General features: G+C 61.7%; 50 protein-coding genes (2 of these 50 only partly in view). 21 read left to right on the forward strand and 29 right to left on the reverse strand.

Features of this window, described 5'->3' with window-relative positions; translation table 11 throughout:
* Nucleotides 1–376 carry the 3' portion of an MAPEG family protein gene (locus tag DXT77_RS10390; RefSeq protein ID WP_119427566.1) on the forward strand. The gene continues 8 nt to the left of window position 1, outside the view, so 376 of the gene's 384 nt are visible here — the last part of the coding sequence; its start codon lies off the left edge, out of view; its stop codon occupies nt 374–376.
* Between the two features lie 113 nt (nt 377–489).
* Here the strand turns inward: DXT77_RS10390 and DXT77_RS10395 are convergent, their stop codons facing one another.
* Complete coding sequence (locus tag DXT77_RS10395) at nt 490–1662, reverse strand: murein transglycosylase A (RefSeq protein ID WP_119427567.1); 1173 nt, start codon at nt 1660–1662, stop codon at nt 490–492.
* Between the two features lie 128 nt (nt 1663–1790).
* Between DXT77_RS10395 and DXT77_RS10400 the strand changes: the two genes are divergently transcribed.
* Nucleotides 1791–2240 (forward strand): cytochrome c, encoded by a 450-nt coding sequence (locus tag DXT77_RS10400; RefSeq protein WP_119427568.1) that lies wholly within the window; start codon nt 1791–1793, stop codon nt 2238–2240.
* Between the two features lie 52 nt (nt 2241–2292).
* On the opposite strand, the gene DXT77_RS10405 is transcribed toward DXT77_RS10400, so the two are convergent.
* The 4 genes from DXT77_RS10405 to DXT77_RS10420 all read right to left on the reverse strand — a co-directional run bounded on the left by DXT77_RS10405 (nt 2293) and on the right by DXT77_RS10420 (nt 6812).
* Nucleotides 2293–2688: a DUF1090 domain-containing protein gene (locus DXT77_RS10405; protein WP_085731609.1), complete on the reverse strand. Its 396-nt coding sequence runs from the start codon at nt 2686–2688 to the stop codon at nt 2293–2295.
* Nucleotides 2689–2784: 96 nt separating this feature from the next.
* Nucleotides 2785–4464: an NAD-dependent DNA ligase LigB gene (gene ligB, locus DXT77_RS10410; protein WP_119427569.1), complete on the reverse strand. Its 1680-nt coding sequence runs from the start codon at nt 4462–4464 to the stop codon at nt 2785–2787.
* 143 nt (nt 4465–4607) lie between these two features.
* Nucleotides 4608–5798 carry a methionine adenosyltransferase gene (gene metK, locus DXT77_RS10415; protein WP_011336330.1) on the reverse strand — a complete coding sequence of 397 codons (1191 nt, stop codon included), beginning with the start codon at nt 5796–5798 and terminating at the stop codon, nt 4608–4610.
* Between the two features lie 18 nt (nt 5799–5816).
* Nucleotides 5817–6812 carry a metalloregulator ArsR/SmtB family transcription factor gene (locus DXT77_RS10420; protein ID WP_119427570.1) on the reverse strand — a complete coding sequence of 332 codons (996 nt, stop codon included), beginning with the start codon at nt 6810–6812 and terminating at the stop codon, nt 5817–5819.
* A gap of 271 nt (nt 6813–7083) precedes the next feature.
* Between DXT77_RS10420 and tkt the strand changes: the two genes are divergently transcribed.
* The 6 genes from tkt to fba all read left to right on the forward strand — a co-directional run bounded on the left by tkt (nt 7084) and on the right by fba (nt 13311).
* A complete protein-coding gene (gene tkt, locus DXT77_RS10425) occupies nt 7084–9081 on the forward strand; it encodes a transketolase (protein ID WP_119427571.1) in 1998 nt (665 codons plus the stop codon).
* A gap of 165 nt (nt 9082–9246) precedes the next feature.
* Nucleotides 9247–10299, forward strand: coding sequence for an erythrose-4-phosphate dehydrogenase (gene epd / locus DXT77_RS10430; RefSeq protein ID WP_119427572.1), 1053 nt, complete (start codon nt 9247–9249; stop codon nt 10297–10299).
* A 12-nt stretch (nt 10300–10311) separates the two neighbouring features.
* Nucleotides 10312–11475, forward strand: coding sequence for a phosphoglycerate kinase (locus tag DXT77_RS10435; RefSeq protein WP_119427573.1), 1164 nt, complete (start codon nt 10312–10314; stop codon nt 11473–11475).
* A gap of 34 nt (nt 11476–11509) precedes the next feature.
* The gene (locus DXT77_RS10440; protein ID WP_119427574.1) at nt 11510–11731 is read left to right on the forward strand and encodes a hypothetical protein; all 222 of its coding nucleotides are present in this window, start codon (nt 11510–11512) and stop codon (nt 11729–11731) included.
* 57 nt (nt 11732–11788) lie between these two features.
* A complete protein-coding gene (locus DXT77_RS10445; protein WP_114886030.1) occupies nt 11789–12121 on the forward strand; it encodes an MliC family protein in 333 nt (110 codons plus the stop codon).
* A gap of 125 nt (nt 12122–12246) precedes the next feature.
* Nucleotides 12247–13311: a class II fructose-bisphosphate aldolase gene (fba, locus tag DXT77_RS10450; RefSeq protein ID WP_007959708.1), complete on the forward strand. Its 1065-nt coding sequence runs from the start codon at nt 12247–12249 to the stop codon at nt 13309–13311.
* 100 nt (nt 13312–13411) lie between these two features.
* Here the strand turns inward: fba and DXT77_RS10455 are convergent, their stop codons facing one another.
* From DXT77_RS10455 to DXT77_RS10465, 3 genes are all read right to left on the reverse strand, one after another.
* Nucleotides 13412–13663 carry a helix-turn-helix domain-containing protein gene (locus DXT77_RS10455; protein ID WP_119427575.1) on the reverse strand — a complete coding sequence of 84 codons (252 nt, stop codon included), beginning with the start codon at nt 13661–13663 and terminating at the stop codon, nt 13412–13414.
* Nucleotides 13664–13759: 96 nt separating this feature from the next.
* On the reverse strand, nt 13760–14119 hold the full coding sequence (locus tag DXT77_RS10460) for a DUF6124 family protein (RefSeq protein WP_119427576.1): 360 nt from the start codon (nt 14117–14119) through the stop codon (nt 13760–13762).
* A 399-nt stretch (nt 14120–14518) separates the two neighbouring features.
* Entirely contained in the window at nt 14519–15187 is a 669-nt protein-coding gene (locus DXT77_RS10465; RefSeq protein ID WP_119427577.1) for a polysaccharide lyase family 7 protein, read from the reverse strand.
* A gap of 333 nt (nt 15188–15520) precedes the next feature.
* Between DXT77_RS10465 and DXT77_RS10470 the strand changes: the two genes are divergently transcribed.
* The 3 genes from DXT77_RS10470 to DXT77_RS10480 are packed head-to-tail and all read left to right on the forward strand — an operon-like array spanning nt 15521 to nt 18497.
* Nucleotides 15521–17644: a bifunctional diguanylate cyclase/phosphodiesterase gene (locus tag DXT77_RS10470; protein ID WP_119427578.1), complete on the forward strand. Its 2124-nt coding sequence runs from the start codon at nt 15521–15523 to the stop codon at nt 17642–17644.
* 40 nt (nt 17645–17684) lie between these two features.
* A complete protein-coding gene (locus DXT77_RS10475) occupies nt 17685–18176 on the forward strand; it encodes a M48 family metallopeptidase (RefSeq protein ID WP_119427579.1) in 492 nt (163 codons plus the stop codon).
* Between the two features lie 24 nt (nt 18177–18200).
* Nucleotides 18201–18497 carry a helix-turn-helix domain-containing protein gene (locus DXT77_RS10480; RefSeq protein WP_008033286.1) on the forward strand — a complete coding sequence of 99 codons (297 nt, stop codon included), beginning with the start codon at nt 18201–18203 and terminating at the stop codon, nt 18495–18497.
* Between the two features lie 42 nt (nt 18498–18539).
* On the opposite strand, the gene DXT77_RS10485 is transcribed toward DXT77_RS10480, so the two are convergent.
* Nucleotides 18540–18992, reverse strand: coding sequence for a GNAT family N-acetyltransferase (locus tag DXT77_RS10485; RefSeq protein WP_011336314.1), 453 nt, complete (start codon nt 18990–18992; stop codon nt 18540–18542).
* 256 nt (nt 18993–19248) lie between these two features.
* Between DXT77_RS10485 and DXT77_RS10490 the strand changes: the two genes are divergently transcribed.
* Nucleotides 19249–19986, forward strand: coding sequence for an ABC transporter substrate-binding protein (locus DXT77_RS10490; protein ID WP_114886016.1), 738 nt, complete (start codon nt 19249–19251; stop codon nt 19984–19986).
* A 135-nt stretch (nt 19987–20121) separates the two neighbouring features.
* Here DXT77_RS10490 and yccS read toward each other — a convergent pair whose 3' ends face one another.
* The 9 genes from yccS to betI all read right to left on the reverse strand — a co-directional run bounded on the left by yccS (nt 20122) and on the right by betI (nt 33966).
* A complete protein-coding gene (gene yccS, locus DXT77_RS10495) occupies nt 20122–22305 on the reverse strand; it encodes a YccS family putative transporter (RefSeq protein WP_119427580.1) in 2184 nt (727 codons plus the stop codon).
* 238 nt (nt 22306–22543) lie between these two features.
* Nucleotides 22544–23722, reverse strand: coding sequence for an NAD(P)/FAD-dependent oxidoreductase (locus tag DXT77_RS10500; protein WP_119427581.1), 1179 nt, complete (start codon nt 23720–23722; stop codon nt 22544–22546).
* Nucleotides 23723–23877: 155 nt separating this feature from the next.
* Complete coding sequence (dbpA, locus tag DXT77_RS10505; protein ID WP_119427582.1) at nt 23878–25263, reverse strand: ATP-dependent RNA helicase DbpA; 1386 nt, start codon at nt 25261–25263, stop codon at nt 23878–23880.
* 80 nt (nt 25264–25343) lie between these two features.
* Nucleotides 25344–26783 (reverse strand): multidrug transporter subunit MdtD, encoded by a 1440-nt coding sequence (gene mdtD, locus DXT77_RS10510; RefSeq protein ID WP_085731624.1) that lies wholly within the window; start codon nt 26781–26783, stop codon nt 25344–25346.
* A 108-nt stretch (nt 26784–26891) separates the two neighbouring features.
* Nucleotides 26892–28229 (reverse strand): TldD/PmbA family protein, encoded by a 1338-nt coding sequence (locus DXT77_RS10515; protein WP_119427583.1) that lies wholly within the window; start codon nt 28227–28229, stop codon nt 26892–26894.
* Complete coding sequence (locus DXT77_RS10520) at nt 28229–29671, reverse strand: TldD/PmbA family protein (RefSeq protein ID WP_119427584.1); 1443 nt, start codon at nt 29669–29671, stop codon at nt 28229–28231. Before DXT77_RS10520 ends, DXT77_RS10515 begins: the two co-directional genes overlap by 1 nt.
* A gap of 258 nt (nt 29672–29929) precedes the next feature.
* Nucleotides 29930–31633, reverse strand: coding sequence for a choline dehydrogenase (gene betA / locus DXT77_RS10525; protein ID WP_119427585.1), 1704 nt, complete (start codon nt 31631–31633; stop codon nt 29930–29932).
* A 178-nt stretch (nt 31634–31811) separates the two neighbouring features.
* A complete protein-coding gene (gene betB, locus DXT77_RS10530) occupies nt 31812–33284 on the reverse strand; it encodes a betaine-aldehyde dehydrogenase (protein ID WP_085709136.1) in 1473 nt (490 codons plus the stop codon).
* An 88-nt stretch (nt 33285–33372) separates the two neighbouring features.
* Nucleotides 33373–33966, reverse strand: coding sequence for a transcriptional regulator BetI (betI, locus tag DXT77_RS10535; RefSeq protein ID WP_085688616.1), 594 nt, complete (start codon nt 33964–33966; stop codon nt 33373–33375).
* 425 nt (nt 33967–34391) lie between these two features.
* Here betI and betT point away from each other — a divergent pair, with 425 nt between their 5' ends.
* The gene (betT, locus tag DXT77_RS10540; RefSeq protein WP_085709137.1) at nt 34392–36389 is read left to right on the forward strand and encodes a choline BCCT transporter BetT; all 1998 of its coding nucleotides are present in this window, start codon (nt 34392–34394) and stop codon (nt 36387–36389) included.
* Nucleotides 36390–36477: 88 nt separating this feature from the next.
* Here betT and choV read toward each other — a convergent pair whose 3' ends face one another.
* From choV to DXT77_RS10555, 3 genes are all read right to left on the reverse strand, one after another.
* Complete coding sequence (gene choV / locus DXT77_RS10545; protein WP_085709138.1) at nt 36478–37656, reverse strand: choline ABC transporter ATP-binding protein; 1179 nt, start codon at nt 37654–37656, stop codon at nt 36478–36480.
* A complete protein-coding gene (gene choW, locus DXT77_RS10550) occupies nt 37653–38498 on the reverse strand; it encodes a choline ABC transporter permease subunit (RefSeq protein WP_085709139.1) in 846 nt (281 codons plus the stop codon). The genes choV and choW overlap by 4 nt, the downstream gene beginning before the upstream one ends.
* Before the next feature lie 66 nt (nt 38499–38564).
* Entirely contained in the window at nt 38565–39512 is a 948-nt protein-coding gene (locus DXT77_RS10555) for a choline ABC transporter substrate-binding protein (protein WP_114886006.1), read from the reverse strand.
* A gap of 434 nt (nt 39513–39946) precedes the next feature.
* On the opposite strand from DXT77_RS10555, the gene DXT77_RS10560 reads away from it, so the two are divergent.
* Nucleotides 39947–41323 carry an L-serine ammonia-lyase gene (locus tag DXT77_RS10560; protein ID WP_102619740.1) on the forward strand — a complete coding sequence of 459 codons (1377 nt, stop codon included), beginning with the start codon at nt 39947–39949 and terminating at the stop codon, nt 41321–41323.
* Nucleotides 41324–41846: 523 nt separating this feature from the next.
* Nucleotides 41847–42950 carry a GlxA family transcriptional regulator gene (locus tag DXT77_RS10565; protein ID WP_065260190.1) on the forward strand — a complete coding sequence of 368 codons (1104 nt, stop codon included), beginning with the start codon at nt 41847–41849 and terminating at the stop codon, nt 42948–42950.
* Nucleotides 42951–43028: 78 nt separating this feature from the next.
* Here DXT77_RS10565 and DXT77_RS10570 read toward each other — a convergent pair whose 3' ends face one another.
* From DXT77_RS10570 to DXT77_RS10595, 6 genes are all read right to left on the reverse strand, one after another.
* The gene (locus tag DXT77_RS10570; protein ID WP_085688602.1) at nt 43029–43289 is read right to left on the reverse strand and encodes a hypothetical protein; all 261 of its coding nucleotides are present in this window, start codon (nt 43287–43289) and stop codon (nt 43029–43031) included.
* Between the two features lie 358 nt (nt 43290–43647).
* Entirely contained in the window at nt 43648–44811 is a 1164-nt protein-coding gene (locus tag DXT77_RS10575) for a gamma-butyrobetaine dioxygenase (protein WP_119427586.1), read from the reverse strand.
* Nucleotides 44812–44834: 23 nt separating this feature from the next.
* On the reverse strand, nt 44835–45311 hold the full coding sequence (locus tag DXT77_RS10580; RefSeq protein WP_064380221.1) for a thioesterase family protein: 477 nt from the start codon (nt 45309–45311) through the stop codon (nt 44835–44837).
* Nucleotides 45312–45436: 125 nt separating this feature from the next.
* Nucleotides 45437–46402, reverse strand: a complete 966-nt coding sequence (locus DXT77_RS10585; RefSeq protein ID WP_119427587.1) for an L-carnitine dehydrogenase — start codon at nt 46400–46402, stop codon at nt 45437–45439.
* Between the two features lie 70 nt (nt 46403–46472).
* Nucleotides 46473–47360 (reverse strand): 3-keto-5-aminohexanoate cleavage protein, encoded by an 888-nt coding sequence (locus DXT77_RS10590; RefSeq protein WP_064380223.1) that lies wholly within the window; start codon nt 47358–47360, stop codon nt 46473–46475.
* 75 nt (nt 47361–47435) lie between these two features.
* Complete coding sequence (locus DXT77_RS10595; protein WP_119427588.1) at nt 47436–48380, reverse strand: choline ABC transporter substrate-binding protein; 945 nt, start codon at nt 48378–48380, stop codon at nt 47436–47438.
* 193 nt (nt 48381–48573) lie between these two features.
* On the opposite strand from DXT77_RS10595, the gene DXT77_RS10600 reads away from it, so the two are divergent.
* Nucleotides 48574–49518 (forward strand): GlxA family transcriptional regulator, encoded by a 945-nt coding sequence (locus DXT77_RS10600; protein ID WP_085688589.1) that lies wholly within the window; start codon nt 48574–48576, stop codon nt 49516–49518.
* 1 nt (nt 49519) lies between these two features.
* Here the strand turns inward: DXT77_RS10600 and DXT77_RS10605 are convergent, their stop codons facing one another.
* Entirely contained in the window at nt 49520–49936 is a 417-nt protein-coding gene (locus DXT77_RS10605) for a DUF3010 family protein (protein ID WP_119427589.1), read from the reverse strand.
* 47 nt (nt 49937–49983) lie between these two features.
* On the reverse strand, nt 49984–50385 hold the full coding sequence (locus DXT77_RS10610; RefSeq protein ID WP_119427669.1) for a lysozyme inhibitor LprI family protein: 402 nt from the start codon (nt 50383–50385) through the stop codon (nt 49984–49986).
* A 234-nt stretch (nt 50386–50619) separates the two neighbouring features.
* On the opposite strand from DXT77_RS10610, the gene DXT77_RS10615 reads away from it, so the two are divergent.
* The 5 genes from DXT77_RS10615 to DXT77_RS10635 form a co-directional block, all read left to right on the forward strand.
* On the forward strand, nt 50620–51597 hold the full coding sequence (locus tag DXT77_RS10615; protein WP_007959776.1) for a dipeptidase: 978 nt from the start codon (nt 50620–50622) through the stop codon (nt 51595–51597).
* A 77-nt stretch (nt 51598–51674) separates the two neighbouring features.
* Entirely contained in the window at nt 51675–52205 is a 531-nt protein-coding gene (locus tag DXT77_RS10620; RefSeq protein ID WP_119427590.1) for a DUF5943 domain-containing protein, read from the forward strand.
* 15 nt (nt 52206–52220) lie between these two features.
* The gene (gene dgcA, locus DXT77_RS10625) at nt 52221–54281 is read left to right on the forward strand and encodes a dimethylglycine demethylation protein DgcA (RefSeq protein ID WP_085688582.1); all 2061 of its coding nucleotides are present in this window, start codon (nt 52221–52223) and stop codon (nt 54279–54281) included.
* A gap of 169 nt (nt 54282–54450) precedes the next feature.
* Complete coding sequence (gene dgcB / locus DXT77_RS10630) at nt 54451–56400, forward strand: dimethylglycine demethylation protein DgcB (RefSeq protein ID WP_119427591.1); 1950 nt, start codon at nt 54451–54453, stop codon at nt 56398–56400.
* On the forward strand, nt 56400–57483 hold the 5' portion of the coding sequence (locus DXT77_RS10635) for an electron transfer flavoprotein subunit alpha/FixB family protein (RefSeq protein WP_119427592.1). Its footprint extends 137 nt past the window's final position; the window shows 1084 of its 1221 coding nt (coding positions 1–1084); it begins with the start codon at nt 56400–56402; the stop codon falls past the right edge of the window. The genes dgcB and DXT77_RS10635 overlap by 1 nt, the downstream gene beginning before the upstream one ends.

The raw sequence follows: 57483 nt of genomic DNA on the forward strand, positions 1-57483 counted from the left end.
GGCTCTGTGGTGCGTTTTCATTGCGATCTTTCTGCCCTATGTGTGCACGGGCGTGGCCAAGGCTGTCGGTGGTTACCGGCTCAGCGACAATCACGATCCCCGGGACTTTCTGGAAAGCCTGAATGGCGTGGCCCGACGGGCCCACGCGGCGCAACTGAACAGTTTTGAAGTGACGCCGGCCTTTGCGGCGGCGGTGATCGTTGCGCACCTGGTGGGCACGGCGCAGTTGGTGACGGTCAATGTGCTGGCAGTGCTGTTCATCACCAGTCGCCTGCTGTACATCATTTGCTATCTGGCGGACTGGGCGATACTGCGGTCGCTGGTGTGGTTTGTCGGGATGGGGCTGATTGCCAGTCTGTTCTTCGTTTCGGTCTGATTATTGAGTGCTGCCACTGGCCTCATCGCGAGCAGGCTCGCTCCCACACTTGAGTGCATTTCCCTGTGGGAGCGAGCCTGCTGGCGATGGCGGTCTGACCGCCGAAGTCGTGGTCAGGGTTTATCTTCAACCTGCGGCACTTGCGGCAATGCCGCGCCTTTTGGCCAGAGCATCCAGATCTGCCCTTGCTGCTTCATGTCGCCGGCCAGTTGCCCGGCGGCATCGCCGGTGCCCCAGAACAGATCCGCACGAACCTCGCCGGCGATCGCGCCGCCGGTGTCCTGCGCGGCCACCGGGCGTACCAGTGCCGTGCCGTCAGGGCGGGTGGTCGACAGCCACAACAGGCTGCCCAACGGAATCACCTTGCGATCCACCGCCGCGCTGTAACCGGCGGTCAGCGGCACATTCAGCGAGCCGCGCGGGCCTTCGTTGCTGTCCGGGTTGCGGGTGAAGAACACATAGCTCGGGTTGCTGCCCAGCAATTCCGGAATGCGTGACGGGTTGGCCTTGGCCCAGTTGCTGATTGCGCCCATGGTCACGTCTTCTTTCTTCAACTCGCCCTGTTCCACCAGCCAGCGGCCGATCGGCCGGTACGGGTGGCCGTTCTGGTCGGCGTAGGCGATGCGCAGTTGCCGGCCGTCGTCGGTCTGAATCCTCCCTGAACCCTGGATTTGCAGGAATTGCAGGTTCATCGGGTCGGTCAGCCACGCCACCACGGGCGCCTTGACGCCTTTGCTCTCGATGGTCGCGGCGTCGTCGTAAGGTTTCAGCACGCGACCTTCGAGGCGACCGCGCAGGCGCTTGCCTTTAAGCTCCGGGTAAATGCTGTCCAGAGAGACGATGATCATGTCTTCGGGCACGCCGTACACCGGCACATTGGCGGTCGCGGTTTGCGTCAGGCTGCCGGGATAGACCGGTTCGTAGTAACCGGTGATCAGACCGTTGGGGTTGTCATTTTCGGCGCGCAGGCCGAACACATCGAGGTGCTGCTTGAGGAACGTGCGGATGTCGCCAGCGCTTTGCGGCACATTGGCCGCCGCCGCGCAGGTGGCGCCCCAGATCGGGTCAGCCTTGAGCCGGGTGCAGGCGCTGCGCCACGAACCGAAACCGGCCACCAGATCGTTGTCGGAAACCGCAGGCAGGGCTTCCCAGGTGGCGCTGGAGTAAGTGGCCAGGGCGTGGGTTTTCGGCTTGGCACTGTCGCCCCCGGTGCAGCCGGCAAGAATGGCCAGCAGCGGCAGGGTTGCGATGAGCGGGTGACGCCAGGCCTTGAAACGGCTGTTCATGGAGATTTTCCTGTGTCGGTTGCAGGCGTGCTCCATGCGCGCCTGCAACCCATATTATTAATAGGGCTATTGGTGTTTGGCGGTGACGCGAGGATACTGGCCGCCGAATTCCGTGACCTGAAGCCACCATGACTCTTAAAAGACTTTCTGTTGTATTGCTGGCCTGTCTGACCTTGTCCGCCTGCGGCGGTGTCGACCCGAATTCCCCGCTGGGTCAGCGCAAGGCGATCTTCAAGCAGATGCTCAAGACCGGCGAAGACCTGGGCGGCATGCTGCGCGGACGCATCCCCTTCGACGGGCCGAAATTCACGGAAGGCGCGGTCAAGCTCGATGCGCTGTCCCATGAGCCGTGGAAGCATTTCCCGTCGGTGCGTGAAGAAGATCACACCAGCGCCAAGGACGATGTCTGGCAGCGGCAGGCGCGTTTCCAGGAAATGGCCCGGACCCTTGAGACGGCCACCGGTGAACTGGTGATCGCCAGCAAGGTCCAGCCGTACAAGGCCAGCAACCTGGGGCCGGCGGTGCAGAGGGTCGAAGATGCCTGCAGTGCCTGTCATAAAGAGTTTCGGGATCATTGATCCTGAGGTGCGGTGACGGAGAGGACTCTTTCACCGCACGTTGCCTGGCGGATTACTTGTCCAGTTCGTCCAGCGCGTCCTGCAATTCCTTGCGCGACTCGGCGAGTTTGTTCTTGCGCTTGTCGATCTTCTCCGGGTCGCCTTTCTTCATGGCCTTGTCGAGATCGGCCTGGCGCTTGCTCACTTCGTGCTTGGCGTCGAGCACCTTGTTTTCACGTTCCTTCTTCAGGCCGGCGTCGGTGCAGTGTTCGGTGACTTCGCGCAGAGCGGTTTCGAGGCCGGCCTGCTGGTCGGCGTTGCCACGGGATTTGGCCTGTTCGATCTGATTGATGATGCCTTGCTTCTTGGCGGCACAGCCGGTCAGGCCCGGGGCGTCTTCGCCAGCCATCGCGGGTGCGGCCATTACGCCGCAAAGAGTCAGCATGGCGAGCGGTGCGAGAAATTTCATAAAAGCTCCATGTGCAAAGGCAATCGGGTCGGGAAAGCACTGCGCTGTTGGAGCGCTTCGGCGACCGTTGGGTTCCCGGCTTGCCGGGATGCATGTTCAGAAACCGTCGATTCCGGCGGCGCGTAAGGTTTCACTCAGGGCCAGCACCTGCGGGTCGCGGAAAAAAGCGCTCAATTGCGCCGCGCGACCGGGGCCGATTCCGGGTTCTGCCTGCCATTGTTCGGTATTTCGTTGTGCCAGCGCTTGCCATGAATCAGCCAAAGAGGCCTGACCGGTCGGCGGCAGCCCCAAGGCCTTGAGCCATTGGGTGAACGGCCGCTGGCGAGCACTGTGAAAACTGTGGAGCAGGCGGGCGCTGCTGCGCTCGCCGAGGCCGGCAATCTTAGCAAGCTCTGGCTCGTCGAGGGCCAACCAATCCAGCAGGTTGTTCAGTTGGCCTGTATCCAGAAGTTTCTCCCACGTGCCGCGACCGACATGGGGCAGTGCCAGCCCTTGCTTGCCGCCAAGCCAGACCAGGCGCGCGAGGAACTGACTCTCGCACCCGGGCGTCGGTTGCCAGCAGCTTAGCGGGTGAAAGTCGCTGGCGAGAGGAACGTTCAATTCGACACGCTCCGTGCTGCGCAGCACGACGCTGTCGAGTCGCGGAATCGTCAGACCGGCCAGGCTGATCGCCACTTGATCGCCGGGACGAATGTCCAGTTCCTGCCAGCGCTTGAGCGAGCTGACGCTGACCCGTCTGATCTGGCGGTCGTCGAGCATCACCGGCGTCAGTTCCAGTACAGGGGTGATGCGCCCGGTTCGGCCGACCTTGAAATCGACCTTGCGCACATCGGCCAGCGCCTGGGCAAACGGGTATTTCCAGGCCACGGCCCAGTAAGGCGGGCGCGCCTGCCAGCGTTCGGCAGCAGGACGCTGGCTCTGACGCAGGACGATGCCGTCGCTGGCAAAGGGCAGTGGCGAGCGATACCAGTGATCGCGCCATTGCTGCGCATCGGCAAGACCACTGACGGGTTGGCTGTAAGGTTCTGTCGTGGCGAAGCCCAGTGTTGCCAGCCCCGTGATTCGCTCTGTCAGGCTGCTCGGTCCCAGCGGCCAGTCCCAGACAAAAAGCCCGATGCCTGCTGCCTGCTCGGCACTCAAGTCCTTGCGTCCCATCAGGCCGGCGACCGTTGCACGGGCGTTGGCGCTGCCGGCGCGAGCCTGGATATGGTCGTTCAGTTGCCAATAGAGTTCGCCTTGTACCGACATATCCAGCGGTTGGGTCAGTTGTCGGGGAATGGCGTTGATCTTTTGTGCCGAGGCAGTCCAGTCCTGCCCGCGTATTCCGTCGCCGCGACTGATCGCCTGTTGCAACCGCCCGGCACGATAGATCAGCGTGACGGCCACGCCATCGACCTTGGGTTGTGCCCAGACGTTCTTGCGGTCGCGCAGCCAGGCTTCGATGTCTGTAGCGTCGTGAAGCTTGTCGAGGCCGGTGTGGACGATCGGATGTGCGACCGGACCAGCCGCAGTCCGTAACGGCTTGGGCGGTGAAGGATGTTTGAAGCACTGGCGCCATTCGCCGAGCCGGGTGCGGGACTGATCGTAGAGTTCATCGGCGATCAGTGATCGGCCTTCACGGTGATAGGCGTCGTTCCATTGATCGATCTGCTGTTGCAGGGCAGTGATTTCGCTTCGGGCCCGGTCCGCTGGCCAAGTGGGGCAATCGCCAGCGAAGGCGCCGAGGTGGGCGGAGAACAGCAGGAAAATGCAAAACAGGCGCAGTGTGGCAGGCATCGTGAGCGTCCTTGCTCAGGGAGATACCTGAAGGCTAGCCGGGATTTTTCAGCGGGCCGGTCGGCTGTTTTGCCGGGTGTTTCGCGACCATGAAAAAGCCCCGCACGGCGAACCGTGCGGGGCTTCTTGTACCGCCAGGAAAATTACAGGCCGGCAGCGGAACGCAGGGCGTCGGCGCGGTCGGTTTTTTCCCAGGTGAAAGTGGAGAAGGTATCTTCGCCAACAGTCTTGGTCTGCGGAGCGCGGCCGAAGTGGCCGTAGGCTGCGGTTTCCTGGTACATCGGGTGCAGCAGGTCGAGCATGGTGGTGATCGCGTATGGACGCAGGTCGAACACTTCGCGGACCAGTTTGATGATCTTGTCATCGCTGATCTTGCCGGTGCCGAAGGTGTTCAGCGAGATCGAAGTAGGCTGGGCCACACCGATCGCGTAGGAAACCTGGATCTCGCAACGCTCGGCCAGGCCGGCAGCCACGATGTTCTTGGCAACGTAACGCCCAGCGTAGGCAGCCGAACGGTCAACCTTCGATGGATCTTTGCCGGAGAACGCGCCGCCGCCGTGACGGGCCATGCCGCCGTAGCTGTCGACGATGATCTTGCGACCGGTCAGACCGCAGTCGCCAACCGGGCCGCCGATGATGAACTGGCCGGTCGGGTTGATGTGGAACTGGGTGTCCTTGCTCAGCAGTTCGGCAGGCAGCACGTGCTTGACGATCAGCTCCATCACGCCTTCGCGCAGGTCGTTGTACGACACTTCAGGGTTGTGCTGGGTCGACAGGACCACGGCGTCGATACCGACAACCTTGCCGCCTTCGTAACGGCAGGTCACTTGCGACTTGGCGTCCGGACGCAGCCAAGGCAGCAGACCCGATTTACGGGCTTCGGCCTGGCGCTGAACCAGCTGGTGCGAGAAGGTGATCGGTGCCGGCATCAGCACGTCGGTTTCGTTGCTGGCGTAGCCGAACATCAGGCCCTGGTCGCCGGCGCCCTGATCTTCAGGCTTGGCACGGTCAACGCCCTGGTTGATGTCAGGAGACTGCTTGCCGATGATGTTCATCACGCCGCAGGTAGCGCCGTCGAAGCCGACGTCGGAGCTGGTGTAGCCGATGTCGCAGATCACGTCACGAACGATCTGCTCCAGGTCGACCCAGGCGCTGGTGGTCACTTCACCGGCAACGATGGCCACGCCAGTCTTGACCAGGGTTTCCACCGCAACGCGTGCGTGCTTGTCCTGGGCGATGATGGCGTCCAGCACTGCATCGGAAATCTGGTCGGCGATTTTGTCCGGATGTCCTTCGGACACGGACTCGGAGGTGAAGAGGGAGTATTCGCTCATCTCGATGTTTTCCTGAATTTACCGATGGTGAGTGTCGCCAGCCGGCCGCTGAAAATGGCGGACCTGAATCTGGAAACCATTACGTAAGCCTACATAGAGGCTTTCCCCGGGAACGAGTCCCGCAGCGGTGGCCCAACGGGCCAGATCGTCCTGTTCAAACCCCAACCACAGATCACCGCAGGCCTCCCTGGCCCAACTCTGGTTGTGGCTACATAACTCTGTCACGAGCAGGCTACCGCCCGGTTGCAGCAAGCCGGCCATGTGCTTGAGCGCTTCGGCCGGCGCGGCGAAATGGTGTAACACCATGTTCAAAACTACGCAATCGGCTTGAAGGCTCACGCCACCCAATGCATCGGCCAATTGCAGGCTGACGTTAGTCAGCTTTTCACGTTCACACACCTGGCGTGCCAGTTCGAGCATCGCCGCGCTGTTGTCCAGTGCGGTTACGGTGCTGAAGCGACGCGCCAGTTCCGGCAGGAAAGCACCATCGCCGGGGCCGACTTCGATGGCCGAGGCAGCGCCACCGAAATTCAGTTTGTCGAGCAAGGCCAGCACGCTTTCACGGTACTGCGGCAGGCCGGCAATCAAATCCTGCTGGGCGCGGAATTTCTCTGCTACCCGTGCGAAAAAGTCCTGGCTGTTGGCCGCGCGTTGCCCATGGACCTGTGCGATCCGCGTTTCCACGTCGGCCGGCAGTGCCAGATTGTCGACTTCTTCTAACAACGCCGCGTGCAGCTTGCCGCCCAGTAACTCGGTGTGGGGTAGGGCGCGGCGATAGAAAATCGCGTTGCCTTCGCGGCGAGTTGCCACCAGATCCGCCTGCGCCAGCACTTTAAGGTGATGGCTCATGCCTGACTGGCCGATATCGAAAATCTGCGCCAGTTCCAGTACGCCGAACGAGTCGTTGGTCAGGGCGCGCAATACATTCAGCCGCAGCGGATCACCGCCGGCCTTGCACAGGGCCGCCAGCTCGTCGCAATCGTCATGGCGAATGGAAGGCACGCGTAAGTTCATAGGGCCAGCAGTCTAGAGACGGCCGGAAAACACCGCAAGGCCAATATCAAAAAGTTTTGATATTGCTCGATGGGTGGCACTTTTTATTGCACTTCTCACTGACCGGTTAACTCTACAGACGAACAGCGGAAAGGTTTCACCAGCCGAAACCGATGTTATCCATTGGAAAAACGCCCCCGGATGACTATCTGTCATTGCCCCGAGGCGCTCGGGTGAGGGAAAATGCCCTCCTTTTTTCCGTTTCAATCTATTCACACCCAGGAGATCAGCGATGCCTAGCCGTCGTGAGCGTGCCAACGCCATTCGTGCCCTCAGCATGGATGCCGTGCAAAAAGCCAACAGCGGCCATCCCGGTGCCCCTATGGGTATGGCAGATATTGCCGAAGTGCTTTGGCGCGACTACCTCAAGCACAACCCGAGCAATCCATCCTTCGCCGACCGTGACCGCTTCGTGCTGTCCAACGGCCACGGCTCGATGTTGATCTACTCGCTGCTGCACCTGACCGGCTACGACCTGTCGATCGACGACCTGAAACAGTTCCGTCAACTGCACAGTCGCACCCCGGGCCACCCGGAATTCGGTTACACCCCGGGCGTCGAGACCACTACCGGCCCGCTGGGTCAGGGTCTGGCCAACGCCGTGGGCTTCGCCCTGGCTGAAAAGGTACTGGGCGCGCAGTTCAACCGTCCCGGCCACAACATTGTCGACCACCACACCTACGTGTTCCTGGGTGATGGCTGCATGATGGAAGGCATTTCCCACGAAGTCGCTTCCCTGGCCGGGACCCTGGGCCTGGGCAAGCTGATCGCCTTCTACGATGACAACGGCATCTCCATCGACGGCGAAGTCGAAGGCTGGTTCACCGATGACACGCCGAAGCGTTTCGAAGCCTACAACTGGCAGGTGATCCGCAACGTCGACGGTCACGATCCGGAAGAGATCAAGACCGCCATCGAGACCGCTCGCAAGAGCCCGCTGCCGACCCTGATCTGCTGCAAGACCACCATCGGTTTCGGTTCGCCGAACAAGCAGGGCAAGGAAGATTGCCACGGCGCCCCGCTGGGTGACGCGGAAATCGCCCTGACCCGTCAGGCGCTGAACTGGAACCACGGTCCGTTCGAAATCCCGGCCGACATCTATGCCGAGTGGGATGCCAAGGAAAAGGGCCGCGCCGTCGAGTCCGAGTGGGATCAGCGTTTCGCTGCCTACTCCGCCGCATTCCCGACCGAAGCCAACGAACTGATCCGTCGCCTGAGCGGCGAACTGCCAGCTGACTTCTCCGAGAAGGCTGACGCCTACATCGCCGAAGTCGCGGCCAAGGGCGAAACCATCGCCAGCCGTAAAGCCAGCCAGAACGCCCTGAACGCGTTCGGCCCGCTGCTGCCGGAAGTGCTGGGCGGTTCGGCTGACCTGGCCGGTTCCAACCTGACCCTGTGGAAAGGCTGCAAAGGCGTCAGCGCCGAAGACGCCAGCGGCAACTACATGTATTACGGCGTGCGCGAATTCGGCATGACCGCGATCATGAACGGCGTTGCCCTGCACGGCGGTCTGGTGCCTTACGGCGCGACCTTCCTGATGTTCATGGAATACGCCCGCAACGCGGTGCGCATGTCCGCGCTGATGAAGCAGCGTGTAATCCACGTCTACACCCACGACTCCATCGGTCTGGGCGAAGACGGCCCGACGCACCAGCCGATCGAGCAACTGACCAGCCTGCGCAGCACGCCGAACCTCGACACCTGGCGTCCAGCCGATGCCGTTGAATCGGCCGTGGCCTGGAAAAACGCCCTGGAGCGCAAGGACGGCCCGTCCGCTCTGATCTTCTCCCGTCAGAACCTGCAGCATCAAACCCGTGATGCCGGCCAGATCGCCGACATCAGCCGTGGTGGCTACGTGCTGAAGGACTGCGCAGGCGAGCCAGAGCTGATCCTGATCGCTACCGGTTCGGAAGTCGGTCTGGCCGTTCAGGCCTACGACAAACTGACCGAGCAGGGCCGCAAGGTACGCGTGGTTTCCATGCCATGCACCAGCGCGTTCGACGCTCAGGATGCCAGCTACAAGCAATCGGTCCTGCCGTTGCAGGTTGGCGCGCGTATCGCGATCGAAGCGGCCCACGCCGACTTCTGGTTCAAGTACGTGGGTCTGGAAGGTCGCGTGATCGGCATGACCACCTACGGCGAATCCGCTCCGGCTTCGGCACTGTTCGAAGAGTTCGGCTTCACCCTGGAAAACATCCTGGGTCAGGCTGAAGAGCTGCTGGAAGACTGATCCAGAAGTTTTGTCGTCTGGGCTGCCGCCCATCGTCGGAACGCCGCCCGGAGCAGGCTCGCTCCCACATTGGAATGCATTTTCCTGTGGGAGCGAGCCTGCTCGCGATAGCGGTAGTTGAAGCACCGCAACACTGACGGTTTCACCACGGTAATCGAGAACCCCATGCCTCAACCGCGTCCCTACAAAGTTGCACTCAACGGCTACGGCCGGATTGGTCGTTGCGTCTTGCGTGCGTTGTTCGAGCGAGGCGATAAGGCCGGGTTTGAAATTGTCGCGATCAACGATCTGGCCGACATGGCCAGCATCGAATACCTGACACGCTTCGACTCCACCCACGGCCGGTTCCCGGGCGAGGTGAAGGTCGACGGCGATTGTCTGCATATTAATGGCGACTGCGTGAAGGTCCTGCGCAGTGCCACCCCCGAAGGCATCGATTGGGCGTCCCTGGGCGTCGATCTGGTGCTCGAATGCTCCGGCGCTTACCACACCCGTGAAGACGGCCAGCGTTTCCTCGACGCCGGCGCGCCGCGGGTGCTGTTTTCGCAGCCGATGGCCAGCGAGGCGGATGTCGACGCCACCATCGTCTACGGCGTCAATCAGGATTGCCTGACCGGCGATGAACTGCTGGTGTCCAACGCCTCCTGCACCACCAACTGCGGCGTGCCGCTGTTGCGTCTGCTGGACAAGGCGATCGGCCTGGAATTCGTGTCGATCACCACGATTCACTCGGCGATGAACGATCAGCCGGTGATCGACGCCTATCACCACGAAGATCTGCGCCGTACCCGTTCGGCGTTCCAGTCGGTGATCCCGGTGTCCACCGGTCTGGCGCGGGGCATCGAGCGCCTGCTGCCGGAACTTGCCGGGCGAATCCAGGCCAAAGCCGTACGCGTACCGACGGTCAACGTGTCCTGCCTCGACATCACGATGCAGACCGCGAGTGACACCGACGCCGGCGAGGTCAACCGGATCCTGCGCGAGGCTGCCACCAGCGGCCCGCTCAAAGGTCTGCTGGCCTACACCGAGCTGCCCCACGCAAGTTGTGATTTCAACCATGACCCACATTCGGCCATCGTCGATGCCAGTCAGACCCGCGTTTCCGGCCCACGGCTGGTGAACATCCTGGCCTGGTTCGACAACGAATGGGGTTTTGCCAACCGAATGCTGGATGTTGCAGAACACTATCTGCAGACAGCGACTTCAAAAAAACCGTAGGAATTGCGACCCATGACCGTGTTGAAGATGTCCGACCTCGATCTGCAAGGTAAGCGCGTATTGATCCGCGAAGACCTCAACGTCCCAGTCAAGGACGGTGTTGTCACCAGCGATGCGCGTATCCTGGCTTCGCTGCCGACCATCAAGCTGGCCCTGGAAAAAGGCGCGGCCGTGATGGTCTGCTCGCACCTGGGTCGTCCGACTGAAGGCGAGTTCTCCGCCGAGAACAGCCTCAAGCCAGTCGCCGACTACCTGAGCAAGGCTCTGGGCCGCGAAGTGCCGCTGGTGGCTGACTACCTGGGCGGCGTTGACGTCAAGGCCGGCGACATCGTGCTGTTCGAAAACGTGCGCTTCAACAAGGGCGAGAAAAAGAACGCCGACGAACTGGCCCAGCAATACGCCGCCCTGTGCGACGTGTTCGTGATGGACGCTTTCGGTACTGCTCACCGCGCCGAAGGTTCGACCCACGGCGTAGCCAAGTTCGCCAAAATCGCTGCCGCCGGCCCGCTGCTGGCCGCTGAACTGGATGCACTGGGCAAAGCCCTGGGCGCTCCGGCCAAGCCGATGGCGGCCATCGTTGCCGGTTCCAAGGTCTCGACCAAACTCGACGTACTGAACAGCCTGAGCCAGATCTGCGATCAACTGATCGTTGGCGGCGGCATCGCCAACACCTTCCTCGCGGCAGCCGGTCACCCGGTCGGCAAATCGCTGTACGAGCCGGACCTGCTGGACACCGCCCGCGCCATCGCCGCCAAGGTCAGCGTGCCGCTGCCGGTGGACGTGGTGGTTGCCAAGGAATTCGCCGAAAGTGCTGCAGCGACCGTGAAACTGATCGGTGACGTTGCCGCTGACGACATGATCCTCGACATCGGCCCGCAAACCGCGGCCAATTTCGCCGAACTGCTGAAGTCGTCGAAAACCATCCTGTGGAACGGCCCGGTCGGCGTGTTCGAATTCGATCAGTTCGGCAACGGCACCAAAGTGCTGGCCGAAGCCATCGCCGAAAGCGCGGCGTTCTCGATTGCCGGTGGTGGCGATACCCTGGCGGCCATCGATAAATATGGCGTGGCGGAAAAGATCTCCTACATTTCCACCGGCGGTGGCGCTTTCCTCGAATTCGTCGAAGGCAAGGTGCTGCCGGCCGTTGAAGTCCTGGAAAGCCGGGCCAAGGCCTGAGGCCGCCCGTTTGGCCAGGCAAAGGAGTGTTCAGATGGTCAAGTCGTTAGCGCTGTTGTTGCTGACCGGTACGCTGGCGGCCTGCGGGAGTAACCCGAAGGCCGAGCCGACCCCGGCACCCGGCGAGGACCGGAAAGGCTGCTACCAGGCCGACTGGCAGGCCGAAACCAACCCGGTGCTGAACAAGCGCTCGGGGCCGGAAGGCCTGGACAAATACGAGACGCAAACCCCGGCCAAGGAACATGGTTGCCCTTGACCGGTCTGACTCTTTAACTCAGGGCCGGCGGCGTGTGCTGCCGGTCGAGGAACACGGATGAAAGGCTTGATCGCCGTTGCGGCACTGGGATTGTTGGGTGGTTGTGCGCAGTGGAACCCGTTCCAGTCGTCCGCCCCTGTGGATAACTGGACCACCTGGACCTGCGACAGCCAGGCCAAGGTGCTGTGGCGCTACACCGATGCGGGCCAGAAGGCAGTCGATGTGCGACTGGGCGGCGGCGATCAGGTCTATCGCCTGAAAGAAGAGCCGGGCGCGTCGGGCGCGTTGTACAGCGACGACATGCTGGCGTTTCACATCAAAGGTAATGAAGGCCTGGTCTACTGGGTCGCTACCAATGATTTGATCGGCCGGGGCTGCAAAGCCGAATAAAACAGAATTTGCTGTATCGAATCACCAGGCCGGGCCTCAACCCCCGATCTGCAATCACTTGAATAGCCGCCGCCGCTCCGGCAGGCTGGCACGATTAACGACCCAAACCGGGAGAGACACACACAATGGCACTTATCAGCATGCGCCAGATGCTGGACCACGCAGCCGAGTTCGGCTATGGCGTTCCAGCCTTCAACGTCAACAACCTTGAGCAGATGCGCGCCATCATGGAAGCCGCTGACAAGACTGACTCCCCGGTGATCGTCCAGGCTTCGGCCGGCGCTCGCAAATACGCCGGCGCGCCGTTCCTGCGTCACCTGATCCTGGCCGCGATCGAAGAATTCCCGCACATCCCGGTGTGCATGCACCAGGACCACGGCACCAGCCCTGACGTCTGCCAGCGCTCGATCCAACTGGGCTTCAGCTCGGTAATGATGGACGGCTCCCTCGGCGAAGACGGCAAGACCCCGACCGACTACGAATACAACGTTCGCGTTACCCAACAAACCGTAGCCATGGCTCACGCCTGCGGCGTTTCGGTAGAAGGCGAGCTGGGCTGCCTGGGTTCCCTGGAAACCGGCATGGCCGGTGAAGAAGACGGCATCGGCGCCGAAGGCGTTCTGGACCACAGCCAGATGCTGACCGACCCGGAAGAAGCCGCTGACTTCGTCAAGAAGACTCAGGTCGACGCCCTGGCCATCGCCATCGGCACCAGCCACGGCGCCTACAAGTTCACCAAGCCGCCTACCGGCGACGTGCTGGCCATCGACCGCATCAAGGAAATCCACAAACGCATCCCGAACACCCACCTGGTGATGCACGGTTCCTCGTCGGTTCCACAAGAGTGGCTGGCGATCATCAACCAGTACGGCGGCGACATCAAAGAAACCTACGGCGTGCCGGTTGAAGAAATCGTCGAAGGCATCAAGCACGGCGTGCGCAAGGTCAACATCGACACCGACCTGCGTCTGGCATCCACCGGCGCCATGCGTCGCCTGATGGCCACCAACCCGAGCGAATTCGACCCGCGTAAGTTCTTCGGCGAAACCGTGAAAGCGATGCGCGATGTATGTATTGCTCGTTACGAAGCTTTCGGCACTGCCGGCAACGCTTCGAAGATCAAGCCGATCTCGCTGGAAAGCATGTATCAGCGTTATCTGAAGGGTGAGTTGAACGCCAAGGTCAATTGAGACTGGGTGTTTAGCTGATTGAATGAAAAATCCGCCGAGAGGCGGATTTTTTATGGGTGGTGATTTTTGCTTGGATTAAGAACTATCCAAAAATCAGAGATCATTTGAATACCTCCGCAAGCTCTTCAAGACTCGGCATAACCGCTGGAATGACAATAAGCTCACTATCCAGAGCTGCCAAGGTGCGTGCGTAGGCGATCATGCTGACAGATGGAGCGCCTTTCTCCACTGCGATGATGTTGTATCGTGTCAGCCCTGCGAGCTCGGCAAGTTGTACTTGCGTCAGGCCACGAGCTATACGTTTTTCGCGTAGTTGATTCCCTAGACGGCTGATCAATAGGGCGTAGTCCATGTTCGGCTACCGCAACGTTTGAAGGTTCATGTTGCGTAAGTACAACATGTCATCCCGAGAAACCCGCCCTGAAGCGGGTTCCTTATATAGAACTGGTTACTTCGGCTCGACTTGATCCAGCGCCTGATTCACCGCCAGTTCCCCCAACATCACCAATTGCGCAATGCCTATCGCGGTCTTGCGGTCGGCGGGGGTGAGGGTGGCGGCGAAGTTGTTGAGCATTTCGCTGGCGGAGCCGAGGGTTTCGCTGGCGTTGGCCAGCAGGGATTCGGTGTTGCAGGCGGGGTTGGCGAAGTACATGCGGTCGGGTTCGTTGACCGTGGCCATGATGCGGGCGCCGGGGCAGAGGTAGTGGTCGAGGGCGCGTTCGGCGGCTTCGTTGAGTTTTTTGGGGTCGAGGGAATCGTAGGGGGAGGCCGGGTCTGTGACCGGTGGATGAGGCGTAGATTGAATCATGTTTCGTCTCCGGGAAATGGAGCCGACACCGGATCGCTACTAAACGATGGGGTGGCAGCTGAACGCAGGTTAGTAGACCGGGGAGACGCGAACCGGCGCGCCCGAAAGCGCCCTGCGTACAGCTACCATCAAGCGCAGATATCGAGATATCTCACTTTCTGGAGTGCAAATACGCCTCGCGAACCCTCGGGCTACTAAACCCGATCACTGCGAATCAGTGACCCGAATCAAGTTACCGACGGCCTTCCAGGCGCACAAGCCGGCGGATTCTGGCGTACCGGTAGGCAGCGACGCAAGCCGTTGTAGGCTTCGGGACGTTACGCCGGGCTGGTTTAAACATAACCGTTTAAATGTCAGCGCTGCCCCCGGCGCAATCGCTGGCAGGCCAGCTCCCACAGGTTATTTGTCGTGGTCAATGTCCAGTTTTGAGAACGTCACCTGCCCACCCTCGCTGGTGTACCCGGTGTTGTCCTGCACATACACGCCGGCCTTGAAGTACAGCGGCTTGTTGCGCCAGGTCGCGCTGATCTGCGAGTCCCACTGATACCCGGCCGCGCTGATGCCCAGCGCACCACCGGGGCTCAGGTGAATGAGGTAATTGAATTCGCGATCCAGTTTGATCCCGGTCGCCAGGGTAATCACCCGGCCTTCGTCATCATCCGGGTGCATCCGCACCTTGATCACCAGGTTGCCGGAATCCAGTTTGGTCTTGTACTGATACTCGAGTTTCACCAGCGGCTTCTGGCTTTCATAGGCGTGGATCTGGCCAATGACGATCTTGCCGGAGCTGGGCACCTTGTTGACCGAAAGGGTCGCGCGCAGCAGGTTGTCGGCGTCCGGGTAGTACCAGTTGCGCAGGGTGCCGTTGCTGAAGGTTTCGCGCAGTTCGGTGCGCGGGTAGATGGCGTTTTCGGTTTTCGAGCCGGTCACCGGGGACCAGAAAAACAGGGTGCCGGTGTCGGAATGGAAGTACTGATCCTTGAAGCCGTTCACCAGTCTGGAGGTTTCGACGGTGTGGGGCGGGCTGCCAACGGGAACGCTGAGGTTCCAGGTTGCGAGGTCGATCATGTCGGTTCTTCCACTCTGTTTCTGCTGCACGCGCGTGCCAGACGCTCTGGCCCGCGCCTCTTGGGGGCGGCCTTTATAAGCGTAGAGGGATTTTTTGTTAACGGCCGTCTGGCGGATGATTGGCGCCAACATCCTGTCGAAATGCCATGTTTCCCGGTTTTCGGGGGCTGCAGCGATGACCGTTAGTCGGCTACTTACCGGTTTGGTTAAATGATGGCCTGATGACAGCTACTGCTTTTTCGGATCCAGGACTAGAGTGAAGGCTCAGTAACAGTACGGTTTTCACGAGAAACCGGCCGCGTCCCGATTGGATGTCCCGACAAGAGAAGCAGCATGGAATGCGCGCAAACCCAGCCAGGTGAAGGCAGCTCCGTCCTTTTGATCGTTGATGATTACCCTGAAAATCTGATCAGCATGCGCGCGTTGCTGCAGCGCCAGGACTGGCAGGTCATGACCGCGGCTTCCGGTTTCGAAGCCCTCAGCCTGTTGCTCGAACACGACATCGACCTGGTGCTGCTGGATGTGCAGATGCCGGGCATGGACGGTTTCGAAGTCGCACGCCTGATGCGTGGCAGCCAGCGAACGCGGCTCACTCCAATCATTTTCCTTACCGCCAACGAACAGTCCCAGGACGCCGTGATCAAGGGCTATGCCAGTGGTGCGGTGGATTATCTGTTCAAACCTTTCGACCCGCAGATTCTCAAGCCCAAGGTCCAGGCGTTGCTGGAACACCAGCGCAATCGCCGGGCGCTGCAGCGTTTGAGTCAGGATCTGGAGTCGGCGCGGGCCTTCAATGCTTCAGTGCTGGATAACGCCGCCGAAGGCATTCTGGTGCTGGCCGAGGATGGCTTGATCCGCTTCGCCAACCCGGCGATTTCGCGGTTGCTCAATGCGCCGGTGAAGGAGCTGGAAGGGCAGGAGTTTCTCGATTTCCTGCAGAAACCGCACATTCCGCTGTGGGCCGATTCCGAGTTTTACGCCAGTTACAAACGCGGCGAGACGCTGCGCTTACACGATGCGTTGCTGCGTACCGCGCCGGGGCAGCAAGTGCCGGTGGCGCTGTCCTGCGCGCCGTTGCCGAGCGAGCAGCACGCGATGGTGGTGACGGTGCTGGACATGTCGGTGGTGCGGCATCTGCATCAGCAGCTGGAATTTCAGGCTGTCACCGACCCGCTGACCGGGCTGCTCAATCGTCGTGGCTTTTACCAGACTGTGGAAAACCTGCTGTTGCGCGGTGAGCGCAGTGACAGCAGTTGGGTGCTGATGTACCTCGATCTTGATGGCTTCAAACGGGTCAACGATTCCCTCGGCCATGACGCCGGCGACCGGGTGTTGCGCTGGGTTTCCGAACAATTGAAAGCCTGCCTGCGACCGTTCGACATTCTGGCGCGGATGGGCGGTGATGAGTTCACCGCGTTGCTGGATCTGGAATTCCCCGAACAAGCGGCGAAGATCGCCGAGAAGCTCATCGAGCGCGTATCGATCTGTCAGCAGATCGAAGGCATGGACATTGCCCTGGGCGCCAGTATCGGCATCGCCACGTACCCGGATTGCGGCAACAACCTCGACGGTCTGATGCGCGCCTCGGACATCGCCATGTACGAAGCCAAGCGCGCCGGGCGTCAGCAATATCGCTTCTACGATCACGAAATGAACGGCCGCGCGCGCTCGAGGCTGATGCTGGAAGAGAGCGTGCGCAACGCCATCGAGAATCGCGATTTCAATCTGGTGTATCAGCCGCAGGTGGCGATTGGTGACGGCAGGATTCGTGGTTTCGAGGCGTTGCTGCGCTGGCAGCATCCGAGTGTCGGCGACGTGCCGCCGGGGTTGTTCCTGCCGTTGCTGGAGGAGGCGACGCTGATCAGCCGGCTCGGCAGCTGGATCTATCACCGCAGCGCCGGGCAGCGTAAGGCCTGGGAGTCCGAGTTTTCCAGGGATCTGGTGCTTGGGGTGAGCCTGAGCAATACCCAGTTTGGTTTGCCGAATCTGGTGACCGAGTTGCGTCAGGTGCTGGAGCGCCATGGTTTGCAGCCCCATCAGATGGAAGTGGAAGTGACCGAAGAGGCGCTGACGATCAACCCGGACGAGACCCGCAAACAACTGAAGCTGCTGCGCAATCTCGGGGTGCGAGTGGCGCTGGACGATTTCGGCTCCGGGTCCTGCTCGCTGTCGCATCTGCGAGATTTGGAGCTGGACACCCTCAAGCTCGATCGCCACCTGATCGCCCGATTGCCGGACTCGTCCCGGGACGCCTCGCTGGTGCGCACTGTCATTGATCTGTGCAAGGAATACGGGTTGCTGGTGATTGCCGAAGGCGTGGAAACCGTCGAGCAATATCAATGGCTGCAAGCCCATGGGTGTGAGTATGTGCAAGGCTTCCTGGTGGCGCGGCCGTTGGTCGCCGAGGACGCGACGCGCTTCGCCGAGCCGTTCGACTGGAGCGCGTTGGCCGGTTGAATTCGCTACACTGGCGGCCTTTTCATGACCCGTGCCGCCCATGACCGCGTTGAAATACCTCCAGGCCTATCCCGCGCAATTGCAGGATCAGGTGCGCCAATTGATTGCCGAAGATCGCCTCGGTGATTACCTGAGCCAACGTTATCCGGGCCGCCACGATGTGCAGAGCGACAAGGCGTTGTACGGCTACGCGCTGGACCTGAAACAGGAATACCTGCGCAACGCCCCGGCCATCGACAAGGTGCTGTTCGACAACCGTCTCGACCTGACCCACCGCGCCCTCGGCCTGCACACCACGGTGTCGCGAGTGCAGGGCGGCAAGCTCAAGGCCAAGAAAGAGATCCGCATCGCCTCGCTGTTCAAGGAGGCCGCGCCTGAGTTCTTGAAGATGATCGTCGTGCATGAACTGGCGCACTTCAAGGAGTCGGATCACAACAAGGCGTTCTATAAATTATGTGAGCACATGCTGCCGGGCTATCACCAGATCGAGTTCGATCTGCGGGTGTACCTGACGTGGCGGGACCTGCAATAAGACATCAAACAACGGAGCGCATGCATGGACGTGAGCAAGACCAAAAGTAGTTTCTACCGGCGCTTGTACGTGGCGTACCTGATCGACAGCGGCCTGGCCAGCAGCGTGCCGGCGCTGACCGACGTCACCGGCATGCCCCGGCGCACGGCGCAGGACACCATTGCGGCACTGGCGGATCTGGATATTGTCTGCGAGTTCGAGCAGGAAGAGGGCGCGCGCAATCATGCGGGGCGTTACCGCATTCGCGAGTGGGGGGCGATTGATCGGGGGTGGATCGAGAGGAATTTGCGGCAGATCAAGGCTGTGCTTGAGTATCCCTGACCGATGTAGTTCCTTCGCGGGCACGCCCGCGAAGGGACAATCTCAAGACCGCCGCATACCAATATGCGGAATGTCATCCTCCAGATATTCCTCACCCGCCACGACAAACCCGTACCGCCCGTAATACCCCTGCAAATGCGCCTGGGCCGACAGGTAGATCGGCACTTCAGGCCAGCGCTTTTCAGCCTGTTTCAGCGCCTGCTCCATCATTTCATGACCCAGGCCTTTGCCACGCCCGGCCGGCGCCGTCAGCACCCGGCCGATCACCACGTCGCCGCCCTGGGACTCCGGGTCCAGCAAGCGCAGATATGCCACCAGCTGATCACCGTCCCAGCCCATCAAATGGCAGGTGTCCCCGTCCAGATCCTGCCCGTCCGGGTCCAGGTACGCGCAACGCTGTTCGACCACGAACACCTCCGAGCGCAATTTCAAAATGGCGTACAGCTGCTCCAGTCCCAGATCGCTGTGATGTTTGCAGACCCACTCGATTGTCATCTTCCGATTCCTTGAACTACGTCGTCCGATACTAAGCGCCACGTCGAAATATGTCTGTATGGCTGAGAAATCTGTGACAAAGGCCAAAATGCCATCATTCCCTTCTGGCGGCGCCGACATCTTTGTGTAATCTGCTGAGAAGCGCTGTGCAACGGCTTCAATGAGCTAATGTTAGGGCCTGGGATTCGCCGGTACGGGGCCTTGGGGTTTTGACTGAAAACACGCCGGGCGGCCCGCCCGCTAAGGATTTTCAAGCATGCCGCGATTGCATCGAGCGTTGGCTTTGATCGGATTGCTGTTGCTGGGTCAAAGCGCTGCAGCGGAGAAACTGCGTCTGGTCTTCGACATCTGGCCACCCTTTACCGATGACACGCTGGTCAACGGCGGGCTGGCCACGGACATCGTCAGCACGGCCCTGGCCCGGGCCGGTTATGCCAGCGATTACGAGCAGGTGCCGTGGGCGCGGGCGCTGCTCGGGGTTGGCGAGGGGCGTTACGACGTGCTGGTCAACGCCTGGTACAACGACGAGCGTACGAAGCTTGGCCAGTTTTCCGACGAGTATTTGCTCAACCGTGTGCGTTTTCTCAAGCGCAAAGACACGCCCATCGAATACAACAACCTGCAGGAACTGCACACCTATCCGATAGCGGTGGTGCGCGGCTACGCCTATTCCGCGCCGTTCGATGCCGACACGGCGTTGCAGAAAGTCCCTGTGCATAACTTCGCCATGGCCGTGCGCATGCTGGCGGCGGATCGGGTCAAGCTGACTCTGGAAGACGAGTTCGTCGCCCGCTATTACCTGGCCCGGGAATCACCGAAAGTGCGCAACGCCGTGGAATTCCTGCCCAAACCCTTGAGCGAAAACAGCCTGCACATTCTGGTCAGCCTGAAGAACCCGCAGCATGAGCAGATCGTGGCCGGGTTCGACAAGGCGATTGCGGCGATGAAAGCCGATGGCAGCTATGACAAGCTGCTCAGGCAGCATGGCATGTGAGGGCTGATCCAGAATTTGCGGTGTGATTGATTGCCTCATCGCCAGCAGGCTGGCTCCCACAATAGGAATGCATGCCAGAGCCAAAGTGTGGGAGCCAGCCTGCTGGCGATGGCGCCTTGGCAGTCGCCGCCTGACTCAATCCACGGCTGTGTCCTTGATCAGATGCGCCGCCAGCGTGCGCAACGGCCCGAGCTGGCGGCAGATCAGCGCCAGTTGCGTTTGCACCAGCCGCTGGCCTTCGTCGATTTCGTCCGGCATCTGCTCAAGCTCATTGGCCAGCGCTTCTTCCTCATCGCTTTGAATCGCAATCGGCTGTTTGCTCGCCAGACCCTGAGCGATCTCATCAATGCTCGCTGCCAGACTCACCCCGGCACCATCGATCAGATGCTCACGCACTTCGGCCGGCAACTGGGTTTCCCGGTGTGCGCCAAGGCCCGACAGGTAACTGAGCAAGGTGTGCGACAGCACCAGGAAGCGGAAACCGACGTCGGCTTCCTTCCGGAAATGCCCCGGCTCCATCAGCATGTTCGCCAGCGTGGTCGACAGTGCTGCGTCGGCGTTGTGCGCGTTGCGCCGGGCGAGGCGGTAGGCGAGGTCGTCGCTCTTGCCGGCGGCGTATTGCTGCATGATCTGACGCAGGTAGATGCTGTTGCAGGTCAGGGTGTTGGCCAGCACTTTGTTCAGGCGCCGACCCTGCCAGTCCGGCAGAAACAGGATCACCGTCAGGCCGGCGATCAGGCTGCCGAGCAGGGTATCGAACAGGCGCGGCACAAACAGCCCGTAGCCGTCGCCGACCTGGTTGAAGCAGAACAGCACCATGATCGTGATCGCAGCGGTCGCCACGGTGTAGCGGGTGGTGCGGTTGGTAAAGAACACCACGCCGGCGGCGATGGCGAAGCACGACTGCACCAGCGGGCTCGGGAACAGATCGAACAGCGCCCAGGCGATGGTCAGGCCGATGGCGGTGCCGAGAATCCGCTGGCCGAGTTTGCGCCGGGTGGCGCCGTAGTTCGGCTGGCAGACGAACAGCGTGGTGAGGATGATCCAGTAACCCTGCGACGGGTGAATCAGATGCACCATGCCGTAACCGATGCTCAGCGCCAGCGGCAGGCGCAGGGCATGGCGGAACAGCAATGACGTGGGCGTCAGCTGCGTGCGCAGACGGGTCAGCACATCCTTGAAGTTGCGCGGCGAGCGGTCGAGCAGGCTGCTGTCGGTGGCATCGGCCAGCGCATCCGGATTGCTGGCATCGCTGAGCAAACGGTCGAGGGTGCCGAGGTTGGCCGCCAGCGCCCGCAGCGAACGCAGCAGCCCGCGCCAGGCCGGGTTGCTCTGGATGCGCAGGTGTTCGAGGGAGGCATGCAGGTCGCTCAGGGCTTCGGCGAATGTTGCGTCGTAGATGAACGGCTGGCGCATCTGGATCGATTCGGCCAGCGCCCGGCAGGCCTTGCCTTGCTGGCGCAGCAGGCGTTGGCAGCGGAACAGCACGTCGCTGTGGAAAAACGCCTCGGCCAGCGCGTTGTAAGGGTAGTGCGAAGAACTGGCGCGTTCGTGAATGTCTTGCGCGAGGAAGTACAGCTTCAGGTAGCGGCTGACTTTCGAGCCGGGGCGGCCGTTGCCGACGCGGTGCAGGATGATTTCCTTGGCGCTGTTCAGGGCTGCGACGACCCGGCCGTTTTGCTGGGCCAGTTCCAGGCGCCGCGCTTCGACGTCCAGCTGACGGATCGGCTCGAACAGCGAGGCTTTCAGCTTCAGGTAATAACCCAGCTCACGGAACAGCCGCGCCAGGCTCTGCTGCACCGGCTGGTTGGAGAACATCGCCTGCCACAAAACCGACAGCAAGCCGTACCACGCGGCACCGGCCACCAGCAGCATCGGCTCGTGCCAGAAATCCGTGACCGCGCCACCGCGCTGGTCCACGCCGATCATGGTGTAGACGGAAAGAATCAGCGTCGCCGAAGCAATCGCGCCATAACGTTCGCCGAGCGCACCGAGCATGGTCAGGCCGAAACTGGCCAACGCCAGAGCGATGACGAACACGATGGGGTAAGGGAAGAGCAATTCCACCGACAGCGCCGCAACGCTGAAACACACCAGTGTTACCGCCAGTGCGTTGAGGCGGCCCTGCCAACTGTCGTCCGTCTCGGCCAGGGCGCTGGCAATGATCCCGAGGAACAGCGGGATCAGCAGCCCCATTTCATCCTGATACCAGCACAGCGCCATGCTGCCGGTCAGGGCGATGAACACCCGCACGCTGTAGCTGAATTTATCCAGCGCCCACAGGCGCCGCAAAGACTGACGAAACGAGGTCGAGGACATGAAGTGCGAAGGCCTTCCGAGGCGATGCCGCTAAATTGAGCCAGTAATGACGCCGACGCAATGGCGCCGATCACATCTGACAGCAAAAAGTGTTCCCTACAGCTTCAGCGATAGCAAATGTGGGAGCGAGCTTGCTCCGGGCGGCGATCCGACGAATGCAATCTGTCAGTCGACACATATGTTGAATGACATTCCTCTTTCGCGAGCAGGCTCGCTCCCACAGTTTGATTTGTGTTTGTCAGACGTATTGCGCCGCCGCGTAACCCGATGCCCAGGCCCACTGGAAGTTGAAGCCGCCCAGATGCCCGGTGACGTCCAGCACTTCGCCGACGAAGTAGAGCCCCGGGCTTTTCAGCGATTCCATGGTCTTGGACGAGACTTCGCGGGTGTCGACGCCACCGAGGGTGACTTCGGCGGTGCGGTAGCCTTCGGTGCCGGCCGGGACGACTTTCCAGCTGCCGAGTTTCTCGGCGATGTCCGCCAGTTCGGCGTGGGTGTACTGCTTCATCGGTTTGGAGACGAACCAGTTGTCCGCCAGCAGGTTGGCCATCTTCTTGGTGAAGATTTCCCCGAGCAGGGTTTTCAGTTCGCTGTTCGGGCGCTCGGCGGTCTGCTGTTGCAGCCAGCTTGCGGCGTCGTGATCGGGCAGCAGGTTGATCTCGACGGTGTCGCCCGGCTCCCAGAACGAGGAAATCTGCAGAATCGCCGGGCCGCTGAGGCCGCGGTGAGTGAACAGGATGTTCTCGCGAAAGCTCTGGTCATTGCAGCTGACCAGGCAATCCACCGAGGTGCCGGACAGCTCGGTGCACAGCTCCTTGAGCTGATCGGTGATGGTGAACGGCACCAGACCGGCGCGGGTCGGCAGCAGATCGTGGCCGAATTGCTTGGCGACCTGATAACCGAAACCGGTGGCGCCAAGCGTCGGGATCGACAGGCCGCCGGTGGCGATCACCAGTGACTGGCACTGGATCTGGCCGAGGGTGGTGTCGAGCAGGTAACCGCCCTCGACTTTTTCGATGGTCTGGATCGAAGTGTCGAGGTGCAGGTTGACGCCGACCTGATCGCACTCGTCCAGCAGCATGCCGAGGATGTCACTGGATTTGTTATCGCAGAACAACTGGCCGAGTTTCTTCTCGTGATACGGCACGCCGTGCTTGGCGACCATGCCGATGAAATCCCACTGGGTGTAGCGGGCCAGCGCGGATTTGCAGAAGTGCGGATTCTGCGAGAGGAAATTGCCCGGCTCGGTGTACATGTTGGTGAAGTTGCAGCGCCCACCGCCGGACATCAGGATTTTCTTGCCGGCCTTGTTCGCGTGGTCGAGCAGCAGCACCTGACGCCCGCGCCCGGCGGCGGTCAGTGCACACATCAACCCAGCGGCGCCAGCGCCAATGATCACGACTTCGGTAGAGCGCAAAACGGTGTCCTCACACAAAATTCAAATTCACCGGAAACCAATGTGGGAGCGAGCCTGCTCGCGATAGCGGTGTGTCAGTCACAAACTATCAACTGACAGATTGCCATCGCGAGCAGGCTCGCTCCCACAGGGATCTTCCTTGGATGGAAGATCGCTTACAAAACCCGAACGCGCAGCGAACGACCCTTGATCTTGCCGTTGTTCAAACGCTGCAACGCCTGCATGACCACGGTGCGCTCGACGGCCACATAGGACTGGAAGTCGAAGATCGCGATCTTGCCGACCTGGGTGCCCGGAATCCCGGCTTCACCGGTCAGTGCGCCGAGAATGTCGCCCGGACGCACCTTGTCCTTGCGCCCGCCGGCGATGCACAGCGTGCTCATCGGCGGTTGCAGCGGGGCACCGCCCTGGGATTTCAGGTTGTCCACCTGATCCCAGTTCAGCGGGGTTTTCTGCAGTTGTTCGATGGCTTGCGCGCGATGCGCTTCCGACGGCGCCACCAGGCTGACCGCGATGCCTTTCTCGCCGGCACGACCGGTACGGCCGACGCGGTGAATGTGGATTTCCGAATCCCGGGCCAGCTCGACGTTGATCACCATGTCCAGCGAGTCGATGTCCAGGCCACGGGCCGCGACGTCAGTGGCGACCAGTACCGAAGTGCTGCGGTTGGCGAACATCGCCAATACCTGGTCGCGGTCACGCTGTTCCAGATCGCCGTGCAGGCCGACGGCGGAGATGCCTTTGGAGGTCAGGTGATCGACGGTTTCCTGCACTTGCTGCTTGGTGAAGCAGAACGCCACGGTGGAGGCCGGACGGAAGTGGTGCAGGACCTTGGTCACCGCGCTCATGCGCTCTTCCGGGGAGATCTCGTAGAAGCGTTGTTCGATCTGGGTGTCGTCGTGGAACGCTTCGGCCTTGACCGTCTGCGGATCGCGCATGAACTTCGAAGCGAGTTGCTTGATGCCCACCGGGTAGGTCGCGGAGAACAGCAGGGTCTGACGGCGGCTCGGGGTCTGCTCGATGATGTCTTCGATGGCGTCGTAGAAACCCATGTCGAGCATGCGGTCGGCTTCGTCGAGGATCAGCGTGTTCAGGCCATCGAGGACCAGCGAACCCTTGCGCAGGTGTTGCTGGATGCGCCCCGGAGTACCGACGATGATGTGCGCGCCGTGCTCCAGCGAGGCGATCTGCGGACCGAACGACACGCCGCCGCACAGGGTCAGGACCTTGATGTTGTCTTCGGCGCGGGCCAGACGACGGATTTCCTTGGCGACCTGGTCGGCCAGCTCGCGGGTCGGGCAGATGACCAGCGCCTGGCAACCGAAGTAGCGCGGATTGATCGGGTTCAACAGGCCGATGCCGAACGCGGCGGTCTTGCCGCTGCCGGTCTTGGCCTGGGCGATCAGATCCATCCCCTTGAGGATCACCGGCAAGCTCTGCGCCTGGATCGGCGTCATCTGGGCATAACCGAGAGATTCGAGGTTAGCCAGCATGGCGGCGGACAGCGGCAAAGTATTAAAAGCGGTGGCGATGGTGGTCACGGGACTGGCCTGCAAAACAAAATGTCGCGCAGTGTAGCAGCCCCGTGCCACTTTCCTCGAAAGTTCTGGACGAACAGCGGTTAATGTTCGATGTGTTCGTCCGGATGTTCATCGGGACGTTTGACGCGCCGGCCGTCCTCTTTCGAAAGTTGCGAGAAGATGGTCGCCGCCAGCATCGCCATGACACCCACTGTCACGAACGTCAGCTGGAACGCGCCCAGCACGGTTTCAACGCCATCATTGCCGATTTCCGCCGTGAAGCCGCCGAGCAAGGCACCGGCGCAGGCCACCCCGAGACTCAGCGACAACTGCGCAACCACCGACAGCAGACTGTTGCCGCTGCTGGCGCTGGCGTCGTCGAGGTCGATCAGGGTCACGGTGTTCATCGCGGTGAACTGCAGCGAGTTGATCGCGCCGAGAATCGCCAGCAGGCACAACAGCAGCCAATACGGTGTCTGCTCGCTGACCAGGCCCATGCTCGCCAGCATGATCCCCAGCGCCAGCGTGTTGCCGGTCAAAACGATGCGATAGCCGAGACGCTCGATCAGCGGCCGCGCCATCCACTTGGCAAACATCGCTGCGGCGGCCAGCGGCAGCATGCTCATCCCGGCCTGCGACGGTGAATAACCCAGCGCCACTTGCAGCAGCAACGGCACCAGAAACGGCAACGCACCGCTGCCCAGACGGGCGAACAGGTTACCGATGATCCCCACCGCAAACGTCCGAGTCTTGAACAGCGAAGGCGCGAACAGCGGATTCTCGACACGTCCGGCGCGCAACCAGTACGCCGCCAGGCAGGCCATGCCACCGAACAGCAGCAACATCACCCGCAGGTGCGGCAGATGCAATTCGCCAAGGCCTTCCATGGCGATGGTGATCAGAATCATCGCTGCGCCGAACAGCAGGAAACCGAGGCTATCGAAGCGCGTACGCTCGGTGCCGCGCAGATCGGGAATGAACTTCCATACCGCGTAGCAGCCGATGACGCCGACCGGCAGGTTGATCAGGAAGATCCAGTGCCATGTCAGGTATTGCACCATCCAGCCGCCCATGGTCGGGCCGATCAGCGGGCCGAGCAGGCCGGGAATGGTGATGAAGCCCATGATCCGCACCAGCTCCGAACGCGGGTAGGCGCGCAGCACCACCAATCGCCCGACCGGCAGCATCAGTGCACCGCCGAGGCCCTGAATCACCCGGGCGCCGACCAGCATGGACAGGCTGCTCGACAGGGCACAGAGCAGCGAGCCGATGCTGAACAGCAGGATCGCGCCGAAGAAGATCTTCTTGGTGCCGAAGCGGTCGGCGATCCAGCCCGAGGCCGGAATCAGCAACGCCACGGTGAGCATGTAGGCGATGACCACACCCTGCATGCGCAACGGGTCTTCGGCCAGATCCCGGGCCATGGCCGGGAGGGCGGTGTTGAGGATGGTCCCGTCGAGGGACTGCATGAAGAAAGCGATGGCGACGACCCACGGCAACCAGCGGGCGGTGATGGCGTCGAGAGGCGGGCGGTTGGGCATGGAACCTCTGATGATGGGCGCAGTAAATCCGGGGTGACTTCATCGCGAGCAGGCTCGCTCCCACATGGACTGCGCGAACCTGTGGGAGCGAGCCTGCTCGCGATGCTTTTACAAGGTCAGGGTCAATCGGCTTACCAGCGCCCCCGGCAACAACGCCGACGACGTATTGCGCTGACTGTAGGTGCTTGCCGACAGCAGCAACTCACGCTCGGCAGTCAACGCTTCCAGCTGCGAACCCAGCAGGCTGTAGGCACTGTCGTCGAAACGCATGGTGCTGACCGGCGCCTGAATCTCGCCGTTCTCGACCCAGAACGTGGCAAACCGGGTCATGCCGGTCAGGCGCGCCGCCGGTTGATCCGAGAAGTTCAGATACCACAGGTTGCTGATGTAGAGCCCGGTGCCCAGTTGTTTGAGAATCTCCGCTTGCGGCAGATCACCGGCGCCCATGTTCAGCGCGCTCGGTGATTCGCCACCGCCGGCACCGTTGGCCGTCAGGCCGTATTCGGCAGCACTGCGCGATCCCACCAACTGGTCACCCGCTTTGCCTTCGATGATCAACCGCAGATCGCTGCGCGGATAACCTTCACCGGAAAACGCCGGGCTCAGCGAGCCGCTGACTTTTTCGTCGAGGGATACCAGCGGACTGAACGCCTGATCGCCGGCATACAGCTTCTGCAACGGACTGCTCTTGCTGGCAATCGACTGCGCCGAGAAACCGCCCCAGCACAGCATGCCCATGATTTCTTCCAGGGCTGCTGGTGCCAGATAGGCGCGGTACTGTCCCGGTGGCAGGGTGCGCAACGGTCGACCGAGAAACTCAAGCTGCTCGCGGGCCTGCTGGAAACGCTTGGCGAAACCTTCGCTGCTCCACTCGTGCCCGGCATAGCTGGCTTTCACCGCTTCGCCGTTCTCGTGGAACAGGCTGAAGTCGAAGTTGAAGCTGTTGGCCTGATGCCAGCCGAACGCGCCGGAAGAACTGGCGAAACCACGGCTGATCGGGCCGGCGGCGTAGAAACCGACCAGATCCAGCCCTTCTGCCGCCTCGGCGATTTCAGCGACCACCTGCTCGGTGTCCGGCAGCGGATGTTCCTGCACGTTCTGGCTCTGCCAGCCGTTGTGGTTGAGCAGCAGATAGGGATCCTGCGGCAGCAGCGGCAGGGTTTCGCGCAGTTGTTGCAGGCCTTCGGCGAGGCGTTGCAGGTCAGTTGCCTGTTCGCCGGACAGGGTGATGTGCAGGTCGGCATGGCGGCCATCGTCGATCAGTTTCAGGCCGATACCGGCTTGTTGCACTTGCCCGGCCTGACGCACCTTGGCGTGATTGAAGCGCACGAAGGCCGACGATTCGGCGTCGTAACTCAGCGTGAACTGTTCCGGCTCGCGCACGGCATCGCGCAGCCAGTTGACCAGCACCTTGAAGGCCTCGACCTGGCTCTTGGAAATACTCATCAGGCGTCTCCCCCAAACACATCAACATTGCTGAACACGCAGGCCGGCGAAGCGTGGCCGACGCGGATCACCTGGTTCGGTTCGCCCTTGCCGCAGTTCGGCGTGCCCAGCACCCGGATGGTGCCGGCGTTGCCGACTGCGCGCAGGCTCTTCCAGAAGTGCGCGGAAATGCCCCGGTAGTTCGGGTTTTTCACCACGCCCTTGAGTTCGCCGTTTTCAATCAACTGGCCCCATTCGCAGCCGAACTGGAATTTGTTCCGCGCGTCGTCGATCGACCACGAACGGTTGGTGCTCATCAGGATGCCGTTTTCGATGCCGCCGATCAGTTGTTCCAGCGACTGGTCACCCGGCTCGATATTGAGGTTGGCCATGCGGTCGATCGGTGGTCGGTTCCAGCCGCAGGCACGGCTGTTGGCGACACCGTCCAGACCCGCGCGGAACTGCGACAGCGCACCGCCCAACGGCCGTACCAGCAGGCCTTCGCGAATCAGGAATTGCTTGCTGGCAGCCGTGCCGTCGTCATCGTGGCCGTAGCTCGCCAGCTCTTCGGGAATGTCCGGATCGAAGGTCACGTTGAGCAGTTTCGAGCCGTATTGCAGGCTGCCGAAATCCGAGGCCTTGACGAAGCTGGTGCCGGCGTAGTTGCGTTCGTCGCCGAGAATCCGGTCGAGCTCCAGCGGGTGACCGATGGATTCGTGGATCTGCAGCATCATCTGGTCGGGCATCAGCAGCAGATCGCGCGGACCTTGCGGCGTATTTGGCGCGAGCAGCAGTTGCAGCGCCTGATCGGCGACTTGCGGACCGGCGCCGATCAAGCCGCAGCGGCTGATCACGTCGGCGCCGCCCTGCTGGCCGAAGTTCTCGCGGCCGAGGCTGCGGGTCTGGCTGTCGTTGCCGTCGTAGGCGGTGACGTCCAGGCCCGGATAAACGAAGCGCTGGGCCTGGCGCAATTCGGCCCCGGCGCTGCTCAGGTAGATCTGTTCGACGTGGGTGATGCCGATGCTCACTTCCCAATTCACCAGGCGCTCATCCTTTGGCACCGAGGCGGACTCCGCACCGAGCAGCTCGAAGCATTCGCTCAGGGACGGGAAGGGTTGTTCGAGATTGGGTGAAAAGTAGTCGGCACGGTCGCTGGACACCGGCTGCTGGCTCAGGTCGAGCAGGGCGTGCGGCTTGATCCGCCGGGCCTGCTGTTCGGCGCGCTCGAGGGCGGCTTGCAGGCCTTGTTGCGACAGGTCATTGGTCGCGGCGTAGGCTTCGACGCCGTTGACGCGAACGGTGAGCATCGCGCCTTCGTCGCGGCTCAGGCTCGGCGGTTCGGCAACGTTCTTGCGCACCGACAGGTACTGGCCGGACTCGCGTACATACCGCAAGGAAAAAAACTCGGCGCCCGTGCGCAAGGCAGCGAAGCGCTGCTTGAGCTGGGGGTGGAAATCGAACATCAGGGAACCTCCTTGTTATGGGAGTAGCAGCGAAGCGGATTCGGCGGGGAGGGGTGAAACGATTGCGCGAGGACTAGAGTAGGCCTGCGTAGGGGTAGGATCAAGTGAAGAGGGGGTGTAGGGGGATTTACTTGAAACAGAGGGATTTGTGCTGAATGTGAGGGCCCCTTCGCGAGCAAGCTCGCTCCCACAGTTGAAATGCATTCCAAATGTGGGAGCGAGCCTGCTCGCGATTAGCCTTGATGCGGTGTAGCTGAATTACTGAGCAACAGCGCTCACATCACGCAGTGCCTTGCCTTTCACCGGCGCATCGCCAGCGACGTAGTACGGCGCCTTGCTGCGCGGCAGTGGCTGACGGCCACGGATCTTGTCGGCGATTTTCTCGGCCATCATGATCGTCGGCGCGTTCAGGTTGCCGGTGGTGATGATCGGCATGATCGAGGCGTCGACCACACGCAGACCCTGCATGCCATGCACGCGGCCCTGGCCGTCCACGACCGCCATCTCGTCGGTGCCCATCTTGCACGAGCAGGACGGGTGGAACGCGGTTTCGGCGTGCTCGCGGATGAACTTGTCCAGCTGCTCATCGGTTTGCACTTCGATGCCCGGGCTGATTTCGCGGCCGCGGAAGGCGTCCAGCGCAGGCTGTTGCATGATTTCACGGGTCAGGCGGATGCCGTCGCGGAATTCCTGCCAGTCCTGCTCGGTGGCCATGTAGTTGAACAGGATGCTCGGGTGCTGACGCGGATCCTTGGATTTGACCTGGATGCGACCACGGCTCGGCGAACGCATGGAGCCCATGTGCGCCTGGAAACCGTGCTCTTGCACACCGTTGCTGCCGTTGTAGTTAATCGCTACCGGCAGGAAGTGGTACTGGATGTTCGGCCATTCGAATTCCGGACGGGTGCGGATGAAACCGCCGGCTTCGAACTGGTTGCTGGCGCCGATGCCGGTGCCGTTGAACAGCCACTCGGCACCGATGGCCGGCTGGTTGTACCAGAGCAGCGACGGGTACAGCGAGACCGGTTGGGTGCAGGCGAATTGCAGGTACAGCTCGAGGTGATCCTGCAGGTTTTCGCCAACGCCCGGCAGATCGTGAACGACCGGGATGTCGAGGCTTTCCAGCAGTTTCGCCGGACCGACGCCGGAGCGTTGCAGCAGTTGCGGCGAAGCGATCGCGCCGGAGCAGACGATGACTTCTTTGCGGGCGCGGGCTTCAACGCGCTCTTCGGCAGCGCCGACCAGGTAACGCACGCCGATGGCGCGCTTGCCTTCGAACAGAACCTTGTCAGCCAGGGCGTGAGTGACGATGGTCAGGGTCGAACGCTTCTTGGCCACGTCCAGGTAACCACGGGCGGTGGAAGCACGACGGCCTTTCGGCGTCACGGTGCGGTCCATCGGGCCGAAGCCTTCCTGCTGGTAGCCGTTCAAGTCTTCGGTGCGCGGGTAACCGGCCTGCACGCCGGCTTCAACCATGGCGTGGAACAGCGGGTTGTTGCCAGCCTTCGGCGTGGTCACGCTGACCGGGCCTTCGCCACCGTGGTAGTCGTTCGGACCGATGTCGCGGGTTTCCGCTTTACGGAAGTACGGCAGGCAGTCGAGGTAAGTCCAGTCTTCCAGGCCTGGCAGTTTTGCCCAGCCGTCGTAGTCCATCGCGTTGCCGCGGATGTAGCACATGCCGTTGATCAGCGAGGAACCGCCGAGGCCCTTGCCACGACCGCATTCCATGCGACGACCGTCCATGTACGGTTCCGGATCGGTTTCGTACGCCCAGTTGTAGCGACGGCCCTGCAGCGGGAAGGCCAGTGCGGCCGGCATCTGCGTGCGAAAGTCCATGCGGTAGTCCGGGCCGCCCGCTTCGAGCAGCAGGACGGTGACGCCTTCGTCTTCAGTCAGACGGGTCGCCAGGGTGTTACCGGCAGAACCGGCACCCACAATGATGTAATCGAATTCCTGGGACATTGAATGCACCCTCTTTGAAAGTTGGTCAGGTCAGGCCTGGGTGAGTGCTGCGCACTCAATCGCGAGCAGGCTCGCTCCCACAGTGAATCGGGGATGACACAGGTTTGGTGGATGGCACCAAACCTGTGGGAGCCAGCCTGCTGGCGATGACGGCCTCGCATGCGAAGCGATTGATGCCTTAGAACACCGAGACGTAATCGCCCAGCTCGACCTGTACCGATTTGATGCGAGTGAAGTTGTTCAACGAGCTGATGCCGTTCTCACGGCCGACGCCCGACTGCTTGTAACCGCCGACCGGCATTTTCGCGTCGGACTCGCCCCAGGCGTTGATCCAGCAGATACCGGCTTCCAGTTGGTGAATCACGCGGTGGGCGCGGTTCAGGTCGCGGGTGACGATACCGGCGGCCAGGCCGAAGTCGGTGTCGTTGGCGCGGCGGATCACTTCTTCTTCGGTTTCGTAGGTCAGGATCGCCATTACCGGGCCGAAGATTTCTTCACGGACGATGGTCATGTCGTCGGTGCAGTCGGTGAACACGGTTGGCGCCACGAACGCGCCTTTGGCGAATTCGCCGTCGGTCATGCGCTCGCCGCCGCACAGAACGCGGGCGCCTTCTTCTTTACCCTTGGCGATGTAGCCCAGCACGTTTTCCATGTGCGCGAAGCTGACCAGCGGGCCGAAGTTGGTGTTTTCGTCTTCCGGGTTGCCAACGCGGATGCGCGCAACGCGCTCGACGATCTTGGCTTCGAAAGCGGCTTTCAGGTGGCTCGGCACGAATACGCGAGTGCCGTTGGTGCAGACCTGACCGGAGCTGTAGAAGTTGGCCATCATGGCGGTGTCGGCGGCGCGATCCAGGTCGGCGTCGTCGCAGATGATCAGCGGGGACTTGCCGCCCAGTTCCATGGTCACGTCTTTGAGCGACGAAGCCGAAGCGCTGGCCATGACCTTCTTGCCGGTATCGGTGCCGCCGGTGAAGGAGATTTTTTCGATGCGCGGGTGCTCGGTCAGCCAGGTGCCGACTTCACGGCCGCTGCCGGTCAGTACGTTGAACACGCCATTCGGAACGCCGGCTTCGGTGTAGATCTCGGCCAGTTTCAGGGTGGTCAGCGAGGTGACTTCGCTTGGCTTGAAGATCATCGCGTTACCGGCCGCCAGGGCTGGAGCGGATTTCCACAGGGCGATCTGGATCGGGTAGTTCCACGCGCCGATACCGGCGACAACGCCCAGCGGCTCGCGACGGGTGTAGACGAATGCAGTGTCACGCAGCGGGATCTGCTCGCCTTCGATGGCGGGTACCAGGCCTGCGTAGTATTCCAGCACGTCGGCGCCGGTGACGATGTCGACGTACTTGGTTTCGGAGAAGGCTTTACCGGTGTCCAGGGTTTCCAGGGCAGCCAGTTCATCGTTGCGCTCGCGCAGGATGTCGACGGCGCGACGCAGGATGCGCGAACGCTCCATGGCGGTCATCGCAGCCCAGATTTTCTGGCCTTTTTCGGCGCTGACGACAGCGCGCTCGACGTCTTCCTTGGTCGCACGTTGCACTTGTGCGAGGACTTCACCGTTAGCCGGGTTGATGGCTTCGAAGGTGGCATCGCTGCCGGCGTCGGAGTACGCGCCATCGATGTAGAGTTTTTGCAGTTCGAAACGGGCCATAGTGTCCTCGCAAGTGCATAAGTGGTTGGCGTTGACCACCGCGATCAGGCTGCGGTGGCGTTCAGGGGCCGAGCGTTTTCTGTGTGCTCTAGCTCACCTTCTTGGCCAATTGGAAATCCATGTATTCGTAAGCGATCTGTTGCGCCTGCGCAGTGTCGAAAGCGTCTCCCGACAGCGCGCCGCGCAACCACAAGCCGTCGATGAGAGCTGCCAGTCCACGGGCGGCGGTGCGCGCATCTTCGAGCGGCAACACACGGCGGAACTCGCAGCACAGGTTGGAATACAGACGGTGATCGTTGATCCGCTGCAACCTGTGCAAAGACGGCTGGTGCATGCTGGTGGCCCAGAAGGCCAGCCAGGTTTTCATTGCCGGGCCATTGACCTGGCTGGCGTCGAAGTTGCCTTCGATGATCACCTGCAGATGCGCCCGGGGGCTGCTGTCTGCCAGCGCCTGACGGCGCGCGGTGACGTTCTCGCTGAGGACGCTCATCAGATACCGCATCGTGGCGGCAATCAGGCCGTTCTTGTCCTGAAAATAGTGACTGATGATGCCATTCGAGACACCGGCCAGACGGGCGATCAGCGCAATGCTGGCGTCCCCCATTCCGACCTGATCAACCGCCTGCAAAGTGGCTTCGATCAGTTGTTGGCGGCGGATGGGTTGCATACCGACCTTGGGCATCTTGCACATCTCCTTAGGCCTTCCGACGGGCGATGAACGCCGATCGGATTGAGGGCCAGTCTATTTTGTTTTGATTGAACGTTCAATCAACAAAGAATAAGATCTGCGACAAATCGTCGCTGCCTACAGATTTTTCCTACGAGTAAGTGGCGATAAACCGACATCCGAAAATGCTCGAAACCTGCGCGGGGCAAGGCGCGGTTCGACGTTCGATGGACGTGTTGAATGGGCAAGACGCTCGAGGCCAGGTTTCGGATGAACGTCCGGACCTCGGCCACGACGGCGATTCGCGGTGCCATCTCTGCAGGTTCGGGCTTTTTTCGGGGTGTCTTTATATCACCCGCCGGTCGGCTGCCAACTAACCGATTGGTCGGGTTCCGTGTTGCCTTGTGTTCTTCTCTCGCACTGCCTGGAGCATTTGTGCCATGAGTTCTGCCTCGCTTATAAAGACCCCGCCCGAGAAGGTGACGGTCAACGGTTGGGTGTTCTACACCTCTACCGTGCTGATTCTGTTGTTGACCGCCATTCTGATCATCGCCCCGCAAGAGGCCGGCAGAATGCTGGGAGTGGCTCAGGCCTGGTTGTCCCGCAGCTTCGGCTGGTACTACATGGTGGTGATCGCCGCTTACCTGGTTTTCGTGGTGGGCCTGGCGTTTTCCTCCTACGGCAAACTCAAACTGGGTAGCAAGGACGACACCCCTGATTTCAGCTACGGCGCCTGGGCGGGGATGCTGTTCTCGTCGGGTATCGGTATTTCGCTGCTGTACTTCGGCGCGTCCGAGCCACTGGATCACTACTTCAACCCGCCGGAAGGCGCGTCGGCCACCAACCTGGCGGCACGTCAGGCTGTCCAGCTGACCTTCCTGCACTGGGGCCTGCACGGCTGGGCGATCTACGCGCTGGTCGGTCTGGCCGTGGCTTATTTCGCTTACCGTCACAACCAGCCGCTGGCACTGCGTTCGGCGCTGTACCCGCTGGTGGGCGAGCGTTGGGTCAAGGGCGCTGCCGGCCATGCGGTAGACGGCTTCGGCATGTTCGTGACCCTGCTGGGTCTGGTGACCAACCTGGGGATCGGCTCGCTGCAAGTGTCCTCGGGCCTGGAAAACCTGTTCGGCATGGAGCACAGCAACACCAACCTGCTGATCGTGATCATCGTAATGAGCACCGTGGCGACCATCGCTGCCGTGTCCGGCGTGGAAAACGGCATTCGTCGTCTGTCCAACCTCAACATCATCCTGTTCAGCGGCCTGCTGATTTTCGTGCTGCTGTTCGGCCCGACCCTGCACCTGCTCAACGGCTTCGTGCAGAACATCGGCGACTACCTCAACGGCGTGGTCATGAAGACCTTCGACCTGTACGTCTATGAAGGCGACAGTGCCAAGTCCGACCGCTGGCTGGGCCTGTGGACTCTGTTCTACTGGGCATGGTGGATTTCCTGGGCCCCATTCGTAGGCATGTTCATCGCGCGGATTTCCCGTGGCCGTACCGTGCGTGAACTGGTGGCCGGCGTGCTGCTGATTCCGCTGGGCTTCACCCTGGCGTGGCTGTCGATCTTCGGTAACTCGGCGCTGGACCTGGTGATGAACCACGGTGCGGTGGAACTCGGCAAGACGGCGCTGGAACAGCCGTCGATGGCGATCTATCAGTTGCTGGAACACTACCCGGCGTCGAAAGTCGTCATCGGTGTATCGATCTTTGTAGGTTTCGTGCTGTTCCTGACCCCGGCCGACTCCGGCGCGGTGATGATGGCCAACCTTTCCTGCAAGGGCGGCACTGTCGATGAAGACGCGCCGCACTGGCTGCGGATCTTCTGGTCGGTCGTGATCACTCTGGTGACCATCGGCCTGCTGTTCGCCGGTAACTTCGAAGCCATGCAGACCATGGTGGTGCTGGCCGGTCTGCCGTTCTCGGTGGTGCTGGTGTGCTTCATGTTCGGCCTGCACAAGGCGATGCGCCAGGACATGCAGATCGAACAGGAGCAAGCGCAACTGGCTGAGCGCGGTCGTCGTGGTTTCAGCGAGCGCCTGACTCAACTGGACCTGCAACCGAGCCAGTCGGTGGTGCAGCGCTTCATGGACAAACACGTCACTCCGGCGCTGGACGATGCGGCTGCCCAGCTGCGTGCCCAAGGCCTGGAAGTGCAGACGCTGCTGGGTAAATCCAAGCGTTGCATGGGCGTGCGTGTCGAGATGGAAGAGGGCAACCCTTTTGTCTACGAAGTGAGCCTCGACGGCTATCTGGCGACCCCGACCGAATCGGCCCAGTCCGATGAAGCGCGCCAGCGTTACTACCGCGCCGAAGTGTATCTGCACAACGGCAGCCAGGATTACGACCTGATGGGCTTCACGCAGGATCAGATCACACGCGATGTGCTCGATCAGTTTGAAAGCCATCGGCAGCTCCTTGGCCGGGTGTACAGCTAAAAGCGATTGTTCATTCCCACGTTCTTCGTGGGAATGATGAAAACAAAAACGCCGCGATCCTCTCGCGGCGTTTTTGTGTCTGCTCTCTTTAACCCAGGTTCTTGCCGAGCAGCGCGTGATACAGCTCGCTGTCCCCGAGAATCCCCACCACATGGTTGTTGTCGTGCAGCACCAGCTTGTTGCCGGTCTGGTAACGGATCTGCAACGCGTCACGCATGCCGATGTTCGAGTCCACCAGTGTCGGGCGACGGTCGAGGCCTTCCACCGCTTGCCCCGGCACCCAGTTCTGCAGGTCGAGTACCGATCCGTTCTTGCGTGCACCCTTGATGGTGTTGCCTTCGGCCAGGTCCAGCCATGAGTCGCCGCCCGGATCGAGGCACACCGAGCCGTTGATGCGTTTGCAGTTGTCCAGGGTGCGCATCAGGCTGCGACCGCAGAGCACGTTGAGCGGATTGGTGTGGGCGACGAAGGTGCGCACGTAGTCGTCCGCAGGGTTGAGCACGATCTCTTCCGGCACGCTGTACTGAATGATCCGGCCGTCTTTCATGATCGCGATGCGGCTGCCGAGTTTCAACGCCTCGTCGAGGTCGTGGCTCACGAACACGATGGTCTTGCTCAGCTTGCGTTGCAGTTCCAGCAATTCGTCCTGCAGGCCCTGACGGATCAGCGGGTCAAGGGCCGAAAACGGTTCGTCCATCAGCAGAATGTCGGCGTCCATCGCCAGCGCGCGGGCCAGCCCCACACGCTGCTGCATGCCGCCGGACAGCTCGTTGGGTTTCTTGTTGCGCCACTGGGTCAGGCCCACCAGTTCAAGCTTGTCGTCCACCAGTTTGCGCCGTTCTTTCTCGGGACGGCCCTGCATTTCCAGACCGAAGCTGATGTTCTCGCGTACGGTCAGCCACGGCATCAGGGCGAACTTCTGGAACACCATCGCAATGCGCTTGGTGCGCATCATTTTCAGTTCGGCCGGGCTGCAGGAGGCGATGTCGATCTGTTTGCCTTCATGCTCGACGAACAGCTTGCCGCGGCTCACGGTGTTGAGGCCGTTGATGCAGCGCAGCAGGCTGGACTTGCCGGAGCCGGACAAACCCATCAGTACACAGATTTCACCTTTCTCGATATCCAGGCTGGCCTTTTCAACGCCGACAATCTGCCCGGTCTTTTTCAGGATCTCGTTGCGGGTCATGCCCTGATCCAGCAGCTTGAGTGCCTCGCGTGGATCCTTGGCGAAGATAACGTCTACGTTGTCGAAGCGGATTATGCTCATGCGTCACCCCCTACTTTGGCGTCGGGTTGTTTGCAGATACGGTCGAGCATGATCGCCAGCAGTACGATCGCCAGGCCCGCTTCGAAGCCCAGGGCGATATCAGCAGTGTTCAGTGCGTTGACCACCGGTTTGCCGAGTCCGTCGGCGCCCACCAGTGCCGCGATCACCACCATCGACAGCGACAGCATGATGCACTGGGTGATGCCGGCCGCGATGCTCGGCATGGCGTGGGGCAGTTCGATCCGTGAAAGCAGTTGGCGACGCGAGCAGCCGAAGGCCTTGCCGGCGTCCATCAGTTCTTCCGGGACATCGCGGATGCCCAGGTAGGTCAGGCGGATCGGTGCAGCGATGGCGAACACCACCGTGGAGATCAGGCCCGGAACCACGCCCAGCCCGAAGAGGGTCAGGGTAGGAATGAGGTAAACGAAGGTCGGTACGGTCTGCATCAGATCGAGCACCGGCCTCATCAAAGTGTAGAACATCGGTTTGTGCGCGGCGACGATGCCCAGCGGCACGCCGATGACCACGCAGACCAGGGTCGCGAACATGACCTGGGCGAGGGTTTCCATGGTTTCCTGCCAGTACCCCAGGTTGAGGATCAGCAGAAAGGAGGCGATCACGAAGGCGGTCAGGCCCCATTTGCGTTGAATGAAGTGCGCGAGCAGAGCGATGAGGCCGATCAACACCAGCGGGTTGAACCAGGTCAGCGCAAACGTCACGCCGTGGATCATCGTTTCCAGGGTCACGGCGATTGCGTCGAAGGTGCTGGCGCCGTGTTGCGTCAACCATTCAACGAAGCCCGCGATGTACTGGCCTAAAGGGATTTTCTGATCAATCAGCATGGTAGTGAACGTCCGCATGCAAGGAAATAAACAGCCCGGACGGCCGGAGCCGTCCGGCATAAGCGATTACTGAGCAAGTTTGGCTTTCACGGCCTCCAGGCCAGGTTTACCGTCAATGGTGGTCACGCCAGCGAGCCAGGTATCGAGCACCTGTGGATTCTTTTTCAGCCAGGCCTTGGCGGCCGCTTCAGGCTTCATCTTGTCGTCGAGGATGTTGCCCATCAGGGTGCTTTCCATGTCGACGGTGAACTCCAGATTTTTCAGCAACTGACCGACGTTGCTGCATTCCTCGACGTAGCCCTTGCGGGTGTTGGTCGCGACAGTAGCGGCGCCGAAATCCGGGCCGAAGAAGTCGTCGCCGCCGGTCAGGTATTGAATCTTGAAGCGCTTGTTCATCGGGTGCGGCGCCCAGCCGAGGAACACCACGGCGGTGTCGCGCTTCTGCGCACGGTCGACCTGCGAGAGCATGCCCGCCTCGGACGATTCGACGACCTTGAAGCCGGCGTCTTTCAGGCCGAAGGCGTTTTTGTCGATCATGCTCTGGATCAGGCGGTTGCCGTCGTTGCCAGGCTCGATGCCGTAGATCTTGCCGTCGAGCTCTTTCTTGAATTTGGCGATGTCGGCGAAATCATGCAGGCCCTTGTCGTACAGCGCCTGCGGTACGGCGAGGGTGTATTTGGCGCCCTTGAGGTTGGTGCGCACCACTTCCACGGTGCCGGCGTCGCGGTAGGCCTTGATGTCGTTTTCCATGGTCGGCATCCAGTTGCCGAGGAACACGTCCATGTTCTTGCCGTCGGCCAGCGACTTGTAGGTCACGGGCACGGAGATCATGGTGGTCTTGGTCTTGTAGCCGAGGGCGTCGAGCACCACGCTGGTGGTCGCGGTTGTTGCGGTGATGTCGGTCCAGCCGACATCGGAGAAGTTAACGGTACTGCACTGCGCCGGTTCTGCGGCTTGAGCCAGTAACGGCAGACTCAGCATGGCGGCCAACAACAACGACGGGGAACCTTTCATGGATGGACTCCTTGGTGTTTTTTTTGGCAGTGTTCCGACTGGACCACCGCACTTATAGGTTGCGGTTGGATGGCGTTCTGGAGACAGCTCTGTCACGGCGCCTTGCAATCGAGTCGATACGATCATGTACCAGTGAAAAACTGACGCCTACAGGGTGCGTCGTATCCAGTACAGGGATGGTCGCATCCAGTGTCGGTGACGTCGCTTACAGCTTTTTTCAGCCCTTTTTGGCCATCTGAACCGCATAAAAACGGCGAAAACACGGGGCGAAACCGGCACGGCGTTCGTGGGCATGAGTGCGTCGGTGTCAGACGCCGGACGACCCGGGAAAAATCCGATGATGCGGGCATTCCGGCGGATCGCAGCTTGAGCGTAGCAGCTCCGCCAGCGGGCGCTTCACGCCCCGGACCGGCACTCTCAGGAGCTCTGCATCAATGGCTATCAGCGTTTTCGACCTGTTCAAAATCGGCATTGGTCCCTCCAGTTCTCACACCGTCGGGCCGATGCGCGCCGCGGCGCTGTTCGTCGAGTCGCTGCGCGACAAATTCCTGCTGGAGCAGGTTCGGCGGATCGAGGTGCAACTGTTCGGTTCGTTGTCCGCTACCGGTGTCGGTCACGGCAGCGACAATGCGGTGATCATGGGCCTGATGGGTGAGTGGCCGGATGCGATCGACCCGTCGCAGATCGGCCCGCGGATCCAGGCCTTGCGCGAAACCCACACCCTTTTACTGGATGGTCGTTTGTCGGTGCCTTTTATATGGGCTCGCGACATGCGTCTGATCGACGAGAACCTGCCGTTCCACCCCAACGCCATGACTCTGGTTGCCGAAGGCGATCACGGCGAGATTCATCGCGACACCTACTATTCGGTCGGCGGCGGTTTTGTCGTCGATGAGGCGCAGGCATCCAGCGGTGTGGTGGACCTGGATCGCACCGAATTGCCGTATGACTTCTCCAGCGCCGTCGAACTGCTGGAGCTATGCAAGCAGAACAACCTGCGCGTGGCCGAACTGATGATGGCCAACGAGAAAGTCTGGCGCAGCGAAGAGGAAATCCGCGCCGGGCTGATGAAACTCTGGCGGGCGATGCAGGATTGCGTCGAGCAGGGCCTCAAGCACGAAGGCATCCTGCCCGGCGGCCTTAATGTGCGTCGGCGTGCGGCCAAGTTGCACCGCAGTCTTCAGGAATTGAACAAGCCCAACGTGATCGGCTCGACCCTCAGCGCCATGGAGTGGGTCAACCTGTTCGCCCTGGCGGTGAACGAAGAAAACGCGGCCGGCGGGCGCATGGTCACGGCGCCGACCAACGGCGCGGCCGGGATCATTCCGGCGGTGCTGCACTACTTCATGAAATTCAGCGAAGCGGTGACCGACGCCAACGTGGTCGACTATTTCCTCGGCGCGGCGGCGGTAGGGATTCTGTGCAAGAAGAACGCTTCGATCTCCGGCGCCGAAGTCGGTTGTCAGGGTGAGGTCGGTTCGGCCTGCGCAATGGCAGCGGCGGGGCTGGCGGAAATCCTCGGCGCAAGCCCTGAGCAATTGTGCAACGCGGCGGAAATCGGCCTGGAGCACAACCTCGGTCTGACCTGCGACCCGGTGGGCGGTCTGGTCCAGGTGCCGTGCATCGAGCGCAACGCGATTGCGGCGGTGAAGGCGATCAACGCGGCGCAAATGGCCTTGCGCGGCGATGGTCAGCACTTTATTTCGCTGGACCGGGTGATCCGCACCATGCGTGATACCGGCGCCGACATGCATGACAAATATAAGGAAACTTCACGGGGTGGATTGGCGGTCAGCGCGGTCGAGTGCTGATACCGACTTGCCTCTTATCGCCAGCAGGCTGGCTCCCACACTGGATTTGCGGCGTTCGCAAAACTGTGGGAGCCAGCCTGCTGGCGATGAGGCCAGACCAGTCAAAACTGCGCGTTAAGTGCACACCGGAATCAAAACGCGCCACCTTTTGGCGCGTCGCAATCAGATAAGAGTGTTTCCCACCCGCATGGCCGGATCCGCACCGGCTACCGTCCGTCATCCGTGCCAGCGGTGACACTGTAGGACAATCCCCCGCAGCCCTGTTCCCACAAGTGCTACCGATCTGCTCACACACGCCGGGGCAGGGCTTTCACCGCCGCTGATGGCACTTCGAACAGCCTTTCGTCGGACGGCTTGTATAGACGCGTCGCGACGTCGTTTTCAGGAGTTATTGAACAGCCATTCAATTTTAGGCATGGCAATTGCTCTGTCATAACAAAGCCCGTCTCACGCAAGAGAACGATGGCAATAACAAGAGCCTCCGCCTGAGGCCATCACCCGCTTTGTGTGAGGAGATACCGCGATGACGTCGTTCAACTCCGGGGCTCAACCCCAGAACCGTGCGCCTCAATCCATCGGCTTTCTGCTGCTGGACAATTTCACGCTGATTTCCCTGGCTTCTGCAGTCGAACCGCTGCGCATGGCCAACCAGTTGTCCGGTCGCGAGCTGTATCGCTGGACCACCCTCACCGTCGACGGTGGCCAGGTCTGGGCCAGTGACGGTCTGCAGATCACCCCCGACGCCTCCATGCACAAAGCCCCGGCCCTCGACACCATCATCGTGTGCGGCGGGATCGGCATTCAACGCACCGTTACCCGTGAACACGTCTCGTGGCTGCAAAGCCAGGCGCGCCAGTCCCGTCGCCTCGGCGCCGTGTGCACCGGCAGTTGGGCCCTGGCCTGCGCCGGCCTGCTCGACGGCTTCGATTGCAGTGTGCACTGGGAATGTCTGGCGGCCATGCAGGAAGCTTTCCCGCGCGTTGCGATGAGCACCCGTCTGTTCACCCTCGACCGCAACCGTTTCACCAGCTCCGGCGGCACCGCGCCGCTGGACATGATGCTGCACCTGATCAGCCGCGATCACGGCCGTGAACTGTCCGCCGCGATCTCCGAGATGTTCGTCTACGAGCGCATCCGCAACGAGCAGGATCACCAGCGTGTGCCGCTCAAGCATATGCTCGGCACCAACCAGCCGAAACTGCAGGAAATCGTCGCGCTGATGGAAGCCAACCTGGAAGAGCCGATCGACCTCGACGAACTGGCGGTGTACGTCGCCGTGTCCCGTCGCCAGCTCGAGCGCCTGTTCCAGAAATACCTGCACTGCTCGCCGTCGCGCTACTACCTCAAGCTGCGTTTGATCCGTGCCCGGCAACTGCTCAAGCAGACGCCGATGTCGATCATCGAAGTGGCGTCGGTCTGCGGGTTTGTGTCGACGCCGCACTTCTCCAAGTGCTACCGCGAATACTTCGGCATTCCGCCGCGTGACGAACGCGTCGGCTCCAACACCACCCAGCAGGTGGCGATGCTGCCGCTGCCGCAGGCCATCGTGATGTCGCCGCTGTCCGGGCCGATGTCGGCGCTGAGCCAGGCGCGCAACGAGTCGACCTTCGCCAGCGTGCGTCTCTAAAACGAAAGATCGCAGCCTGCGACAGCGCCTTCAGGAAAGGCACTATCGCAGGCTGCGATCTTTTTTTTCGGTCAGATATCAGGCGCGGGTCTGCTGGTACTGCGCCAGGGCCGGCAGCAACTGCTTGTCGATGGCTTCACGCACGATCGGCTGGATGCTCGCGCTGCTGGTGTACATCTGCTTGACCATGGTGCGCAGCGTGTTGGCCCGCACATCGTCCAGACCGCGCACGGCGCACTCGCAGGCCTGCTGGGCTGTCGAGCCCGACGGTACTTCGAATCCCAGCGACTTGAGTTGGCCCAACAGGTCTTCCTGATCGATCAAATCGGCATACATCATGACGCGAATCCTTCTTTGGCAACGGAGGTCGTGACTCGATTCTGGTAGGCCTGTACAGGCACGGCAAGGGCGATTTGTCGCAGTGGCCGCGACGACTATGAACAGGTCGTTTTCGGCTAACTCGCCGGCCAGGGGAGTGGGCACACTGGCCTCAGCTCGCTTCACGAAGGTTTGGTCACCCTCGGCATGGCAGCTCCTCAACAGTACCCTCGCCCCGATCCTGTCACGGCTTGTATCGGGGCTTTTTTTGCCTGTGTGTCAGGTAAATCTAGGTGCATTCATCGCCAGCAGGCTGGCTCCCACATTGAAATGCGCTCTTTGTGGGAGCCAGCCTGCTGGCGATGAACGATGACGCGGTCTAGCGCTGCAACACCAGAATCCGCGACAGCAACTCATCCCGGTCGATGTAGCAGCCCTGAAAATGCCGGGCGCCGGTGGACGGGTCGAACGCATTGCGCGCATGCAGGGTGCGGCGGTTGTCGAAGCACCACAACTCGCCCGGATTGAGCCGTTGCATCACCCGGAAACGTGGCTCGCGGGTCATGGCGATGAAGCGTCGATACGCGCGATACAGCAGGGGCATTTGCTCCACGGACGTGTCGAATGCGCCGCGCAGAAAGTTGGCCATGCGGATTTCTGCAACCCGGCCCAATGCATCGAGGGCGATGATCGGCGCGAGGCAGCGGTAGTCGCTGTGGCGGTCCTTGTTGCGAAACTCCACCGGGATCTCGCACAGGGCCTTGAATGATGCGGGATCTTCCTGACGCAACGCTTCGGCAATCGCAAAGCCGTCGACAAAAATGCTCTCGCCACCCTCGGCGTCGTTCACCAGGCAATGCAGAAATTGCAGCCCCGGTTGCAGCTCGCGGGTCGGCAGGTCGGTGTGCAATGGCAGGTTGAATGCGGTGTAGGCATTGCTGTCGGCGTCGGCCTTGGATTGCACATTGAACAGCACGCCGAAATTGCTCTCGCGGATGAACGAAATGCGCTGGGCGATCAGCTTCAGCGAGCCGGGTTCGGTGGGCACGCCGCGGACCTGAGTCAGGCCGATGTCGCGTACCGCCAGCAGCCATTGCAGCAGTGCCGCGTTGTCGTTCATCAGCGCCGCGTAGTCGAAAACCGGCAACTGCAGATCGCTGCGCCACAGAAACGGTTTTGGCTTGGTGGCGAGGCGTTCAGCGCGGGATTCATCGTCATAGGCGTGGGCCCGCAACCAGCCTGCATCGAAGCGACTCAGGTGGCCGTCCTGCCAGTCGATGCCCAGGCAGCCATCGGTGTCGATGTGGGCGACGGAGGGCGACAGATCCGGCGCCGCATCGACGATCTCGAACACCTGCTCGCGGGTAACGCTGTAGACGCACTTCGGACAAGGGCAGTTGTCCCGCAACCATACGTGGTGGAATGGGCTGACGCGCCCGTCGGCCCATTCGATCAGGACACGATCCGCCAGGTTCTGCACGCCGTTCAGCGCGCTGATCAACGGATAAGTACGGAAATCGGCAACTGCGGAGGCGGTTTGCATGGCGGCTCCTTGCGATGATGGATTTACCGGGCTGGTGGCAGGGCGATGACCCGGCCGATATAAGCGGGAGCGGGCAGGTCGGCCTGCTCGGCGACGATGGCTTGCAGACGGCCCAGGGTGTCCGGGGTAAACGGCGCGGAGCGCGGCCCGGCGAGGTCGACGTGCAGCAGCATCTGTTCGTTGCCGGCCAGTTCCTTGTCACCGCCGGCCAGGTGCAGGCTGTGATAGAGGTGCAGGCGTTTCTGGTCGTGACCGATGATCTGCGTGCGCACTTCGACCTCGGCATCGAGCTTCACTTCGTGCAGGTAGTTGAGGTGCAGTTCGAGGGTGAACAGCGAGTGACCGCTGGCTTCGCGATTGTTGCTGTCCATGCCGAGGCGGTCCATCAGGGCGTCGGTGGCGTAGCTGAAGATCAGCAGATAGAAGGCATCGCGCAGGTGCCCGTTGTAGTCGACCCAGTCGGGGATGATGCGGGTCTGGTAGGTGGTGAGGGTGGGCATGGTGGCTAATCCAGAGCAATGGGTGATTGGGCTATCGTCATCGCGAGCAGGCTCGCTCCCACAGGTGGCTGCATTCCAAATGTGGGAGCGAGCCTGCTCGCGATGGGGCCAGTCCTGCTGGCCGGTTACTCGCTGAAACTCATCCCGTGCTTTTCTTTGGTGGTCTTCACCGCCTCAAGCACCGCCAGCAAACAATCATCACGATAGCGCTCCAGCGCCGAAATACTGTGTCGCCCCAGTTGATCGCTGGTGCCATCCACCACATCGTCGATCAACTTGTCCGTCAGTTCCGGTGCCGGCAGATACGTCCATGGCAACTGCAACGCCGGGCCGAACTGCGACATGAAGTGACGCATGCCGGCATCGCCACCAGCCAGGGTATAAGTCAGGAACGTACCCATGAACGACCAGCGCAGACCGGCGCCAAAGCGGATCGCATCGTCGATTTCACCGGTGGTCGCCACACCGTCGTTGACCAGGTGCAGCGCCTCGCGCCACAGCGCTTCGAGCAGGCGGTCGGCGATGAAGCCCGGCACTTCCTTGCGTACATGCAGCGGACGCATGCCGAGGGATTCGTAGACTTTCATCGCGGCCTGCACGGCCTCCGGTGCGGTGTTCTTGCCACCGACCACTTCCACCAGCGGCAACAGGTAAACCGGGTTGAACGGGTGACCGACCACGCAACGTTCCGGGCGGGTCGAGCTCTCGTAGAACTCGCTCGGCAACAGGCCCGAGGTGCTGGAGCCGATCAGGGCATTGGGCTTGGCTGCTGCACTGATCTTGCTGTGCAGCTCCAGTTTCAGTTCGAGGCGTTCCGGGGCGCTTTCCTGGATGAAATCCGCATCGCGCACGCACTCTTCGATGGTCGCCACAAAACGCAAACGATCCTGCGAAGCACCCGGTGCCAGGCCGTTTTTCTCCAGCGCGCCCCAGGCATTGGCCACGCGTTTGCGCAGGGCCGCTTCGGCACCCGGCGCCGGGTCCCAGGCCACCACGTCGAGGCCGTGGGCGAGGGCGCGGGCGACCCAGCCGCTGCCGATGACGCCGCTGCCCAGTGCTGCGAAGGTTTTGATTTCGGTGATAAAGCTCATGGTCACTTCCTGGAATGAGGCAAAAAAACGGTGGGCGCCAATGGCCCGCCCACCGGGGGAAAGGGTGTTTTCAGCCGCGCTGGGTCAGGCCCATTTTCTTGCGACCTTCCGCCGGGGTCAGCACCCGGGCGCCGAGGCGGCTGAGGATCTCGGTGGCGCGTTCGACCAGCTGGCCGTTGGTTGCCAGCACGCCTTTGTCCAGCCACAGGTTGTCTTCCAGACCAACCCGCACGTTGCCGCCGAGCAACACCGCTTGCGCGGCCATCGGCATCTGCATCCGGCCGATGCCGAACCCGGCCCACACCGCGTCGGCGGGCAGGTTGTCGACCATGGCTTTCATGGTGGTGGTGTCGGCCGGCGCGCCCCACGGGATGCCCAGGCACAGCTGGAACAGCGGGTTGTCGAGCAGGCCTTCCTTGATCATCTGTTTGGCGAACCACAGGTGACCGGTGTCGAAAATCTCCAGCTCCGCCTTCACGCCCAGTTCGGTGATGCGCTTGGCGCCGGCGCGTAGTTGCGCAGGAGTGGAGACGTAAATGGTGTCGCCGTCGCCGAAGTTCAGAGTGCCGCAATCCAGCGTGCAGATTTCCGGCAGCAGTTCTTCGACGTGGGCCAGACGGGTCAGCGGGCCGACCAGATCGGTGTTCGGGCCGAACTCCATCGGGTTCTCGCCCGGGCCGATTTCCAGGTCGCCACCCATGCCGGCGGTGAGGTTGACGATGATGTCGACGTCGGCTTCGCGGATGCGCTCCATGACTTCGCGGTACAGCGCCACGTCACGGCTGAACTTGCCGGTCTGCGGGTCACGGACGTGGCAGTGCACGACCGTGGCGCCGGCCTTGGCCGCTTCGACGGCGGCTGCGGCGATCTGCTTTGGAGTGACCGGCACGTGAGGGCTCTTGGCGGTCGTGTCGCCAGCACCGGTGAGTGCGCAGGTGATGATGACGTCGTGGTTCATGGTGCGTTTTCCTTCAGGCGTGATGGGTCTGTCCGCAGCCCTGGGCGGGCTGCGAAGTGGTTCGTTCATTGCGGTTTATTTGCTGGTGAGCTGGAGGTTTTCAGCCGCCGGTTTGCCATCGAAGGTGGTGACGCCTTCGAGCCAGCGCTGTTTGTCCTGCGGGTGATCCTTGAGCCATTGCTTGGCCGACTCGAAAGCGTCCTTGTGATCGAGCAGCGGCTGCATCATCCGGCTCTCGTCTTCGGCGGTGAACGTCAGGTTGCTCAGCAGGCGACCGACGTTCGGGCATTGTTCGGCGTATTTCGGTGCGGTGACGGTCCACACGGTGGCCATGCCTTCGTTCGGGCCGAGGGCGTCGTCGCTGCCGGTCAGATAGGTCATCTGCACGTTGACGTTCATCGGGTGCGGCGCCCAGCCGAAGAACACCACGGCTTCCTTGCGGCGCACGGCGCGGTCAACGGCGGCGAGCATGCCAGCCTCGCTGGATTCCACGAGCTGGAACTTGCCGAGGCCGAACTGGTTCTTGGCGATCATCGCCTTGATCTGGGTGTTGGCGCCCGAGCCCGGCTCGATGCCGTAGATCTTGCCGCCCAGTTCTTTCTCGAACCTGGCGATGTCGGCGAAGGTTTTCAGGCCCTTGTCGGCCAGATAGGTCGGCACGGCGAGGGTGGCGCGGGCATCTTTCAGGCTCGGCGCCGGAAGAACCTTGACCTGGTTGGCGTCGACGAACGGGGTGATGGTCTGGGTCATCAGCGGGTTCCAGTAGCCGAGGAACAGATCCAGACGCTGGTCGCGGATGCCGGCGAAGATGATTTGCTGGGAGGCGCTGGTCTGTTTGGTGCTGTAGCCGAGGCCGTCGAGCAGAACCTGAGTCATGGCGCTGGTGGCGATCACGTCGGTCCAGTTCACCACGCCCATGCGCACGTTCTGGCACGAGGCAGGTTCGGCCGCCATGACACTGGCGCTTAAAAACGCGGTACCGCTGAGTGCGAGAACACAGTTGCTGATCAGTCGTTTCATGTCGGGTTCCTCGGCAGGTCGTTATTGTGGGACCCGGCGTCTGATGCGCCGGTGATGCTCAAATTACGCAGCAATGCCCCCGTAAAAACGCACTGCGGCGACCAGCTCTTGCACTGCAGCGACCTGTGCTCTTGAATGCCGCCGACAACTGGCGTATCAACGTTGCACGCTACCCGCTGACCGAGTGCGCACCATGTCCCAGGATTTCTACTTTCTGTTGATGCCGGGTTTTTCCGCCATCGGTTTCATCTCTGCGATCGAACCGCTGCGGGTGGCCAACCGCTTTCGTGGCGAGCTGTACCGCTGGCACGTGTTGAGCGCCGATGGCGGGGCGGTGCTGGCGAGCAACGGGATGTCGGTCAACGCCGACGCGGCGCTGGAGCCGCTGAAGAAAGGGGCGACGTTGCTGGTGGTCGCCGGCTTCGAGCCGCTGAAATTCGCCACGCCGGCACTGGAGCACTGGCTGCGCCGGCTGGACAACGAAGGCGTGACTCTCGGCGCCATCGACACCGGCAGCTTCGTCCTCGCCGAGGCGGGCCTGCTCGATGGCCATCGACTGACCCTGCACTGGGAAGCCATCGACGCCTTCAAGGAATCGTATCCACAGCTCAGCGTCACCCAGGAACTGTTCGAGATCGACCGCCGGCGCATCACGTCCGCCGGTGGCACCGCATCCATCGACCTGATGCTCGACCTGATCGCCCAGGCCCACGGCCCGCAATTGGCGATCCAGGTCAGCGAGCAGTTTGTATTGGGCAGGATTCGCCCGCGCAAGGACCACCAGCGCATGGAAGTTGCCACGCGTTACGGCATCAGCAACAAGAAACTGGTGCATGTGATCGGCGAGATGGAGCAACACAGCGAACCGCCGCTGACCACCCTGGAACTGGCGGAATCGATCAAGGTGACGCGGCGGCAACTGGAGCGGTTGTTCCGGCTGCACCTGAACGACACGCCGAGCAACTTCTATCTGCGCTTGAGACTGGAAAAGGCCCGGCAGCTGTTGCGCCAGACCGACATGAGCGTGCTGGAAGTCAGCATCGCCTGCGGGTTTGAATCACCGTCGTATTTCACCCGCAGTTACCGGGCGAAGTTTGCCCGGTGTCCACGGGAAGATCGGCGTACTGCTCAGGCCTGAGTTACTTCTTCATCAACGCCGAGCAGGCCGCTTTGTAAGCCTCATGCTGATACTTGTTCAGCGTGCCCGGCAGCTCGAAATTGTGCTTCTTGGCCTGGGCATTGATCGTCTGCGGCGACAGCAGGGTCACCTCGCAACCGTCCAGCAACTGAAACACGCCCTCGATCTTGAACGTGGTCGGCCCGCCGGCAAATTCGCCCTTCTTGCTGCGCTTCTTGATCGCGATGCGATCAATGGCGTTTTCCCGCACAAACGACGCTACCTGCGCAGCGAACACTTTGACGTTGGCCGCGTCGTCGTCATCGTCCAGGGCGATTTTCTTGGTGTTCAGAGCAACATGGCTCAGCGCCAAGCCATCGAGGGACGCCACGGCGATGATCGCTTCACTGCCTTTGATTTCGATACCGCAAATGTTCATGTGAATCCCTTGATTGGCTGGAGAGGTGCAGCTTACAGCTCTAGCCTTCACTCCTGACCTATCGACTCCAAAAACTCCGACCGCTCGTCACTCATCCGCGCCACGCAATCATTCTGCGCAATCTTGAACGCCTTGCTGCCGTCCGTCGCCGGGAAGGCTTCGACGGCGCAGTCGGCGTCGCGGGTTTTCAGCCATTGTTGCTGGGCGGTCTTGAGTCTGGCGGTGATGTCGGCCAGTTGCGCCGGGTTCTTGCCGTAGGTCGCCTGCATGCGTTCGTTCAGGCTTTTGTAGTTGTCCTTGAGCAGGTCTTCGGCGGTGGTGCGGCTGTAGGTCGAGCATTCCAGGGTCTGGACGTCGTTTTCCACCGCGTCGCACGGGTTGTTGTCGGACTCTTCGGCGGCGTGTACGCCGGTCGCAATCAGTGCCAAAGCCAGGAAGATCGATTTCATTGATGTCGCCGCTCTAATCCAGTGGTGTTTCCAAGATGCGCCAGATTCTGGCTCAAGCTCGCGGGCTTGAACAGGTGGCTGGTCGGACCGGTTGGCGACGCTTTGTCGCGGATTGACGCTTTCGGCAATTCCCCTGTCGTTTTTGCACCCGGCTGGTCGTGCACCGAGGCATATGCTGGCCCCAAAGCGCCGGCAGACGATTCGGCGCATGAATCGCCAATAAGGGGACGCCTGATGAGCCCAGCCGAATTACACGCCGACAGCATCGTTATCGACGGTCTGATCATTGCCAAATGGAACCGCGAGCTGTTCGAAGACATGCGCAAGGGCGGTCTGACGGCGGCCAATTGCACCGTGTCGGTGTGGGAGGGCTTTCAGGCCACGGTCAACAACATCGCCGCCAGCCAGAAACTGATCCGCGAAAACAGCGACCTGGTGATCCCCGTCCGCACCACCGCCGACATCCGCAAGGCCAAGGAGCAGGGCAAGACCGGCATCCTCTTCGGCTTCCAGAACGCCCATGCGTTCGAAGACCAGATCGGCTATGTCGAGGTGTTCAAGCAGCTCGGCGTCGGCATCGTGCAGATGTGCTACAACACCCAGAACCTGGTGGGTACCGGTTGCTACGAACGTGACGGCGGCCTGTCGGGCTTCGGTCGCGAAATCGTCGCCGAGATGAACCGTGTCGGCGTCATGTGCGACCTGTCCCACGTCGGCTCCAAGACCTCCGAGGAAGTCATCCTCGAATCGAAAAAACCGGTCTGTTATTCCCACTGTCTGCCGTCGGGGCTGAAAGAGCACCCGCGCAACAAGTCCGATGAAGAGCTCAAGTTTATTGCTGACCACGGCGGTTTCGTCGGCGTGACCATGTTCGCGCCCTTCCTGGCCAAGGGCATCGACTCGACCATCGACGACTACGCCGAAGCCATCGAATACACCATGAACATCGTCGGCGAAGACGCCATCGGCATCGGCACCGACTTCACCCAGGGGCACGGTCAGGACTTCTTCGAATACCTGACCCACGACAAGGGCTACGCCCGCCGTCTGACCAACTTCGGCAAGATCATCAACCCTCTGGGCATCCGCACCGTCGGCGAGTTCCCGAACCTGACCGAAACCCTGCTCAAGCGCGGCCACTCCGAACGTGTGGTGCGCAAGATCATGGGCGAGAACTGGGTGAACGTCTTGAAAGACGTCTGGGGCGAATAAGCCGCCGCTTCCCGAATACTTTCCCCCGGCCGTCCGCGCCGGGGGCAACACCAAAATTTCTCTGGAGTTAAGTTTCCATGGCCAAGATCGCCCCGCAATTGCCAATCGAAGTCGACAGCGAGACCGGTGTCTGGACCTCCGACGCCCTGCCGATGCTGTACGTGCCGCGGCATTTCTTCGTCAACAACCACATGGGCATCGAAGAAGTCCTGGGCGCCGAAGCCTACGCCGAAATCCTCTACAAGGCCGGCTACAAATCCGCCTGGCACTGGTGTGAAAAAGAAGCGGAGTGCCACGGCCTGGAAGGCGTCGCGGTGTTCGAACACTACATGAAGCGTCTGTCGCAGCGCGGCTGGGGCCTGTTCAAGATCCAGGACATCGACCTCGACAAAGGCACCTGCAGCGTCAAGCTCGAACACTCGGCGTTCGTCTACGTCTACGGCAAGGTCGGGCGCAAGGTCGACTACATGTTCACCGGCTGGTTTGCCGGGGCGATGGATCAGATCCTCGCCGCGCGCGGCAGCAAGATCCGCACCGTGGCCGAGCAGGTCTACGGTGGCTCCGAAGAAGGCCACGACGACGGCCTGTTCACCGTCAAGCCGTTGTAAGTCGAGGAACCCGCCATGGCTTTCGAAGCAATGTTTCAGCCAATTCAAATTGGCAAACTGACCATCCGCAACCGCGTGCTCAGCACCGCGCACGCCGAGGTCTACGCGACCGACGGCGGCATGACCACCGAGCGGTACGTCAAATACTACGAAGAGAAAGCCAAGGGCGGCATCGGCCTGGCGATCTGTGGCGGTTCGTCCGTGGTGGCGATCGACAGCCCGCAGCAATGGTGGAGTTCGGTGAACCTGTCCACCGACCGGATCATCCCGCACTTCCAGAACCTCGCCGACGCCATGCACAAGCACGGCGCCAAGATCATGATCCAGATTACCCACATGGGCCGTCGCTCCCGTTGGGACGGTTTCCACTGGCCGACCCTGATGTCGCCGTCGGGCATCCGCGAACCGGTGCACCGCGCTACCTGCAAGACCATCGAGCCGGAAGAAATCTGGCGGGTGATCGGCAACTACGCGCAAGCGGCTCGCCGCGCCAAGGCCGGTGGTCTGGACGGCGTCGAACTGTCGGCCGTGCACCAGCACATGATCGACCAGTTCTGGAGCCCTCGCGTCAACAAGCGTACCGACGAATGGGGCGGCACTTTCGAGGGCCGGATGAAGTTCGGTCTGGAAGTGTTGAAAGCCGTACGTGCCGAAGTCGGTGACGACTTCTGCGTCGGCATGCGCATCTGCGGTGACGAGTTCCACCCGGATGGCTTGTCCCACGAGGACATGAAGCAGATCGCCAAGTATTACGACGACACCGGCATGCTCGATTTCATCGGTGTCGTCGGCTCGGGTTGCGACACCCACAACACCCTGGCCAACGTGATTCCGAACATGAGTTACCCGCCGGAGCCGTTCCTGCACCTGGCGGCCGGGATCAAGGAAGTGGTCAAGGTTCCGGTGCTGCACGCGCAGAACATCAAGGACCCGAACCAGGCCACGCGGATTCTGGAGGGCGGTTACGTCGACATGGTCGGCATGACCCGCGCCCACATCGCCGATCCGCACCTGATCGCCAAGATCAAGATGGGCCAGGTCGACCAGATCAAACAGTGCGTCGGCGCCAACTACTGCATCGACCGTCAGTATCAGGGTCTGGACGTGCTGTGCATCCAGAACGCCGCGACCTCCCGTGAATACATGGGCGTGCCGCACATCATCGAGAAATCCACCGGGCCGAAACGCAAGGTGGTGATCGTCGGTGCCGGCCCGGCGGGGATGGAAGCTGCCCGTGTGGCAGCCGAACGTGGCCATGACGTGACCCTGTTCGAGAAGAAAGAATTCATCGGCGGGCAGATCACCACGGCCTCGAAAGCGCCGCAGCGTGACCAGATTGCCGGCATCACCCGCTGGTTCCAGCTGGAGCTGGCGCGGCTGAAAGTCGACCTGCGTCTGGGCACGGCGGCGGACGCCGACACCATCATGGACCTGCGTCCGGACATCGTGGTGCTGGCCGTTGGCGGGCACCCGTACCTGGAACAGAACGAACACTGGGGCGCCGCCGAAGGGCTGGTGGTCAGCAGCTGGGACGTGCTCGACGGCAAGGTCGCGCCGGGCAAGAACGTGCTGGTCTACGACACCATTTGCGAGTTCACCGGGATGTCGGTGGCCGACTTCCTCGCCGACAAGGGCAGCCAGGTCGAGATCGTCACCGACGACATCAAGCCGGGCGTGGCCATTGGCGGTACGTCGTTCCCGACCTACTACCGCAGCATGTACCCGAAAGAAGTGATCATGACCGGCGACATGATGCTGGAGAAGGTCTACCGCGAAGGCGACAAACTCGTCGCCGTGCTGGAGAACGAATACACCGGCGCCAAAGAAGAGCGGGTGGTGGATCAGGTGGTCGTCGAGAACGGCGTGCGCCCGGACGAAGAAATCTACTACGCGCTCAAGGACGGCTCGCGCAACAAGGGCCAGATCGATGTCGAGGCGCTGTTCGCGATCCAGCCGCAACCTTCGTTGAGCAGCAATGGCGACGGTTACCTGCTGTTCCGCATCGGTGACTGCGTGGCACAGCGTAATACCCACGCTGCGATCTATGACGCCCTGCGTCTCTGCAAGGATTTCTAAACGCTTGTGGATAATCCTGTGGGAGCGAGCCTGCTCGCGATGAACGATAACGCGGTTGCCTGAGGCACCGCGGCGCCTGAATCGCGAGCAGGCTCGCTCCCACGGGTATCGGGCAAGGCCTCTAGCTAGTTTGGCCTGCAAGACCCTGCGGTCTTTGGGAGCAACACCTATGTTGAACACCCTTCTTCCAATCCTGTTGTTCGCAGCCCTGGCCCTCGCGGTGCTGGGGGCGTTGCGGCGGGTGGCCATGTGGCGTCGGGGCCGGGCCTCGAAGGTCGATCTGATCGGCGGCCTGTTCGCCATGCCCAAGCGTTATATGGTCGATCTGCACCACGTGGTGGCGCGGGACAAATACATCGCCAACACCCACGTGGCCACGGCGGGCGGCGCGGTGGCGTCGATCGTGCTGGCGATTCTGGTGCACGGTTTCGGCCTGCATAACCGCATCCTCGGCTACGCGTTGCTGCTGATGACGGCGGTGATGTTCGTCGGGGCGATCTTCGTTTATCGGCGTCGGCTCAACCCGCCGTCGCGGCTGTCGAAAGGCCCGTGGATGCGCCTGCCGAAAAGCCTGCTGGCGTTCTCGGCGTCGTTCTTCCTGGTGACCTTGCCGGTGGCGGGGATCCCGCCGGAGAACTTTGGCGGCTGGGTGCTGGCAGCGATTCTAGGTGTCGGTGTGTTGTGGGGCGTGTCGGAGCTGTTCTTCGGCATGACCTGGGGCGGTCCGATGAAACACGCCTTCGCCGGTGCGTTGCACCTGGCCTGGCACCGTCGCGCTGAGCGTTTTGGTGGTGGCCGTTCCACCGGTTTGAAACCGCTGGATCTGAATGATCCGACCGCGCCGCTGGGCGTGGAAAAACCGAAGGATTTCACCTGGAACCAGTTGCTCGGTTTCGACGCCTGTGTGCAGTGCGGCAAGTGCGAAGCGGCGTGCCCGGCGTTCGCCGCCGGCCAGCCGCTGAACCCGAAAAAGCTGATTCAGGACATGGTCGTCGGTCTTGCCGGCGGCACCGATGCCCAGTTCGCCGGCAGCCCTTATCCGGGTAAGGCTGTGGGTGAACACTCGGGCAATCCGCATCAACCGATCGTCAACGGTCTGGTGGATGCCGAAACCCTGTGGTCGTGCACCACTTGCCGCGCCTGCGTCGAGGAGTGCCCGATGATGATCGAGCATGTCGATGCCATCGTCGATATGCGCCGGCACCTGACCCTGGAAAAAGGCGCGACCCCGAACAAGGGCGCCGAAGTCCTGGAAAATCTGATCGCCACCGACAACCCTGGCGGTTTCGCTCCGGGCGGGCGGATGAACTGGGCGGCGGACCTGAACCTCAATCTGCTCAGCGAGAAGAAATCCACCGACGTGCTGTTCTGGGTCGGTGACGGCGCTTTCGACATGCGCAACCAGCGCACCCTCCGCGCTTTCGTCAAAGTTCTGAAAGCGGCCAAGGTCGACTTCGCGGTGCTCGGGCTGGAAGAGCGTGACAGCGGCGATGTGGCCCGACGTCTCGGCGACGAAGCGACCTTCCAGTTGCTCGCCAAGCGCAATATCCAGACCCTGGCCAAATACAGCTTCAACCGTATCGTCACCTGCGATCCGCACAGTTTCCATGTGCTGAAAAACGAGTACGGCGCCTTCGACGGCAACTACCTCGTGCAGCACCACAGCACTTATCTGGCGGAAATCATCCAGGCCGGCGCGCTGAATCTCGGTCAGCACAAAGGCAACAGCGTGACCTACCACGATCCGTGCTACCTCGGTCGCTACAACGGCGAGTACGAGGCGCCGCGCGAAGTGCTGCGTGCCCTCGGTATCGAGATCAAGGAGATGCAACGTTCCGGCTTCCGTTCGCGCTGCTGCGGCGGCGGTGGCGGGGCGCCGATCACCGATATTCCGGGCAAGCAGCGGATTCCCGACATGCGCATGGAAGACATCCGCGAGACTGGCGCCGAACTGGTGGCGGTGGGTTGTCCACAGTGCACGGCGATGCTCGAAGGCGTGGTCGAACCGCGTCCGCTGATCAAGGACATCGCCGAACTGGTGGCCGACGCGCTGCTTGAAGACGCTGCGCCGAACAAGCCTGCCACCCCGGCCAAACGTGAACCTGCGGAGGCCCACTGATGAGCGACATTACCCGCCGCGACCCCCGCGCCGAATGGATCGCACGCAACCGCCTGCATCCGCTGCACGCGGCCATGCAACCGGCGCAACACAGCTGGATGGGCCCCAACGGGATCATCCGCAAGAACCTGCACGGCATCGGCTTCATCGGGCCGAACGGCATCAAACGCATCGACCGCAGCGGCGCCCAACAGGGCGGGGCGGTCAAACGTTCGGCAGCGGTCGAAGTGCAATTGCCGCTGCATCAGGTGCCGACCCCGGCGTTCTACATCAGCGTGGTGCCGGACATGGTCGGCGGCCGTTTGAGCAGCCACGACCGCGACCTGCTCGGCCTGGCTCATCAACTGGCCGGCAGCGACGGCGCGGTGCTGGCGGTGGTGTTCGGCGAGCACAAGGAAAACGCTTTCGCCACGGCGGGCGTTGACCGCTTGCTGGTGCTGGAAGGCGAGGAATTCAGCGGTTATGCACCGGAGCAACGCATCCAGGGTCTGCGGGCTGTGGATAACCAGTTCAACCCGCGTCACTGGCTGCTGCCGGACAGCCGCAGCGGTGGCGGCGAACTCGGTCGGCGCTTTGCCGCCGCACTGGGCGAGCGCCCGGCCACGCGGGTGTGGCAGGTCAAGGATCAGGAGTGTATTGGCCGCGCCGGTGCCGGGTTGCAGGATCTTGCCCGTCCGGTAGCACGGCTGATTCTGGCGTCCGCCGAATGCGCCGAACCGGTCAGCGAAACCCGTCACGAAGCGCTGCCGGTTGAGTTATCCACACCCGTGGCGCGCAGCCTGTCGCGAATCGAAGATCTGGGCGCCGTGGCGGTGGACCCGGCGGCGATTCCGATGGCCGAAGCCGAGTTCATCTTCTCCGGCGGCAACGGGGTCAAGGACTGGGAGCTTTTCCACAGGACCGCCGCCGCATTGGGCGCCACCGAAGGCGCCTCGCGGGTGGCCGTGGACGACGGCTTCATGACCCGCGACCGCCAGGTCGGCGCGTCCGGCACCTGGGTCACCGCACGGGTTTACGTGGCCGTGGGGATTTCCGGGGCGATCCAGCACCTGCAGGGCATCGGTGCCTGCGACAAGGTGGTGG

The organism is Pseudomonas sp. 91RF (assembly GCF_003576265.1).
GTDB classification, from domain to species: Bacteria; Pseudomonadota; Gammaproteobacteria; order Pseudomonadales; family Pseudomonadaceae; genus Aquipseudomonas; species Aquipseudomonas kribbensis.

Coding starts and splice junctions, on each gene's coding strand:
- DXT77_RS10595 (WP_119427588.1), bottom strand. CDS start 48,380: ATGAAACGACTGATCAGCAACTGTGTTCTCGCACTCAGCGGTACCGCG.
- DXT77_RS10435 (WP_119427573.1), top strand. CDS start 10,312: ATGACCGTGTTGAAGATGTCCGACCTCGATCTGCAAGGTAAGCGCGTA.
- DXT77_RS10620 (WP_119427590.1), top strand. CDS start 51,675: ATGGCCAAGATCGCCCCGCAATTGCCAATCGAAGTCGACAGCGAGACC.
- dgcB (WP_119427591.1), top strand. CDS start 54,451: ATGTTGAACACCCTTCTTCCAATCCTGTTGTTCGCAGCCCTGGCCCTC.
- epd (WP_119427572.1), top strand. CDS start 9,247: ATGCCTCAACCGCGTCCCTACAAAGTTGCACTCAACGGCTACGGCCGG.
- DXT77_RS10570 (WP_085688602.1), bottom strand. CDS start 43,289: ATGATGTATGCCGATTTGATCGATCAGGAAGACCTGTTGGGCCAACTC.
- betI (WP_085688616.1), bottom strand. CDS start 33,966: ATGCCCAAGGTCGGTATGCAACCCATCCGCCGCCAACAACTGATCGAA.
- DXT77_RS10445 (WP_114886030.1), top strand. CDS start 11,789: ATGAAAGGCTTGATCGCCGTTGCGGCACTGGGATTGTTGGGTGGTTGT.
- DXT77_RS10590 (WP_064380223.1), bottom strand. CDS start 47,360: ATGAACCACGACGTCATCATCACCTGCGCACTCACCGGTGCTGGCGAC.
- DXT77_RS10580 (WP_064380221.1), bottom strand. CDS start 45,311: ATGCCCACCCTCACCACCTACCAGACCCGCATCATCCCCGACTGGGTC.
- DXT77_RS10520 (WP_119427584.1), bottom strand. CDS start 29,671: ATGTTCGATTTCCACCCCCAGCTCAAGCAGCGCTTCGCTGCCTTGCGC.
- dgcA (WP_085688582.1), top strand. CDS start 52,221: ATGGCTTTCGAAGCAATGTTTCAGCCAATTCAAATTGGCAAACTGACC.
- DXT77_RS10605 (WP_119427589.1), bottom strand. CDS start 49,936: ATGAACATTTGCGGTATCGAAATCAAAGGCAGTGAAGCGATCATCGCC.
- choV (WP_085709138.1), bottom strand. CDS start 37,656: ATGAGCATAATCCGCTTCGACAACGTAGACGTTATCTTCGCCAAGGAT.
- betA (WP_119427585.1), bottom strand. CDS start 31,633: ATGTCCCAGGAATTCGATTACATCATTGTGGGTGCCGGTTCTGCCGGT.
- DXT77_RS10515 (WP_119427583.1), bottom strand. CDS start 28,229: ATGAGTATTTCCAAGAGCCAGGTCGAGGCCTTCAAGGTGCTGGTCAAC.
- DXT77_RS10565 (WP_065260190.1), top strand. CDS start 41,847: ATGACGTCGTTCAACTCCGGGGCTCAACCCCAGAACCGTGCGCCTCAA.
- DXT77_RS10475 (WP_119427579.1), top strand. CDS start 17,685: ATGACCGCGTTGAAATACCTCCAGGCCTATCCCGCGCAATTGCAGGAT.
- betB (WP_085709136.1), bottom strand. CDS start 33,284: ATGGCCCGTTTCGAACTGCAAAAACTCTACATCGATGGCGCGTACTCC.
- DXT77_RS10485 (WP_011336314.1), bottom strand. CDS start 18,992: ATGACAATCGAGTGGGTCTGCAAACATCACAGCGATCTGGGACTGGAG.
- fba (WP_007959708.1), top strand. CDS start 12,247: ATGGCACTTATCAGCATGCGCCAGATGCTGGACCACGCAGCCGAGTTC.
- DXT77_RS10480 (WP_008033286.1), top strand. CDS start 18,201: ATGGACGTGAGCAAGACCAAAAGTAGTTTCTACCGGCGCTTGTACGTG.
- mdtD (WP_085731624.1), bottom strand. CDS start 26,783: ATGCCCAACCGCCCGCCTCTCGACGCCATCACCGCCCGCTGGTTGCCG.
- DXT77_RS10395 (WP_119427567.1), bottom strand. CDS start 1,662: ATGAACAGCCGTTTCAAGGCCTGGCGTCACCCGCTCATCGCAACCCTG.
- DXT77_RS10615 (WP_007959776.1), top strand. CDS start 50,620: ATGAGCCCAGCCGAATTACACGCCGACAGCATCGTTATCGACGGTCTG.
- tkt (WP_119427571.1), top strand. CDS start 7,084: ATGCCTAGCCGTCGTGAGCGTGCCAACGCCATTCGTGCCCTCAGCATG.
- DXT77_RS10470 (WP_119427578.1), top strand. CDS start 15,521: ATGGAATGCGCGCAAACCCAGCCAGGTGAAGGCAGCTCCGTCCTTTTG.
- DXT77_RS10575 (WP_119427586.1), bottom strand. CDS start 44,811: ATGCAAACCGCCTCCGCAGTTGCCGATTTCCGTACTTATCCGTTGATC.
- ligB (WP_119427569.1), bottom strand. CDS start 4,464: ATGCCTGCCACACTGCGCCTGTTTTGCATTTTCCTGCTGTTCTCCGCC.
- DXT77_RS10490 (WP_114886016.1), top strand. CDS start 19,249: ATGCCGCGATTGCATCGAGCGTTGGCTTTGATCGGATTGCTGTTGCTG.
- DXT77_RS10420 (WP_119427570.1), bottom strand. CDS start 6,812: ATGAACTTACGCGTGCCTTCCATTCGCCATGACGATTGCGACGAGCTG.
- DXT77_RS10560 (WP_102619740.1), top strand. CDS start 39,947: ATGGCTATCAGCGTTTTCGACCTGTTCAAAATCGGCATTGGTCCCTCC.
- DXT77_RS10400 (WP_119427568.1), top strand. CDS start 1,791: ATGACTCTTAAAAGACTTTCTGTTGTATTGCTGGCCTGTCTGACCTTG.
- DXT77_RS10455 (WP_119427575.1), bottom strand. CDS start 13,663: ATGGACTACGCCCTATTGATCAGCCGTCTAGGGAATCAACTACGCGAA.
- choW (WP_085709139.1), bottom strand. CDS start 38,498: ATGCTGATTGATCAGAAAATCCCTTTAGGCCAGTACATCGCGGGCTTC.
- DXT77_RS10405 (WP_085731609.1), bottom strand. CDS start 2,688: ATGAAATTTCTCGCACCGCTCGCCATGCTGACTCTTTGCGGCGTAATG.
- DXT77_RS10440 (WP_119427574.1), top strand. CDS start 11,510: ATGGTCAAGTCGTTAGCGCTGTTGTTGCTGACCGGTACGCTGGCGGCC.
- DXT77_RS10460 (WP_119427576.1), bottom strand. CDS start 14,119: ATGATTCAATCTACGCCTCATCCACCGGTCACAGACCCGGCCTCCCCC.
- DXT77_RS10465 (WP_119427577.1), bottom strand. CDS start 15,187: ATGATCGACCTCGCAACCTGGAACCTCAGCGTTCCCGTTGGCAGCCCG.
- DXT77_RS10600 (WP_085688589.1), top strand. CDS start 48,574: ATGTCCCAGGATTTCTACTTTCTGTTGATGCCGGGTTTTTCCGCCATC.
- betT (WP_085709137.1), top strand. CDS start 34,392: ATGAGTTCTGCCTCGCTTATAAAGACCCCGCCCGAGAAGGTGACGGTC.
- yccS (WP_119427580.1), bottom strand. CDS start 22,305: ATGTCCTCGACCTCGTTTCGTCAGTCTTTGCGGCGCCTGTGGGCGCTG.
- metK (WP_011336330.1), bottom strand. CDS start 5,798: ATGAGCGAATACTCCCTCTTCACCTCCGAGTCCGTGTCCGAAGGACAT.
- DXT77_RS10610 (WP_119427669.1), bottom strand. CDS start 50,385: ATGAAATCGATCTTCCTGGCTTTGGCACTGATTGCGACCGGCGTACAC.
- DXT77_RS10585 (WP_119427587.1), bottom strand. CDS start 46,402: ATGAGCTTTATCACCGAAATCAAAACCTTCGCAGCACTGGGCAGCGGC.
- DXT77_RS10555 (WP_114886006.1), bottom strand. CDS start 39,512: ATGAAAGGTTCCCCGTCGTTGTTGTTGGCCGCCATGCTGAGTCTGCCG.